The following is a 57,671-nucleotide window of genomic DNA, read 5'->3' on the forward strand; positions in this document are numbered from 1 at the left end:
TTCGAATGTGGTAAAGCGTTCGCTACAAGCTAGACACTGCCTGCGACGGCGAACCTGATGACCGTCGGCCACCAGACGAGAATCGATCACTTTCGTATCATTCTCAGAGCAAAAAGGACAATGCATATCACCTCCATAATATACTCAAACAACCTCTGCGCTTAGCGCACATTGATAGAATCAATAAAGGGACTTTGTTCAATGCAAACCCCAACGAGAATCCCTTTTAGGATAAGTTGTTAACGCGCAAACGAAGTCACTTGAGTATATCGCAGCTAGTGTAGCGGATTTGGTAAAGTGAAGAAAAGCAAAAGGGGCGAAATCGCCCCTTTTTCATATCGGAATACTGAGTTTTGTTAACTACGCGGTAGGTAGTTAGCCTTTCCTACCCATTTATAGCTGGTAAGCTCTTCTAACCCCATTGGCCCACGAGCATGCAGCTTCTGTGTCGACACCGCAACCTCAGCCCCTAAGCCAAACTGCGCGCCATCAGTAAATCGAGTAGAAGCGTTAACATACACAGCAGCAGAACCCACTGAGTTGATGAACAACTCCGAGTTTTCCAAGCTGTTCGTCATAATTGCATCAGAGTGGCTGGCATTATGGACTCGCATATGATCGATAGCTTGTTTGACATCCTTAACCACTTTGACACCAAGAGTGAAGCTGAGCCATTCCGTATCAAAGTCCCCTTCGCCACTATCACGTATCTGTTTAGCAGTCGCCATCAAAGCCTTTGCTTGAGGCTCAGCAACAAATGTGACTTTATCTTCCATGCGAGCTTTCAACATTGGCAGAAACTCGGCTGCGATAGCTTCGTGAACCAATAAAGTATCCAGTGCATTACAAGCCGAAGGACGCTGCACTTTCGCATTCTCGACGACTTCTAGAGATTTCTGGAGATCAGCACTCTCATCAACAAATACATGACTGATACCAAAGCCGCCAATAATGACAGGGATCGTGCTGTTTTCTTTACACATTTTGTGAAGACCAGCGCCACCACGTGGAATGATCATGTCAACGTAATCATCGAGCTTAAGCAGCTGAGAAACCAACTCTCGATCCGGCTTCTCAATATACTGAACCGATGCCGCAGGCAGCTCGGCTTTAGCAAGCGCCGACTGAATAACCTTGACCAGCTCCATATTGGAGAAAAACGTCTCTTTACCACCACGAAGGATGCTTGCGTTACCCGTTTTTAAACACAGGGCAGCAATATCAATAGTCACGTTCGGGCGCGCTTCGTAGATGACGCCAACAACCCCTAATGGCACTCTACGGCGAGATAAAGACATGCCGTTTTCTAGGACTTTGCTATCAATTTCGCTACCGACGGGATCATTAAGGCTAATCACGTTACGTACATCATTAGCGATCCCCGCTAAACGATCTTCGTTAAGCAGCAGGCGATCAAGTAAAGCCTCTGTCAGGCCAGCTTCACGACCCAGTTCAATATCTTTCGCATTTGCCGCCAAAATCGTGTCTGCGTTGGCTTCAAGTTCATCTGCAATGATCGCTAGTGCTTGGTTTTTTTGCGCCGTTGATTCTGTTGCCAGTTGGAAAGCTGCGTCTTTGGCAGCTTGACCCATAGAAATCAGTTCCACTATCTTTCCCTCAATTATTCCTGAATTACAACCATATCGTCACGGTGCAGCACTTCGCTGCCATAGTCGTAACCCAAAATTCCTAAAATATCTTTACTGTGCTTGCCAATTATCTTGGTCATGTCTTGGCTGGAGTAGCTGGAAATCCCGCGCGCAACCAAAGCACCGCTCTGATCAGTCACACGCACTACCTCACCGCGGGCAAATTCGCCACTCACGTGAGTCACTCCCTTAGCCAGCAGACTACTGCCTTTTTCGATGACTGCTTTCACCGCTCCGTCATCAATGACAATATCACCTGACGCGGCTGGCCCAGCCAGAATCCAGCGTTTGCGACTTTCGAGTGCTTCTTCAATTGGCAGAAAGCGGGTACCTTGCGGTTCTTCACCCAATGAGTCGAATACCACACTAGGTGCGCTACCAGCTGCGATGATCACTTCAATTCCAGCTCGTCGAGCAATATCCGCCGCCTGAAGTTTGGTTGCCATCCCGCCAGTACCTAGCGTTGTGCCACTGCCTCCGGCGATTTTGCGCAGAGTGTCATCAATGGTTTTCACTTCTTTGATCAATTCAGCATTTGGGTCTTTGCGCGGATCAGCGGTAAATAGCCCTTTCTGATCTGTCAGTAGGAGCAATTTGTCTGCCCCACAAAGAATACCGACTAAAGCTGACAAGTTATCGTTATCACCCACTTTGATTTCACTGGTCGCTACCGCGTCATTTTCATTCACGATAGGAATGATGTCATTGTCGACTAAAGCATTGATGGTATCGCGGGCATTCAGAAAGCGTTCTCGGTCTTCCATGTCTGCACGAGTCAGAAGCATCTGACCAATTTTAATTCCGTAGATGCCGAACAAGGCTTCCCAGGTTTGAATCAATTGGCTCTGTCCCACCGCGGCCAATAGTTGCTTATTGGCCATCGAATTGGGCAGTGCGGGGTAACCTAGGTGCTCTCGGCCAGCCGCAATGGCGCCAGACGATACCATGACCACAGAGTGGCCCAGTTTCTTCAGCTCAGCACACTGGCGGGCCAACTCAACCATATGAGCGCGATCTAACGCCAATGTCCCACCAGTTAATACACTGGTACCCAGTTTCACAACCACAGTTTGGCGCTGTGTTGTGTTTCCGCATTCTTGATTCATTGTCTCTCTGCTATGAAATTAAAAATAATCACCCATTGCTCTGGTTTGCATAGCAACACGCAGTATCAGCAAAATGGTTATCAGACCTGATGTTTTAACAATCAAAGCATAAATTCACAAGTAGAAAAGGCGCCGTGAGGCGCCTTTTTGATAGATAAAATAGATAGAGGAATAAATTTAGACGAACTCAACAGATTCTTTGTGTAAATCTAACGTCATATCAAATTGAGTCTGTAGGGTTTCAACCAGCTTTTGATGGAAAGCTTCTTGGGTGCGGTTAACTTCTTCAATGGCTTTTTTTGGTAACTTCTCGTCCACCCAGTCCCCTTTAACATCATAGAGGCCAGTGCGATAACGAGCAGCGAATGTCTGCCCTTCTTGTTCCAGCTCTAACCACCATCCCCAGAACTCTCTTTCTTCCGGCGATTTTTTGTCATTCACACAGACAGAAAGACAATCAAACAAGTAACGGCCTTCTTCACTTTGTGACTCTCTCAGATATGGGCCAATGGCCTTTAACGTAGACATCAAGCGGTAATGAGTTGGACTTTTTGGCTGTTCAGACATAATGAATCTCCATATTCAATATCTGTAATGATTATTCGTTGTAATTATGACGAGCAAATAAACAGGACTGCTTAGTTTGGGTATTGCCCTTATATGAGTCTTGCCTAATTTATTAGATTTGTCATCTAATTAGCTCGTCCTCCAACCACTTAATCGCCAAATCGAGGGATTGCTCATATCCTTGTGTAATTGTTTTTGCACTGATTTTCTTCGCTTTTCCGTAATCACTAAACAAGGCAACCAGCTGGTTATCACTGTAGGGTGAAACCGGATCGCTTTCGAGGCTCATTGCCAGAATAGGCACCTTAGTTTTACGGTTAGATAAAATGCCCTGCACCTTAAGCGACCAAGCCATCAACTGACCCGCCAAACTGTTGACGTCTACCGCGTTCTTCCCTAAGCGCGATGCTAAAACATCAAGGTACATTTTCGGCATTTTCTTCAACTTTTCCGGTGAAGAAAGTACATCGTGAATCGGAGCTCCTAAGCTGACACACGCTTTAATCTTATCTGGCTCCATAAAAGACAGTCTGACTAGAGCATTGCCGCCAAACCGAAACCCAATCAACCCTACCCTATGATGATCAACCCAAGGAATATTAAACAGTTCGTTCAATACCGCTTGGTGGATGCAAGAGGTATCTTCTGTTAGCGTCCAATGACTGCTATGCCCAACTGAAGGCATATCGACAGTCAACATTGCGATGTCTTTTTTCGCTAAATGGTCACGGAACAACTTCCACATGTCGGTTTGTAAGCTATCCAGCCCCGCACTGACCATCACCACAGGTTGCGGCTTATCGGTTTTGGTCAAATGAAGATGGGCGATTATGCGTTTATTCTGGTAGGGAATTTCTATCTGCTTAACGATATATTTTGTTTTCTTGGAGGCTTCCGTATACGCATTACTGGCAAGAACCTGAGCCTGAGTTGCCAGATTATCATTCTTAAGATGCGGGTAACCGGCAATACTAAAACATAAAGAAGCATTGAACAGTTCATCGGCGGCTTCTTCACCCTTTAATTCATTAGAACGTTTGTGATGCAGCATACCCAGCTTGGTCCACTCGTAAGTCCAGTTCCCACTGTGGTAGCCCATTACGGTATCTAGCCACTCGTCGTGAGTACGTGAATGTTTTGAGGACGCAATCTTTGCCAATACCGCTTCGACTTCAATAGGATCCAAACCTTGCCATGCCCACTGCATTCGACGCAGGTTTCGATACCATTTAAAGCCATCTTGTTCACGCTTTTCATCCAACATCGATTGGCTGCTGGGCATGTATTGCGTCAGTGCGGAGGTTTCTTTGGCTTGTTTATGATTGGTGAACAGGGTTTCGGAGAGGTTTTTGCTCACTTCTTCAGACATAAGGAGGCCTAGTTAGAATAATTTTCTACATTGTATACCTGTCACGATGTAAAAGGCAGGCCAGAGTCAAGGTTCACTGCATTAGTTCACGAAAAGTTATATTAGGAAAAATAGAGAAAGGAGAGGCAACATTGGGAAAAGCGAGAGAGGCAAATGGCAACCCAATAAAAATGACCCATTAAGGGCCATTTCTCTTTTACTGAACAATCCAGTAAGGATTATTTTTGCTTGCGATTGATCGGCTCAGCGTACTGAATCGACATATCCCAAGGCTGCTCGATCCAAGTTTCCTGCGCGATATCAACCACGTAGTCATCAAGAAGAGCTGCACCAGATGGTTTAGCACATACCGCAATCAGTTTTGCTTTCGGGTAAAGCTCACGCAGCTTACGAGCGGTATCACCGCTGTCCACTAAATCTTCAACGATTAGGTAACCTTCACCGTCACCTTCTGGTGCTTTCAATACACTCATATCACGTTGATGATCGTGGTCGTAGCTAGAGATACAAATGGTATCAACGTAACGAATACCCAGTTCACGAGCCAGAATTGCACCTGGAACAAGACCACCACGACTTACCGCCCAGATACCTTTCCACTGCTCTGCTGGCATTTGTTGCTCAGCAAGCTCACGACAATAACTGTGCATTTGATCCCAAGTAATAATGAATTTCTTACTCATTGTTCTAAACCTAATAATAAAAAGTTGAGGGCCTGTCCATTCAACTCAACGTAGAACGCACAGCCCCTTGATGAAGCTCTTTAAGCAACAATGTATTTGAAGATAAAGATTGCCGACATCACCCACACACTAAGGGAAACGTCACGACCTTTACCACTGAATAATTTGATTGCCGCGTAAGCGATGAAGCCAAGAGAAATACCTTCCGCAATAGAGAAAGTCAGAGGCATCAGCAAACACGTCACAACAACTGGTGCCGCTTCTGTCAGGTCTCGCCAATCAATGCTCACCAAACCAGAAAGCATTAGAATCGCCACATAAAATAGCGCACCAGCCGTCGCATACGCAGGGATCATACCAGCCAATGGCGAGAAGAATAGAGCAAGTAGGAACAAAATACCAACTACAACAGCGGTTAGACCTGTGCGACCACCAGCGGCAACACCGGATACACTCTCAATGTAAGAAGTCGTGTTTGACGTGCCCAACAGAGCACCTACCGAAGTAGCAGTTGAGTCAGCAAGAAGTGCTTTATTCAGACGAGGAATTTTACCATCTTTATCCATCAGACCCGCTTTTTGAGACACACCAACTAGCGTGCCAGCAGTATCAAATAAGTCGACGAAAAGGAAAGCAAAAACCACTGAAATCATACCGATCTCAAATACTGCAGAAAAATCCAACTGCATGAAGGTCGGTGCAATGCTTGGTGGCGTTGACATGATGCCACCCCATTGCACATCACCAAACGCTAAACCTAAGCCAGTGACCGCCAAAATAGCGATCATCACCGCGCCTTTTACGCCACGGTGAACCAGTGCAATAGTCAGGAAGAAGCCAATTGAAGCTAGTACTGCAGGTAACGAAGTAATCGAGCCAAGAGAAACAAGTGTCGCCGGGTTATCAACCACGATACCTGCATTCTTTAACGCGATAAATGCCAAGAACAAGCCAATACCCGCCGAAATACCCGTGCGCAAAGAAAGTGGGATGGAGTTTATGATCCACTCTCGGATCTTAAACACACTCAATAGAATGAATAGCACACCGGATACAAATACTGCTGCTAATGCAACTTGCCATGTATATCCCATACCAAGAACAACGGCGTAGGTGAAAAAGGCGTTCAGCCCCATTCCCGGAGCCTGAGCGATTGGGTAGTTAGCGACAAAGCCCATGATGAAACAGCCGATAGCCGCCGCCAGACAGGTCGCGACGAAGACAGCGCCACGATCCATACCAGCATCAGCTAAAATAGCCGGGTTTACAAAGATAATGTAAGCCATGGTAAGGAAGGTTGTCATACCGGCTATGATCTCAGTTTTTACATTCGTTCCGTGTTCACTGAGCTTGAATATTTTTTCGAACATAATCGAATTCCAAAGGGTAAAAGTAAACGGTTGCGTAATCGATTGGCGAGATTATAAAGTCTACAAATGGCAAATTCCAGATAGAATTAGGACTCTAATCAATATTTCTATCTGTAAAACTTAGTCTCAAACGCCCCACCTAAGTGAACATTAGTAAAAAATCCTATTAGTTCAATACATAACAGTGATGTACCTACGAGCCTTTGAAAGGTGATTTTTTCAACCATGTCGTAAACTTACATTGAAGAAAAAGCCCTAAAACGAGATTGGATATGTGTTTATGCGAATAAAATGAAGCAAAGCTGATGAGAATAGAGAAATCATGCCATTGCGACAGACATTTTCAGCAGATAAAAAAACGCCACTCAAATTGAGTGGCGGTTGAATCATGTCAGCAAATTAGGAGCTGTAATAAAATTCCAATTATAGGGGTGAACAAACTTGTTCGAGAGTCACAAGCTCGGAATTAGTAACCGAAGCTCGTTGGATATGCAAAATTGCCAGTGTAAACAGAATTGTTTATCCAGAATGTTGCACTTGGTAAACCTTTCATAACTATCACCTTCTAAATCAATGAAAACAGATAACAAATATTGATTTCTCGGTTCCTTGGAGGCGACAAATCGGACTCATCCTTTGAGCATTTTCTCTTCGCTTTCGAAGTTGGTTACTAATATACCCCAAAGAAAATTAATTACAACAACAAAAGTGACAAAAGTCACATAAATTTCAAAAAATGACTCAGATCAAATGGTTTTGGTAATTAAATTACAGAAATATTAATTTAGATATTACTTTTATTACACTCAATAAGAATACAGTCTCACATGGAAAAATCATTGAATCTAGGTTCTGTGATGACAGCGAAACATTTCGTTTCTGCTTTTACTACTACCTAACCTTAGGTAGTGCTATTCTGTGCCTCTCTACCCAATAGGCCAGATTTGGTTTTTTGTTCGTTTAATTAACGCAATTACCTAACAAGATCTGGCATTATTATGATTAAGGAGTCATCCGTGTCTGAATTCCATTCTGAAATCAGCAACTTATCACCTGCACCATTATGGCAGTTTTTCGATAAGATCTGCTCTATCCCTCACCCTTCTAAACATGAAGAAGCGCTCGCTCAATACATTGTGGGCTGGGCGACTGAGCAAGGCCTAGATGTCCGTCGCGATCCGACGGGCAATGTTTTCATTAAAAAGCCAGCAACACTTGGCATGGAAAACAAGAAGGGCGTAGTTCTTCAAGCACACATCGATATGGTGCCGCAAAAGAATGAAGACACGGATCATGACTTCACTAAAGATCCTATCCAACCTTATATAGACGGTGAATGGGTAACCGCAAAAGGGACCACTCTAGGTGCAGACAACGGTATGGGTATGGCGTCTTGCCTAGCAGTACTGGCATCTACCGATATTAAACACGGCCCGATTGAAGTACTTCTGACTATTGATGAAGAAGCAGGTATGACAGGTGCCTTTGGCCTGGAAGCAGGCTGGTTAGAAGGTGAGATTCTGCTGAACACCGACTCTGAGCAAGAAGGCGAAGTCTACATGGGCTGTGCGGGCGGCATTGATGGCGAAATGACGTTTGACATCAAGCGCGAAGCGATCCCTGCGGGCTACGTAACTCGTCAGTTGGTATTGAAAGGTCTGAAAGGCGGTCACTCTGGTTGTGATATCCATACTGGTCGAGGTAATGCGAACAAACTTGTCGCTCGTTTCCTAGCCGGTCACGCACAAGAGCTGGATCTACGTATGGTTGAATTCCGTGGCGGTAGCCTACGTAATGCGATTCCGCGTGAAGCGTTCGTGACTGTCGCTATCCCTGCAGAAAATGAAGCTAAGCTGGCTGAACTATTCAACTTCTACACTGACTTGCTGAAGCAGGAGCTAGGAAAAGTAGAAACAGACATCGTTTCATTCAACGAAGCCATCGAAACCAACGAGCAAGTACTGGCCATTGCTGATCAGCAACGTTTTATCGCTGCACTGAATGCTTATCCTAACGGCGTGATCCGCATGAGTGACGAGATCGAAGGCGTTGTAGAAACATCTCTGAACGTGGGTGTTGTGACCACAGAGAGCGATAAGATCAACGTACTTTGCTTAGTTCGTTCACTGATTGATTCAGGTCGTCATCAAGTCGAAAGCATGCTGACATCCGTAGCGGAGCTAGCAGGAGCTAAGATTGTTTTCTCTGGCGCATACCCAGGCTGGAAACCAGATGCAGACTCTGAAATCATGGCTATCTTCCGTGATATGTACGAAGGCATTTACGGCCACAAGCCAAACATCATGGTCATTCATGCTGGTCTAGAGTGTGGCCTATTTAAAGAACCGTATCCAAATATGGACATGGTTTCTTTTGGTCCAACGATCAAATTCCCACATTCGCCAGACGAGAAAGTGAAAATCGATACGGTTGCTCTATTCTGGGAGCAAATGGTCGCGCTATTGGAAGCGATTCCAGAGAAAGCCTAACCCGCTCGTCCTATAGAAAAACTAGTCAAAAGCCAGCGGGAAACCGCTGGCTTTTTTGTTATCGACTTTGATAATCAATTTTTGTCGTCACGGTGAAATTAATTCGTTAGTCACCCTCACCTCTCGCTGATACAGTCGCCGCCGTTGAAGCGCCATAGGCAATCCATCTTGCCCACTTCAACCCCTATAACAGATACACGCTATCCGTTATATCGGGGGATGCTCGGTTCTCAGAGCATCTTGATTACTTTCTCAATGTAAATGAAATGCAATGAACGAAAAACTGCTAGTGGGCTGGCGAGAAACCCTGAGCCTTCCTGAGTTAGGTATAGAAAAGATCAAGGCAAAAATTGATACCGGAGCCAGAACTTCGTGTCTCCACACATTCAAAGTCGAGAGTTTCCATAAGGATGCTGAGCTATGGGTAAGATTCTGGATTCATCCTTTGCAGCGTGATAACTCACAAGAGGTAGTGTGCGAAGCCAAAGTCATCGACCAACGTGTTGTACGCGATTCTGGAGGCCATGAGGAAATACGTTATGTAATTGAATCGACAATCCAACTCGGTCAGCAAAGTTGGAAAGCGGAGTTGACGTTAACCAATCGTGAAAACATGACATTTCGCATGTTGTTAGGCCGTACTGCAATGCACCATCGCATGCTTGTCGACCCTGTTAAATCGTTTTTAGTCCCCTTCGAGGAAAACCAACAATGAAAATCGGTATTCTGTCTCGCAACGCCAATCTGTACTCAACCAAGCGTTTGATCGAAGCGTGTCAGAAACGTGGTCACGACGTAAAAGTGATCGACGCGCTACGCTGCTACATGAACATTAACTCGGATAAACCTGAGATTCACTTTAAAGGCGAAGAGTTATCGGGGTTCGATGCCATTATTCCACGTATTGGTGCATCCGTGACTTTTTACGGCACAGCTGTACTGCGCCAATTTGAAATGATGGGGGTTTACCCAGTCAACGAGTCAGTGGCTATTACGCGCTCGCGGGACAAACTGCGCTCTATGCAATTACTGTCACGCAAAGGCATAGGCATGCCGGTTACCGGATTTGCTAGCAAACCCGATGATGTCAAAGATTTACTAGACATGGTCGGCGGAGCTCCAGTCGTGATCAAATTGCTTGAAGGCACTCAAGGCATTGGCGTGGTATTAGCGGAAACACGTAAAGCAGCAGAAAGTGTTGTCGAGGCTTTCATGGGGCTCAAGGCCAATATCATGGTTCAGGAATACATTAAGGAAGCTGGTGGTGCTGACATTCGGTGCTTTGTGATTGGCGATAAGGTGATCGCGGCGATGAAGCGTCAGGGCGCAGAAGGTGAGTTCCGTTCTAATCTGCACCGCGGTGGCAGCGCATCACTCATCAAAATAACGCCAGAAGAGCGTCGTACTGCGATTGCTGCGGCAAAAGTCATGGGGCTCAACGTTGCTGGAGTGGATCTACTAAGATCGGAACGGGGCCCTTTGGTGATGGAAGTCAATTCTTCACCAGGTTTAGAAGGTATTGAGGCAGCAACAGGCAAAGACATTGCAGGCATGATCGTCGAGTTTATCGAGAAAAATGCCTCAACCAAAAGGACTAGAACTCGTGGCAAAGGCTAAGATCAATCGCATGTTTGACATTCTCGGCGAGCAAATCTCGCCGGGACAAAGAAAGGTGGTAGAGCTAGAGTCAGCAAAACTCTATACCCACTCTCCTTTGTCGATCCCAATCGAAGTCATCAATGGGAAATTTGCAGGGCCAACTCTGATGGTTAATGCCGCCATCCATGGTGATGAACTCAATGGCGTTGAGATCGTTCGTCAGCTAATCAACACCATTGATGCACAAAAACTGAAAGGCATTGTCATCGCAGTGCCTATCGTTAACGTGTTTGGCTTTATTCATAAATCACGTTATTTGCCCGATAGGCGTGACCTGAACCGCTGTTTTCCCGGCAGTGAGAAAGGTTCGCTGGCTTCTCGAATGGCGAGCGCTTTCTTCAATCAGGTGGCAAAACGTTGTGACTATATTCTCGACTTACATACTGGTGCGATTCATCGTACTAACTTACCGCAGATTCGGGCAGACCTAAGCAATCCTGAAACGCTGCGAATTGCACAGGCCTTTGCCACACCGGTCATTGTTGATGCTCCTTTAAGAGATGGCTCACTGCGCAGTGAGGCCGAGCGTCTGGGGATCCCAGTGCTGACTTACGAAGCAGGAGAAGCACTGCGATTTGAGCCTATTTGCATCAATGCCGGTTTTATTGGCGTGAAACGTGTAATGCAAGCCATTGGCATGTTACGACCAAGCCGTAAAAAGCTTCCAGAGCCTGTGATCGCCAAGTCCACCAGTTGGATACGAGCGGAAAGCGATGGGATTCTGCGTACCGTAGTGACACTAGGTGAAAAGGTAACGAAAGGCCAAACGTTAGCCTTCATAAGCGCCCCACTGGGACACAGTGAAATTGAGCTTAAAGCCCATAAGGGCGGTATTGTGATTGGCCAACAAACTCTTCCCTTAGTCAATGAAGGGGATGCCGTGTTTCATTTGGCTTATTTTGTCGAAGATGACCAACAAGTGGAACAGGTTGTAGAAGAGTTTATTGAAGAGGTGATCGACTCCGATCTGGAACCGCTAACAACAGGTCAAATTCAATCTTCAATCTAAGCAAGAAAACCGCTTACACCTTTTATGATGTAAGCGGTTTTCTCTTTAAATATCGCCTGTTAAGTTGCTTAACCGAAAGACGCCCAAATCACCGTGGCAACCAATACAGGGCAGACAAATTTCACGTAAGCAGGCCAGAGCTTTCCAAACCAGCCTTGCGTAAATTCTGGGTAGCCATGCTCAAGTTCTTTGATTTTCGAGTGACGATTCCACACCCAACCACCAAACAAACAGAAGAGTAACGCTGCAGCAGGTTGAAGGTACTGGGTTGCGACGGTTGCAACCAAGCCAAATAAAGCACCAAAATTAAACACGATCACGATACTCAACAGCGCAATTAAACCACCAAGCACCCAGCTTGTGGTACTGCGTTTAGTGTTAAAGCGCTCCCCCACCAGCGCGACCGGACACTCCAGCATAGAGATGGAAGAAGTCAGTGCCGCAATCGTCAGCAGTAGGAAGAACACAATCGCAAATAGCTGGCCTAATAAACCAAGGCTATCAAACATCAAAGGCAATACGGTGAAAACCAAGGTATCTGAGCTGAGCAGAGAGCCATCCTCAGCATAGATCTGCACGCCTTTCTGCATCGCTACAAACATCGCTGGCATAACTACCAAACCTGCGATAAACGCAACCGCGGTATCGACCAGAGTGACGTTCATCGCCATTTTCGGTAAGTTCTCTTTCTTGCTGAGGTAAGAACCGTAGATCAGCATAGAACAGCCACCAATGGTTAGAGAGAAGAAACCCTGTCCCATAGCAGCGAGAATCAATTTGCGATCCATCACCTTGTCAAAATCAGGGACAAGATAATGCTTAAGTCCTTCCATTGCACCGGATTGAGTCATGATATAGATGAACAACAAACCAAACAGAACGAACAAAGCAGGCATCAGGCGCGTTGACCATTTTTCGATGCCTTGTTTCACCCCGCCCTGCACGATGAGAATCGTCAGCACGTAGAAAACAACAGTACCAAACAGGTTACGCTCAACACTGAACCCCTTAAACCAGGCACTTGCGGCTTGCATACCTATCACATCAGCCACAGCACCAAGCAAAAAGCAGATCAGCCAGCCGCCTACAATGCTGTAAAACGCCAACACAGCGCTGGGCACACTTAAACCTATCCATCCTACAAGCCCACCGACTTTTTTTGCCAGAGGATTAGCGGTGAGAGAGCGTATGCTATCCACGGGGTTAGCCTGACCATGACGACCTATCGCCATTTCGACCACCAGCATTGGAAACGCCACCACCAAAATCATCACCAGATAAACCAGCAAAAATGCCCCGCCACCATTACTGGCAGCTTGAGTTGGGAAGCCCCAAATGTTACCTAAACCAACCGCAGCTCCAGCTGCCGCCAGAATAAAGCCTAAACGAGAGCCAAAGTGCTCACGTGTTTGAAAATTGTCTGCTTGCGCCATACCGCTTAACTCGCACCCGTAAACTAGTTGACTAGTACAATATTACAAAGCTCTTATTCACTCCAGCTATGAGGTTATTAAGTAACCAGAACAAGGCAAATAAATAGGAAATTAAGCTGTAAATTAATTCATACAAAGAATTTTTAACCAACCAGTAAGCAAAAATTGAAGCGTGAAGTGCGCCGAACAACCAATGTAATGAAAGATTCGAACTAATTTTCACCGTGATATCCGACGAATAAAACCCAAATAATCATTAAGTTAGCGAGCAAAGCTCAGCATTTTCGCTATTGGTTATGAGTTGGTTTACTAAATCCATTAAGGAGAGAAAAATGGGTTCAAATCTGCTCAGAGGCGCCATCATCGCGGCGCTAGGGCTAAGCTACCAAGCGCACGCCTATGATTGTGCTGGCTTGGTGGTTTGGGATAGCACTGCGGTCTACACATCCGGAGATCTAGTTCAGACATCCAACCATGCTTATCAAGCCAGTCATTGGACACAGGGCAATGACCCCGTCAGCAACTCCGGTGACTGGGAAGCATGGAAAGATCTTGGGCAATGTGACACTGGCGGTGGCAACGCAGCTCCAGAGGTATCCATATCTTCTCCTGTCAATAATACCGAGATCCCTGAAGGCACAGTCACCACGATACAGGCTTCCGCCAGTGATAGCGATGGCAGCATCGCTCAAGTGGCCTTCCAAGTTGATGGTCAGAACATTGCGACGGTCACACAAGCGCCCTATCAAACAGATTGGACCGCGGTCGCAGGTGCGACCACCATTTCCGTTATTGCCACTGACAATGAAAACGCAACATCAGAAACGCAGATTGCAATCAGTGTCACCTTAGCTGGCGAACCTATTCCTCCTTCTGTCACTTTAACCAGCCCTTCAGGCAGCGAGCAATTGACGGAAGGCGACCTTCTCACATTGAGCGCAAATGCCTCCGACACAGATGGTAGCGTTGATAAAGTTGAATTTTTTGTCGATGGACAATTGATTGCTAGCGATACATCTGCACCTTACGAAACCACGTGGACCTCAGTCAGTGGCACTCATACCTTCAAGGCCAAAGCCACAGACAACGACAACCAGACGACCTCAACACAAGAAGTATCGCTGGTTGTCGCCAGCAACGCAGCAGGTGGCTGCGCAGGGCTACCGACTTATACCGCAGGTACCAGCTACAGTGCGGGTCAGTTGGTACAGAACCACAATCAAAAATACCGTTGTGACATTGCTGGTTGGTGTTCTTCAGCCTCAGCTGGGGCCTATGAGCCAGGACAAGGAGACTATTGGGATGAAGCATGGACGGGGTTAGGCGCTTGTGCCGCTCCACCGGCGGTAACCATCACTAGCCCTAGTGACAATCAAATATTGCTTGCTGGCAGTACGGTCAGTTTCGCTGCTGACGCATCTGACTCCGATGGGACAGTAAGCCAAGTCGAATTCTTCGCAGGCAGTAACAGCCTAGGTGTGGTGACACAGCCACCTTACGCGGTGAGTTGGACAGCGACTCAGGTTGGCCTAAATAGCCTCAAAGCCGTCGCAACAGACAATGAAAACAACACGGGCGAAGCGACGGTTTCGGTAACAGTCAGTGACCAAGACTTAGTGGTTGCACTGACATCGCCAGCACCGGGCCAAACCGTCGGGTTAGGTAAATCGGTCCAGTTTACCGCTGATGCAACATCGCTGTCTGCCAGCGTATCGCAGGTCGATTTCTTAGTGAACGGAGCGATTGTCGGTACAGATACCACTGCACCATACAGCTATAACTGGACTGCAGGTGCGGTAGGTAGCTATACCGTTGCGGCTAAAGCCACAGACTCGGCCAACAGCGTAGTGACGTCCGATGCTGCGACGATTTCTGTCGTGGAGCAGACAGAAAAAACGCACAAGCTGATCGGATATTGGCATAACTTCGTCAACGGTGCAGGGTGCCCAATGCGATTGGCGGATATGTCGGACGCTTGGGATGTTATCGACATTGCATTTGCCGAGAATGATCGCAACAGCGATGGTACCGTCCACTTTAACCTTTACTCTGGTGATATCCATAGCAGTTGTGCTGCACTTGACCCAGCTCAGTTCAAACAAGACATGGCAGCGCTACAAGCTAAAGGTAAAAAGTTTGTCCTTTCTCTTGGTGGTGCAGAAGGCACGATTACGCTCAATACTGATCAGGATGAAACCAACTTTGTCTCCAGCTTGACTGACATCATCAAGGAGTGGGGTTTCGATGGTCTTGATGTCGACTTAGAGAGTGGTTCTAATCTGGTTCATGGCTCGCAAATTCAGGCGCGCTTAGGCCGAGCACTACTGCAAATCGAGCAAAACATGGGCGGGGATATGTACCTGACTATGGCGCCAGAACACCCTTATGTTCAAGGCGGGTTCGTCGCTTACAGTGGCATTTGGGGGGCTTACATTCCGGTCATTAATGACACACGCAGTACACTAGACCTTCTCCACGTACAGCTTTACAACAATGGCGGCCTGCCAAATCCTTACACGCAAGGCAGCGCTGCTGAAGGTTCAGTCGATATGATGGTTGCCCAATCTAAGATGCTAATTGAAGGGTTTGAGCTGGCCGATGGCACTCAGTTTGCGCCGCTTCGAGATGATCAAGTCGCTATCGGCTTGCCATCAGGTCCTAGCTCAGCGAACTCAGGGCAAGCACCGACTCAGAACATTCTTGATGCATTAGATTGTCTGACTAAAGGCACCAGCTGTGGCTCAGTTACTCCTGCCTTTAACTATCCTAACTATGCGGGTGTGATGACCTGGTCGATTAACTGGGATGAGCACGATGGCTTCATCTTCTCAGGTCCTGTCGGCGACAAGCTAACCCAGATGAATAACAGCCAATAAAAAGAAGAGCGCCGTTTGGCGCTCTTCTCTTATCGGGAGTTAAATAGTGAAAATCTGATAATCTTTTAGCTGTGGAATTTTCTTATGTAATTCCTGTTCTTGCTCAGCCATATTGTCAAGTGAGTCACAAAATTCCTGACTCTGTTTCTCCACGTCAACGGAGTGTTCTTCAAGTCTTTTTGCAATTCGCTCTTTCAGCTCACTCATAGTATCCGCCATCTCTGTCAGATTCAGACCACCTTCCGCTTTCATTTTTTCCGACATCGCATTGAATGCACTGGTGATGAACTCTTCATTGAACAACTTCTTCGCGCTTTCAAAATCTTCCGCCCACGTTTCGCGCAGTGAGCCAAAGCTGTCCGCTGGTAAAACCAAATCGCCATTTTGGTAATAACGAGCTTCGATGTCGGCGTAAAACTGCTGCATGGAGGCTTTCACACTGTCGAAAGCTTCCGGTGCATCGAAACTTTGGCCAACATCATCAATAATGTCGTTCGCCAAAGCCAGACCATCCTGAGCAATCTGCTTTGCTCGTGGCAAGTAATCATTTAAATTGCTGCGATAGTCAGCGATCGCTTGCTGCTGTGACGCATCTAAAGGGATGACCTCTCCATGAATAGTCAAGGTGTTATCGGCATTCACAATCGCACTGTCACCACTGACTTGATGGATCTCTAACGTCTCACCATTAATGCGGATATCATTTTTCAAATCGACCTGACATTGAGCTGCGTATACCTGACTCGCCATCAGCAACGGGATGGTCATTAGTACTCGTTTCATTTTAATCTCACCGTATTGACTCTTCGCTACCCTAACAAAAACTCAACGCACTTGCGTCAAATTATTGTATCTACCTCATAGCTAAAGGTGGTTGTCGCGACCTGATACTCTACTTCATCCCCCATAGACTTACCCTTCATAGCAAAGCCAAGTGGTGAATCGAACGTGACTAACATGACTTCTTGTTGCTGATGCTGGACTTTCAAACCACCCGTGCAAGGCGCAACAAAAAACCATCGACGGTTATCCTCAAGATCAATTAAAGAAACCAGACTACCAAGAGTGATTCGCTCTGATTGCTGTGGTAGTTGAAGATGAGCCATGACATCCAGATCTCGTTCGCATTCCTGTACACGCATGGCCTGTCCATGAGCAAGGTAGGATGCCTCCAGCGCCAAAGTATCATATTTGTGCTCTGGGATAGTTTCTTCATCAGTGGCAGACTCAATCGCACGTTGAGTAGCACTGTTGGCCACTTCAAGAGAGTGTTGCATCGCAGTCAATATGGTTTGCAGTAACTCCGATTTATTCATACTAAAATCATGTTCCTTCCCGTCTAATCTCTCTAGAATACTACGTCAGGCACTCTCGTCATACTGGTAACAGGTAAATGCAAACATCAGGCAACCAAGATAAAATCAACGCTACATTACGCAACGCTTTTGGCTTTGAGCAACTCAGAGACGGGCAATATCAAGTAATAGATAAGGTTTTGGACGGCAAGTCCTGTGCGGCTATTTTCCCGACGGGTTCAGGGAAATCTCTTTGTTATCAGCTATCTGCTTTATGTTTACCACACCTGACCTTAGTCATTTCTCCTCTACTAGCCTTAATGAAAGATCAGATCGAATTCCTGCACAGCAAAGGTATCGCAGCAGCCTCTCTCAACTCCAGCCAAAGCAAGGAAGAAGCCCAACGGATCATAGCACAAGTGCGTAATGGCGATGTGAAGATCCTAATGGTGTCTGTCGAACGACTGAAAAACGAGCGTTTTCGTCACTTTTTATCTCAGCTCAGTATCTCGCAATTGGTTGTCGATGAAGCACACTGTATCTCAGAATGGGGGCACAATTTTCGCCCTGACTACCTAAAGCTTCCTCAGTTTCAACAAGAACTCGCGATTCCTCAAGTTCTCCTTTTGACCGCAACGGCAACGCAAGCGGTATTGGACGACATGAGTAAGAAATTCAACATAGCGCCGCGTGACATTACGGTCACTGGGTTTTATCGACCTAATCTGGACATTTCAGTCATGCCCTGTTCGCAAGCAGAAAAAGATAACGCCTTGTTATCGGTCATCAGCCAAGATCCAAAGTTACCTACCATTGTTTACGTAACTCAACAGAACAGTGCCGAGCGTATTGCCAAGTTACTTACCGAACAAGGCGTTAAAGCAACGGCTTATCACGCGGGACTAGACAGTGAAACCCGAGAACGAATTCAGCAGGACTTTATGTCTGGTCAGACAGATTGCATTGCCGCTACCATCGCTTTTGGTATGGGAGTGGATAAATCGGATATCCGCCGAGTGATTCATTTTGATTTACCTAAATCAATTGAAAACTACGCACAAGAAATTGGCCGAGCAGGTCGAGATGGACAAACCTCACAATGCATTTTGCTCGCCAACGAGGATGGTGTGTGTACGTTGGAAAACTTTGTCTACGGCGACACTCCTGAATACGATGAAATCTATAACGTCATTCAGCAAGCCGTTTCGTCAGAGCAAAACTGGGAGGTGGTGATCTCTCGTCTTTCCTCTGACAGTAATATTCGTCAGCTACCACTGAAAACATTGCTCGTGTACATGGAGATGGCTAAGGTCATCACCGCCCAATACAGTTACTTCGCCGATTATCGCTTCAAGTTCATCAGTCCTAAACAGGATATTATTGAACACTTCGATGGCGAGAGGCGCCAATTTAGTGAAGCGCTGTTTCACTGTTCGCCGCAAGCAAGGCTCTGGTGTCAGGTTGATTTTGATGCTCTGTGGCAAAGCTATCAGGGTGGACGTTCGCGTGCTGTCGCCGCACTGGATTATTTTCATCAAAACGGATGGATTGAACTGGAAAGTAAGTTAATGACCGAAGTGTATCGGGTCAGTCCACCTCAACAGTCCATCGAAGACCTCAGTGAGCAGCTATGGCAACTGTTTAAGAATAAAGAACGCAGTGACGTCGAGCGTATTCACAACCTGTTAGCGTTGTTCAAATCCAAACACTGTTTGAGTAAGGCGTTAGCAAACTACTTTTCAGACAGCCAAGCCCCTGAGCAGTGTGGCCACTGTAGCGTATGTCGTGGAGAACAACGTGCTTGGCCAGATGCACTAAACCCACAATTAGAACGCGAACAGATTGCTGACTGGTTGGCTCCTCTTCAAGGTAAATCCGCCTCACCATTGTCCAACAATCTTAAAACGAAGTTCCTGTGCGGCATAGCTACCCCTTGGTTTACCAAAATCAAAGCGCGCAGCTTAGCTGGGTTTGGCAAACTCAGTGAGCATCCATATCAGCAAGTATTGAGCGAAATTGAGTCGATTTAGCTGGCGTCAGAAAAAGCTCAGCTGTTTGGTTTGCTCTTCAGGCTTAAGCATCACGTTTAAGCCCAATAGCCTTATCTCGCGCCCTTGCTGGCGCTTAAGAATGTCACGCAGTAAATCTTTGAAGTAATCCAGCTCGAGTTCAGGGTGTATGTGTTCAATCGTCGTGAGCTGGAAGTCCGCAAACTTGAGTTTGATGCCCTGCTTGATAATGGCTTTCTCAGGAGAGGCTTTTATCAGCCGTGTTTCCAGCTCAGGAAAGAGCTTATGTTCAATCACCTGCCAACACTCGTCATAAGTACTGATATTTTCGCTGAAAGTGCGCTCAACACCGACCGATTTTCGTTCACGTTCTACCACTACCTCTCGCCGGTCAATACCATGGCTCTTTTTCCACAGAGAGGCACCTAATCGACCAAAGCGTAATAACAGCTCACGGTAATCACTGTTTTTTACATCCTCACAGAGATAAAAGCCTGCCTGATGCAATTTTTCTAAGCTCACCTTTCCCACACCGGGAATTTTTTCTAGTGGCAGCTTGTCGACAACCTGCTGGACTTTTTCCGGTGGTATCACGTACTGTCCGTTGGGCTTATTCATATCCGAAGCGACTTTTGCTAGAAACTTTACCGGAGCAACACCAGCCGACGCTGTCAGTTGAAGTTCATTAAAAATATCTCGCCGGATGGCTTCTGCAATTAACGTTGCTGAGCCCTGGCACCGCTCAGAATCTGTCACGTCCAAAAAGGCTTCATCCAAGGACAAAGGCTCAATCAATGTCGTGTAGCGGGAGAAAATCTCACGAATATGCTGAGAAGCTTGTTTGTACACTTGCATACGCCCTGGGACGACCAGAAGGTGAGGACACAATTTTAACGCCTGCCCAGTAGGCATCGCACTTCGGATGCCAAACTTTCTCGCCTCATAGTTGCAAGTACTCAGAACGCCACGTTGTTTTTCATGCCCACCAACGGCCAATGGCCTTCCGCGATAGCTCGGGTTATCACGCATCTCCACCGCCGCATAAAAGCAGTCCATATCAACATGAATGATCTTTCTTACTTTTTCGTCGGACATAATCACACACAAAAACTGTACATAAACACAGTATAACTTTTCTCTCTCTACTCGCCAACAGTCGTAAGAAGAGCGAAACTTTTTCCGCATTTCTAATAGAAGTATCAAAATATGCAGTTATTATTAATTTATAAGTTGCGATAAGGAGGACTCAGGTGAACCATAAAGTGTTGGTGGTCGAAGACAGCCGAGCCTATCGCAACTATTTGACACAGCAGTTGACGACTATTGGCTGTGACGTCGTTGGGTGCGAATCATATGCAGAGACTCAAAAAGCACTAGATGAGCATCACAACTTCCATTTTGCTGTGCTGGATTACTGCTTGCCTGACGCACAGGATGGCGAAGTCATTGATCTTGTTTTAGATAATAAACAAAAGGTTATCGTACTCACTGCGACCTTTAGCGATAAGATTCGTGAACGCTTTATTGCCAAAGGCGTGATGGATTATCTACTTAAAGACAGTATGGCTTCCGTGTCGTACTTACTGCCGTTGGCAACTCGATTGATGAACAATGTTAATCATCATGCTCTGGTAGTTGATGACTCTCCAACTGTTCGAAAGCATGTTACTCAATTGCTTGAACATCAGTACATTCGAACGACTCAAGCGCAAAACGGCTCGGACGCACTACATAAACTCGCGGAAACTCCAGATATAACCTTCATCATTACCGACCATGATATGCCCAGCAAAGACGGTATTGTAATGACTCGAGAGATTAGGCAAATGTACGATAAGAATAGCCTCGCTATATTAGGGCTATCGGGCAGTGGCGACAGAACGCTAACCGCTAGGTTTCTTAAAGCTGGCGCCAATGACTTTTTGCACAAACCGTTTAACCAAGAAGAGTTTTTTTGCCGAGTCAATCAACTCCTTGATATGAAAGAAGCCACCGACGAGCTGTACAAACTTGCTAATCAGGATACCCTGACTGGTCTTTGGAACCGTCGTTTTCTCTTCAATCAATCTTGTACCGAAGGCAGTGCCAGATACATCGCTATGCTGGATATCGACCACTTTAAATCCGTCAATGATACTTTCGGCCATGATGGCGGAGACGCTGCACTAAAAACCATCGCCAATATATTGAAAATCTACTTTCCAGAAGATGTGGTTGTGCGCTTTGGAGGGGAGGAGTTTTGCGTGCAGTCTTACTCAACACTGGATGAATTTATCACTCGCCTAGAGAAAATGCGCCAGAGAATAGAGAATTCAATAATTAAACATAATGGTCAAGACATCACGCTAACGATCAGTATCGGTGTATGCAGTTTAGAAGGCACCTTGGAACAGCAAATTAAATTGGCAGACGATTGTCTTTATGTCGCCAAAGAACACGGCCGCAATCAAATTATCGCGACAGAATAAACAAAGCCCGGATTGAACTCCGGGCTTTGTGTTCGATTAAGCAATACGGTCTTTTTCCCACGCTGCCAGTTTTTCTTCACGAGCAGCAAGCTTTTCTGCTCTTAAAGCTTCGCGAGCTTCTCGCTTTTTACGAGCATCACACGGTTCAGGGCAATTACACACCTTGTCAACGCCCACAGCACCAAGACCACCACAACTGCCTTTCACCACTTTCTTCTGGAAAATGTAGCCGACAGACATGGCTGCGATAACGGCAATAAAAATGCCGAAAGTAATCAGAAATGTACTCATAATGACATGCTCACTTGGTATTATTTATTCATAAATGGCTTATACGCTTCCGATGCCATTTCTTTAAATCCATCTTCGGTCTTAACGATCATAAACACAGGGATATTATTCTCGTTGGCTATCTTCATTCCCTGCTCTTCGCCAAGCACCATCAACCCTGTTGCTAGACCATCAGCAGTCATCGATGACTTGTCTAGTACCGTCACAGACACGACTTTATGACGGATTGGCTTTCCGGTCTGAGGATTAATGATGTGCGAGTAACGTACACCATCACGCTCAAAATAGATACGATAATCACCAGAAGTGGCAACGGCCATATCGCCCGGCTCGATAATCTCCTGCACAGCACGTTCGTCAGCAGACGGTTTTTCAATCGCGATACGCCATTTAACGCCTTCACGATTGATGCCCTTAAGGCGCATCTCACCACCGACTTCTACCATGTAATTTTGAATGCCTTGTGATTGAATATAGTCCGCAACAACGTCGACCCCCCAACCTTTTGCAATTGTTGAAAGATCAACATACAGATTTGGGATGTCCTTAGTCAGCAGATTACCTTTTACCGTCAAATGTTGAATGCCTGTATTGGCCTTACGTGCTGCCAGCTCTTCATCCGTTGGCACCACTTCAGGACGTGCTTCAGGTCCAAAGCCCCATAAATTAACTAATGGGCCGACAGTAACATCTAAGGCACCTAAAGTAAGACCGTTCAAACGAATGGCTTCTTTCACAACCGTGGCAGTTTGTGGTGACACTTCGAATGGCGTTGATGTCTGGTTTTGATTGAAACGACTCAATTCCGAATCTTTGCGGTAAGTCGACATCTGGTCATTCACTTCTTCCAGCAAGCGGTCAACTTCTTTTTGTAGGGCCTCTGGCGATGGGATGCCCTCAGACTCTATGTATTTGATATTGTAAGTGGTACCCATTGTCGGGCCACTTAGGTGAATCTGTTCTACGGGCTTTTCACAGCCGGCAAGAACCAATAGAGAAGCAAATGCAACAAGCCACTTTTTCACTTGTTAGACTCCTTATAAGAGAAACGGAAATAGCACATGACTCTGTTAAAGAGCACATCGACTATGGCCATTTAAAAATTAATAGCAGGAAAAAACAATGGCTGACTCTTACGAGTCAGCCATATATTTCAATCACTTATAGGAATTAACCACCAAAGTCATCGAGTAGGATGTTTTCATCCTCAACACCAAGATCTTTTAGCATGCCGATAACAGCTGCGTTCATCATTGGTGGACCACACATGTAGTACTCACAATCTTCAGGCGCTTCGTGGTCCTTCAGGTAGTTTTCGTACAGTACGTTGTGGATGAAGCCAGTGTAGCCATCCCAGTTATCTTCAGGCATTGGATCAGATAGAGCACAGTGCCATACGAAGTTGTCGTTTTCTGCTTGTAGGCCGTCGAAATCTTCTACGTAGAACATTTCGCGCTTAGAACGAGCACCGTACCAGAATGACATCTTACGTGAAGACTTCAGACGCTTAAGCTGATCAAAGATATGTGAACGCATCGGCGCCATACCTGCACCACCACCAACGAATACCATTTCGTTGTCAGTGTCTTTCGCGAAGAACTCACCAAATGGACCAGAAATCGTACACTTATCGCCTTCTTTCAGAGACCAGATGTACGAAGACATGATGCCTGGTGGTACGTCTGGGTTGTTTGGCGGCGGTGTAGCGATACGGACGTTCAGCATGATGATGCCTTCTTCTTCCGGATAGTTCGCCATTGAGTAAGCACGGATAGTCTCTTCGTTTACCTTAGACTCGTAACGGAACAGGTTGAACTTGTCCCAGTCTTCACGGTATTCCTCAGGGATATCGTAGTCAGCGTATTTCACGTGGTGAACTGGCGCTTCAATCTGGATGTAACCACCAGCACGGAAAGGTACTGATTCGCCATCCGGAATTTGTAGCTTAAGTTCTTTGATGAATGTTGCTTTGTTATCGTTAGAGATAACAGAACATTCCCACTTCTTAACACCGAAGATTTCTTCAGGGAGTTCGATGTCCATGTCAGTTTTCATTGCAACCTGACACGCTAGACGCTCACCTTCACGTGCTTCACCTTTAGTAATATGGTCAAGCTCGGTAGGTAGGATATCGCCACCACCTGATTTAACTTTTACGCGACACTGACCACATGAGCCACCGCCACCACAAGCAGAAGATACGAATACACCAGCACCAGCTAGAGCACCCAGAAGCTTACTGCCTGGCTGTGTAACGATCGCCAGTGAAGGGTCATCGTTTACAGAAATTGTAATGTCACCTGTTGGTACAAGCTTAGACTTAGCGAAAAGAATCACTAGTACTAGCGCAAGTACGATCAGAGTAAACATCACTACACCAAGAATAATGTCCATTGACTATTCCTTAATTGTTGCGGTTTACCCGACTTACAGTTGAACACCAGAGAAAGACATAAAGCCTAACGCCATAAGACCTACACTGATAAAAGTGATACCAAGACCACGCAGACCAGGGGGCACGTCAGAGTACTTCATCTTCTCACGGATACCTGCAAGAGCAACGATAGCTAGCATCCAACCCACACCTGAACCGAAGCCGTAAACAACAGATTCAGCAAAGTTGTAGTCACGTTGTACCATGAAAGATACGCCACCGAAGATCGCACAGTTTACTGTGATCAGCGGTAGGAAGATGCCTAGCGCGTTGTACAGAGGTGGGAAGAAACGGTCAAGAACCATCTCTAGAATCTGTACAAGTGCTGCAATTACACCGATAAAGGTGATGAAGTTTAGGAAGCTAAGATCCACACCTTCCACCAAAGCGTTTTCTTTCAGTACAAGGTTGTAAACTAGGTTGTTAACCGGAACTGCGATAGTCAGTACCACAACAACAGCAACACCAAGACCGAAAGACGTCTTTACTTTCTTAGATACAGCAAGGAATGTACACATACCTAAGAAGAAAGACAGAGCCATGTTTTCGATGAAAATCGATTTAACTAATAGACTAATGTAATGTTCCATGACGTCCTTACTCCTTCGCTTCTACTTGTTCTGGTTTCAGAATACGGATTGCCCAGATAAGGAAGCCGATTAGGAAGAATGCAGATGGTGCTAGAAGCATCAGACCGTTTGGCTGGTACCAACCACCATTGCTCACTAGAGGTAGAACTTCCATGCCAAATAGTTTGCCAGAGCCAAACAACTCACGGAAGAAGCCTACAGTGATAAGAACGAAGCCGTAACCAAGACCGTTACCAATACCATCAATAAGTGACGGCACAGGTGCAGATTTCATAGCGAATGCTTCAGCACGACCCATTACGATACAGTTCGTAATGATCAAACCTACGAATACCGATAGCTGTTTAGAGATATCGTATAGGTATGCTTTTAGCACTTGGTCTACCACGATTACTAAAGAAGCGATGATCGCCATCTGAACGATGATACGAACGCTGTTAGGAATGTGGTTACGGATTAGAGATACAGAGAAGTTTGACAACGCAGTAACAAACGTTACCGCTAGTGTCATTACAAATGCTGTCTCTAGTTTAGTTGTTACTGCAAGAGCAGAACATACACCAAGAACCTGCAGCGCGATTGGGTTGTTATCCAACACCGGCGCCATAATGCTCTTTTTAATGCTTTGTGCGCTAGACATTAGTTCAGACCTCCGTCACGAACTTTTGCTAGGAACGGGCCAAAGCCCATATCGCCTAACCAGAAGTCGAATGTACCTTGAACACCGTTACCAGTTAGTGTTGCACCTGAAAGGCCGTCGATACCATGCTCTGAACCTTCTGGAGCGCCACCTTTAACAATCTTGATTGCTGGCTTGTGGTTGTCGTCAAACAATTTTTTACCGACCCACTGAGCACGCCATGATGGGTTCTCAACTTCACCACCAAGTCCAGGGGTTTCACCCTGCTCGTAGTAAGTGATACCAGACACTGTGTTACCGTCAGTTTCAACAGCAACAAATGCGTACATCATAGACCATAGACCGTTACCATGAACTGGCAGGATAACTTTAGACACGTCATTACCGTCTTTCACTAGGTATACAACACCTGTGTTAGCACGACGGATGATTTTCGCCTTGTCTTCTTCGCCAGTTAGTTTAACTGACTCTGAAGGGTCTTTTGCTGCTTTGCGCTGATCATAGTTTGCAGCGGTAGAACCATCTGCAGCTTCTTCAACAAAGTCACCAGTGTTGAAGTCAACCAGGCGAGGTTCAATGTACTCAGCGAATAGCTCAGGTACTTTCTTGCCCGCTGTTTCAATTCCAGCAACTTCGATAATCTTAGTTTGCTTGTCTAGTACAGCGTTAGCTTTTTGCTGATCGCGCAGACCAACAGCGGCTGTTGATACGATGATTGAACAAACAAGGCTCAACCCGATAACAACACCCAGCGTCTTTTTAATGCTGTCGTTATTACTTGCCATAGCGTGCTTGTCTCCGCTTGATGTTCTTCTCGATAACTACATGGTCGAACAGAGGTGCAAACAGGTTCGCGAATAGAATCGCCAGCATCATACCCTCTGGGTAAGCTGGGTTAACCACACGAATAAGTACACACATCACGCCAATTAGCGCGCCGTACCACCATTTACCACCATTGGTAAATGAAGCGGATACAGGGTCTGTCGCCATAAAGAACATACCGAATGCAAAACCACCTAGAACTAGGTGCCAATGCCATGGCATGTTGAACATTGGGTTGGTATCAGAACCGATAACGTTGAACAGCGTTGCGGTTGCAATCATACCGATCATCACACCAGCAATGATTCGCCACGAAGCGATTCGCATATAAACGATCATCGCTGCACCAATCATCAGGGCAAGAGTCGATACTTCACCGATTGAACCAGGGATGTTACCGATAAACGCGTCCATCCAAGTGATAGGAGCACCTGTTACTGTGTTAACAAGAGCACCGTTACCACCTTGAGCCCATTGGCTAAGCGCAGTAGCACCTGAGAAACCGTCAGCAGCAGTCCAGACTACGTCACCCGAGATTTGAGCTGGGTAAGCGAAGAATAGGAAAGCACGACCAGCCAGTGCAGGGTTTAGGAAGTTACGACCTGTACCACCAAAGATCTCTTTCGCTACCACAACACCGAATGTGATACCTAGAGCCGCTTGCCATAGAGGCAGCGTTGGCGGAACGATTAGCGCGAACAAGATAGAAGTAACAAAGAAGCCTTCGTTAACTTCGTGCTTACGCACCATACAGAACAACACTTCCCAGAAACCACCAACAATAAACACTGTGGCGTAAATCGGTAGGAAGTAGGTCGCACCCAGTAGCATCTTAGTGCCAACCCCTGCATCAGCTGCAATAGTGCCGCCAAGCATTTCGGTTAGCCAGTAATGCCAGTTACCTGCGATAACTGCTGCTAGCTGCTCGCCAGCATACATGTGGTTAAGTGCTGCAATAGCTTGGCCACCTGCGTTGTACATACCCCAGAACATTGCTGGGAATACCGCGAACCAAACCATGATCATGATACGTTTTAAGTCAACGCTATCACGAACGTGCGAGCTTTTCTTTGTGATAAGACCTGGCGTGTAGAAAACTGTTGCTACAGCTTCGTACAGGGCAAACCATTTTTCATGTTTACCGCCAGGCTCAAAATGATGCTCGATGTCTTCAAGAAACTTTTTAAGAGCCATGAAAATTACCCTTCCTTCTCGATCTTATCTAGGCATTCACGAAGTAACGCACCGTACTCGTATTTGCCCGGACATACAAAGGTACACAATGCTAGGTCTTCTTCATCCAGTTCTAGCGCACCCAGTGCTTGAGCACTGTCAACGTCGCCTGCACATAGATCACGAAGTAGCAAAGTTGGTTCCATATCCAATGGCAATACACGTTCATAGTTGCCAATTGGCACCATTGAACGATCACTACCATTCGTGGTTGTTGTCATGTTGAACAACTGACCTTTGAAGATATGACCAAGGAAAGCACGGGTTACCGAGAACTTGTTCTTACCAGGCATAGCCCAGCCAAACAGTTCTTTGTCACGACCTTCACGTAATACAGAAACCTGTACGTGGTAACGACCTAGGTAAGCGTGAGGACCAGTTGCATGAGTACCTGTCAGTACTGAACCAGAAATCACACGAACTTCACCTGGCATTAACTCGCTGTCAGTCAAATCTTCTAGGTTTGCACCTAGAGTTGTACGAACTAGACGAGGGTTGTTCACTACTGGGCCAGCCAGAGATACAACGCGATCCGTGTAAAGTTCACCAGTTAGGAACAACTTACCGAACGCAATAACGTCTTGGTAGTTGATGCTCCACGCCACGTTTTCTGCATTTACTGGGTATAGGAAATGCATGTGGGTGCCAGCTAGACCTGCTGGGTGAGGGCCATCAAAAACATGCTCTTCAACATTTGACTGAGAAGAACGAGGTAGACTGGTACCAGATTTACACACGTAAACCTTACCGTCTGTCAGAGTTGAAAGCACATCCAAACCAGCAACGAACGCATCTTGCTGTTCATTGATGACCAACTCAGGCTGAGCTGCCAACGGATTAGTATCCATTGCAGTTACAAAAATAGCCTGTGTAGAAGACTCAATTGCTGGAACCTTGCTAAACGGACGAGTACGTAAAGCTGTCCAAAGACCTGCATCAACAAGCTGAGTTTTAACCGCGGTACGGTCAAGACCTGCTAGTTGGCCGGCTTCAAACTTATCGAACGTTACCTGCTCCTCACCTGCCACTTCAATCACTACAGATTGAAGGACACGTTTAGCGCCACGGTTAACCTCGATCACTTTACCGCTTGCTGGTGAAGTAAATTTCACACCCGGGTTCTTTTTGTCTTCAAAAAGAACTTGGGCTTTCTTTACTTCATCGCCTACGCGAACATGCATAGTAGGACGCATGCCAACGTACTCTTCGCCAAGCAAGGCGACTTTCTTGATGGTCTTACCATCATTAATCACCTGGGTAGGAGTTCCTGCGATAGGAAGGTCCAGACCCTTCTTTATTGTAATCATACGCACTTGCACTACTTTTATCGGGAAAAAGATTCTTTGATTGCGTAACTTTTAGACACGACACTAGTGTCCGGTTTTGGCGCAGTTTAAAACACCAAAATCGCAACATCCTATTAAAAACCTCGCTACAAATTTAGTCGAGATTTATCAGGTGCGATAGTCTATCATCTTTTTAGAAGTCTATGCCATGACCAATGAAGGGAATCAGATAGATATTTCGAAGGATTTGAGTTTAAAAGGCTAAGTATTGGTCATAAGTTTGAACCATCGCACAATCGCCAATAACCACACGGGCTTTGCTGTTTTTAATTATTCACATTGTGAAACATTTCTGGTTAAAACTAATTCAGCTGTTTATTTGTTTCTACATTGTTAACGCTTACTTAAATCACAGCCTATAAAAAAGGCAGCAAACGCCACCTCTTTTCTTTCAACTATTTAGAGCCGCCTAAACACATTGGGCTATCTGGAGCCAACTCGTTCTGCTCTTTCCACTCCGATAGCGTGTATGTGTGCATCGACAAAGCATGAATATGGTTAGCGAGTTCATCAGCCAGCACTTGATTAACCTGGCGATGGCGCCCAATCAGACGTTGACCTTCAAATTTGTCACTGACCACCACCACTTTAAAATGACTTTCCGAACCCGCTGGAACATTGTGCATGTAACTTTCGTTTAGCACGTTAAGAAATTCAGGTTCGAAGTGCTCTTGGAGTTTAGTTTCAATCACTTCTTGTAGCATTGTGTGTCACCATCTAAATATGAACAGCATGAAAGAACAGATAATAATCGTCTTGTACGCAAAGCAAAAGGTTTTAGTTTTCACACGCCCTACCTTCTGCGACAATTTACGTCATGAATTTGCCCAAGCGTTCCAAATATGAAAACTGAACTTGTGCTCCATGAGCGCACCTTAACTTTGCATCGATTCCCTCAACGCAACAATGAAACTCTTCAGGCCTGGGATGCTGGCGATGAATACCTTATCAATCATATAGAAGAACTTGGCCTCGCTGGCAAACACATTTTGATTCTGAATGACAGTTTTGGCGCGCTGAGCTGTTGGTTGTCGGAGAAACATCAGATCACCATGATGAGCGATTCCTACATTGCTCATCAAGGAACACTCTCCAACCTCAAGCGTAACCACTGCCGTGATATCACCTTGCTTCACACCATGGAAGAGATTCCTCAAGGTGTGGATTTCGTTTTGATACAAATCCCACGAAACAACCGCCACTTAATATGGCAGTTGAGTCAGCTAAGACAAAGGCTCGATGCTTCGGTACCAGTGATCGCGGTAAACAAAGCTAAAGAGATTCATACTTCTACATTAAATCTGTTTGAAAAGTACCTAGGTACGACAACAACATCTCTAGCATGGAAAAAACACCGCCTAGTTTTCTCTCAGGCCAATAGCACGATGAGTGTTACCGTCGATCCCATCACTCGCTGGAGTATCGACGAGCACGGCTTTATGCTCGACAACCTACCCAATGTCTATTCAGGTGAAAAGCTGGATCAGGGTGCGCGATTTATGCTTGAGCACTTGCCTAAAAATCTCAGCGATGAGAAGGTGGTAGACCTTGGATGTGGCAACGGTGTGTTGTCCGTAAAGATGGGAATGTTGAATCCAAATATACAACTCACTTGCGTCGATGAAAGTTTTATGGCTGTCGAATCGGCCAAGAGAAACTTAACCCGCACACTTGGCGAAGACAGAAAAATTGAGTGCCTTACCAACAACTGCTTGGACGGATTTGAAGACGCCAGCGCTGATGTTGTCGTCTGTAATCCCCCCTTCCATCAGCAACAAGCCATTACCGATCATATCGCATGGCAGATGTTCTGTGATGCAAAGCATGTTCTCAGCAACGGTGGACAATTATTAGTTATCGGTAACCGTCACCTCGGCTACGATGTGAAGTTATCTAAGCTATTTGGAAAATCGAACGTAAAACTTGTCGCTTCAAATAAGAAATTTGTTATTTTACAAGCAACTAAATAGTTCACTATCATGTCTCTTATACGTATAGAGTTACGATTAAAGGAAATTACAATGAGAAAATTGGTTCTAGCCGCGTCAATGGCCTTACTTACTGCGTGTGCCGCACCGCAACAAGAACAGATCAACTTTATGCCTCAGCCAGTTCTGAGCAATAGCGACATCGTAAAAGACGCAAGTTTCACTCTGACAAGTAAAGACGTACGTTCAGCTCAATATGTAGCCCTAATAGATAGTGGCCGCTCAAACATTGAGCCAATTCACTCTAAGCAAAATGTGCGTATCGCGATCGAAAACGCGTTACTGGAACAGTTCCAATCTCAAGGTTTCCGCAGCACTGTTAACAGTGAAAACTCAGTAAAGATAGAAGTGCAAGAAGCATTGGTTTCCGTCAAACACTCAGTGATGGAAAACGAGATGGATGGAAAAGTCGTCCTTGAAGTCACAGCAGAGACGCCTCAGGGTAAGCTAGTTAAGACTTACACGGGCACGGCTAAACGTACAGGCGCTTTAAGTGCTTCAAACGAAGAAATCGAAATCGTACTTAACGATGTAATTAACCTGGTTCTGAAAGAAGTCGCCAGCGACCGTGAGTTGAAGAATTACATGCAGGAGCGCTTCTAATGTGGAAAGTTGCTATTGCCTCACTGGCGTTAGTCAGCAATCTGGTGTTTGCAGGTCCTAAAGTTGAATTTGAAACCACATTAGGTGCTTTTACGATTGAGCTCAATCAGGAAAAAGCCCCTGTTACAGTGGAAAACTTCCTTAAGTATGTCAAAGACGGCAGCTATGTAGGCACCCAATTTCACCGAGTGATTCCGGGCTTTATGGCACAAGGTGGTGGTTTTGATCAAGACATGAAGCAAAAACCAACTTACGCGCCTATTAAAAATGAAGCGTCTAATGGCCTCAAGAATAAAACAGCCACCGTTGCCATGGCGAGGACTAACAACCCTAATTCTGCAACGCGCCAATTCTTTATCAACTATGTTGATAACAATTTTCTTGATTACGACCAGCGCCCGCCGGGTTACGCAGTGTTCGGTAAAGTAACCAAGGGTTTCGACGTAGTACAGCAAATGGCGAAAAAGCGCACCAAAACGGTCGGCCGCTATCGTGACGTTCCAGCAACACCTATTGTCGTAACGAAAGTGACTTTACTCCCATAATCTAAAAAGGCTCCTACTTATCCAGTTGGAGCCTTTTCAATTCACCCTGTTTTCCCTAACTTAACACTCACTATAAAACGAACAAGGAAGACTTTATGTCTGCCAACTCCTCCTCAATGTCTTGGCTAGAAACGATTCGTAGTTATTATGATAAACGCCTGCTATGGGTGTTTATGCTCGGTTGCTCAAGTGGCTTTCCATGGGTTTTGATCGGCTCTAACATGTCGGGTTGGTTAAAAGACGCTGGCTTAACACGTGCAGCGATTGGCTACTTCGGCAGTGTATTCGCGGTTTACGCAATTAACTTTCTGTGGGCTCCGCTCGTGGATCGGGTCAAGCTTCCGGTTCTACATGCAGTACTAGGCCAACGCCGTAGTTGGATTTTTTTCTGTCAATCATTGGTGCTAATCAGCACTTTGTTTATTGCAGGTGTCGACCCTTCACAAAACTTGATGTTCACATCTACGCTGGCGCTGGGTATCGCAATTGCGTCTGCAACTCAGGATATCGCCATCGATGCATTCCGTATCGATACTTTCCCTAAATCCGATTCATCCAAGCTGCCTCAAGCCTCAGCGATGGCGGTGATTGGTTGGTGGACCGGCTATTCACTGCCAGGTTACGTAGCCTTCATCAATGCTGACTCAATCGGTTGGAATGGTGTGTACTATGGCATGGCAGCTATCGTCGGCATCTTGATGCTGTTTACTCTGCTAGTTGGTGAACCAACAACCAACCGTGAAGCCCTCCAACAACAAGCGGAAGCTCGCCATAACAAAATCGTTGGTTCTAAAACTGCATCTTGGATAAGCGTTACCGTGATTGAGCCTTTCCTCGATTTCTTTAAACGCAATGGTGTCAAGGTAGCAATAACTCTATTGCTGTTTGTGTTCCTGTTTAAGATCGGCGAAGCCTTCTTGGGCCGAATGTCCATCGCCTTCTATAAAGAAGTGGGCTTTAGCAACGAACAAATCGGCTATTACTCTAAGTTGATTGGTTGGGGAGCAACCATACTCTTCACCTTAGTGGGTAGCATGTTCAACGTTCGTTTTGGCATCGTACGCGGCTTGATGATTGGCGGTATCGCCATGGCAGGCAGCAACTTAATGTTTGCTTGGATTGCCTCTGTTGGACCAAGTGAGCATTTGTTCCTAGCCACAATTATCGTCGATAACTTTACAACGGCATTCTCAACTGTTGCGTTTGTTTCTTTCCTCACTGTACTCACGGGCCAGGCATTCTCCGCGACGCAATATGCGTTGTTGGCCTCCTTAGGGAACTTTGGACGAACAACATTAGCTTCATTCAGTGGAGAGTTGGTTGACTTCCTTGATGATTGGTCACTGTTCTTTATCATCACTTCACTAATGGTCATTCCGAGCTTAATTATGCTCTATTCACTGCGTCATTACTTCACGAACCTTTTGAATAAAGCCAAAGAGCGAGATGAAGAAGAAGCTAAAGAAGTAACATCCTCATAAAAAGAAAGGCTTGGCAAATGCCAAGCCTTTTTACTTTAAAGTTATTTCTATGGGTACATGCCTTTACCAAATAGGTTAAAGATACGCGCAACCCCTTGGGTGAAAATCATTGGTTCCGTCAACACGGTAAGACACAAACAGTCCTCTCCTTTTTGCGTGTAAGGACTGTGTTTAATTGAAGCATCTTTAACGAGGTAATCCCCTGCTTCATAGTGACCGTCTTCATCACTAAACCCACCATGCAGTATCAAAGTAGACTCGACTCCCTTGTGCGTATGTTGAGGTATCTTCACATCTTCTGAAATGTACATTAGATTCACTCTAACGCTATCGCCAATGTCGATTGGTGCACTATATACCTTGCCACCATAGCTTTTCCATTCTCCTAACTTATCTCGGAATCGAGATAGAGAAAGTGGCAGCTGAAATGTTTTACCATTGACTTCAATGCTTGTTGGTTTTCTGATTGGTCGGGCGCTTTCTGGAGCAGGTTCAGTCTGCAAGATATCGTTCAACATATCGTCGAAGTTGTTATCATCGAAAGCATCAAGCGACACTAACGCTTCACCATAACGACTCTCCAACTCCTGGACCTGTTTTTTACAAGTAGGGCAGCTCTCCAAATGAGTGGCAACAGTAAAACCATCGACTGCATCCAGACTGCCTTCAACATAAGCCTGCAACATATGCTGGTTTGGATGATAGCTCATAATCTTTCTACCTCTATTGAATGACGCAGCTTCTCCACTGCAAGTCTTAGCCTAGATTTCACTGTTCCGACTGGAATATCGTACATATCAGCTACCTGCTGATGTGGTAGTTCCTCCAGGTATACTGCTTGAACAACTTTTTTCTGGGCGTCAGGAAGGACATCTAAAAATTTTACGACCTGCTCCTTAAGCATTTCTTGTTCAGGCGCATAGTGCTCAACTAAGTCTGGCGGACAGTAATCGTTTGGCCATATGTCTTCAGAATGGATGTGTAAATCTTTACCACGCTGCTTTCGAAGAGTATCGAAACATAGGTTGCGAGCAATTGTATAGATCCAAGTAGATAGCGAACTTTTCGACCCATCAAACAAATGACTTTTTTGCCATACCGTCGTCATTGTTTCTTGCACTAGCTCTAACGCCACTTGCTCATTACCCATGTGCTTGTAGGTAAACTGTTTTAAACGTGGTGCAAAATGCCTGAAGACCAACGCGTAAGATGCTTTGTCTTTATCTTTAACTTTCTCCATACAGAGGAGCCAGTCTTGTTTTGCAAAAGATTCCGTGTCCGTAGAAGCCATGTTCAGGTCCTTGTCAGCACTTTTGGGGTTTTACGTACGAAAGAAGTGAATGGATCACTCTGTAAGTTTAGCTTTCAATCGATCGGGAGAGAAATTCTATCGCTTCATTGCAATCTTTTTGTCTCAGAAGAAAATCAAATTGATGCTGGGGAACGGGAAGTAGCTCAAGCCAACGCTGGCTCACCCAGCTTGCATCGTCAAAGAAGCGTTGGTCGTACAATTCTCCAAGTTGAGGGAACTGCTTGTACACGGTACGCAATTGCTCGCTCAAATATTTGTGCTGCTCAGACAATTGAGAAAATTCCCAGCTTGTACGCCATTCGACACGCGCTTTTCGCAACCCATCGAATTCCATTCTGACTCTCTTTATTTCAAAGCATCTAAGTCCAACAACTGTCACCCCTAAAAGCCCGTCATCCAGCAATTCAAAGTCGACTATCTTCGCTAGCGATCCAACCGACGACAGTCGAGGAATGGAGGACAACTCATCCTGCTCAACTAAGCAGATACCGAACGTACCATCGGACTGACTCGCTTCTTTTATTAGTCTTTTGTACCTGGGTTCAAAAATTCGGAGCTTCATTTTCCCTTCAGGGAGAAGAATCGAACCTAGAGGAAACAGCATAATTTCAGACACTATTAATCACCCTTAATCAGTTTAAAATTAATTACGTGAAAAGTGAGAGTTCGATCAATCACCAAACGTGTTGATTATTTGACAAGCATAAAAATCAGCGCAAGCGCTTGCGTAAACGATACCCATATCACTTTCTGTGCAAAAAAATTATAGTTCCGTTACATTCCCAAAAAATGATCGTTAATGAGATCTCAGTCACTAGTTTTATGTATTTTTACACTCCGTATCACTATTAATTGAGATTTTTATCGTTATTATGCGCTCCAGTAAAAGCACAACGCAGATTGTGCAACAACGGCTATATGAATAAGTTTTGGTATTGAATAAACATAGAGAGTCCCACTATGCGCAAATCACTTTTAGCTCTTGGTGTTGTAGCAGCAATGTCTGCACCTGCAATGGCAGCTGATTACTCCGACGGCGATATCCACAAGAATGACTACAAATGGGTTCAATTTAACCTAATGGGTGCATTCGATGAGAAAGGTGCTGGCACTGAATCAACTCATGATTACCTAGAAATGGAATTTGGTGGTCGTTCAGGTATCTTTGATCTGTATGGTTACGTTGATGTTTTCGATCTAACTAACGATCCAAGCAGCGACAAAGACGGTGCAGAAAAGATCTTTATGAAGTTCGCTCCACGCGTATCTCTCGATGCACTTACTGGCAAAGACCTATCTTTCGGTCCAGTACAAGAACTTTATGTTGCGTCTCTATTTGAATGGGGCGGAAACAATGGTGTAAACAACCAGAAAATTGGTATTGGTTCAGATGTAGAAGTGCCATGGTTCGGTAAAGTAGGTGTAAACCTATACGGTTACTACGACGGTAACGCAAAAGATTGGAATGGCTACCAAATTTCAACCAACTGGTTTAAGCCTTTCTACTTCTTTGAAAATGGTTCATTCATTTCTTATCAAGGTTACATCGATTACCAATTTGGTATGGATGACGATACAGCTTACCGCTCTAGCAATGGCGGCGCGATGTTTAACGGTATCTACTGGCACTCAGATCGCTTTGCCGTAGGTTACGGTATGAAACTATTTAAAGATGTATACGGCTTCACTGATGGCCAAACTCTACCATGGGGTCCTGTTGCAGAATCTTCAGGCGTAGGTCACTACGTAGCGGTAACTTACAAGTTCTAAGCCACTAAAAGAACTTCATTGCCTTCAAAATGGTACCTTCGGGTGCCATTTTTTATTTGCTTTCGCTTAAACGGTGATTATCCTTGTGGGAAATTATCTGTTCGGCAAATCAGTGTGAATATCGTCATTCTTGGCCCCGGTGCTATTGGTACGCTATGGGCAACTAAACTCTCGCTTTCAGGTCATAATGTTGCTGTGTGGTCAACCTCAAATGATCATCATCTGAGTCTACAGCTTGATGAATTACCGCCAATTCAGTTTGATAACCGAGATATCGTTTCTATTGAGCAAGCTGACTTGTTACTAGTCACAGTAAAAGCGTGGCAGGTGAAGAGCGTACTTGAGCCATTAAAAGCGCATATTGTTCCAGAAACTATGATTACCCTGATGCACAATGGCATGGGGACCGCAGACTGGGCTTGCGATACTTTTCCTGGCAACCCTTTGCTCCTTGCGACAACCACGCATGGTGCCTTTAAGCCCACCAAACACCAAGTCATGCACACTGGCTTAGGCTTAACCCAAATAGGTGGTGTCAATCGTTCGGGGAAACAATGCCACTTTCTCCAACCAGTTTTGCAGCATGCGCTTCCAGAGGTCACTTGGTGTGACAATATTGAGCATGCTTTGTGGTCTAAGCTGGCCGTCAACTGCGCAATCAACCCGTTAACGGCTATTTTCCAAGTTAAGAACGGTGAGTTGGCTTCCGAGCAATATAAAAACCAACTTATCAATGTCATCGAAGAAGTCTTTCAAGTAATGAACGCCTGCTCCATCCCTGTCGAGAAGTCCACCTTGGAATCGACGGTTCACCAAGTGATCCGTGCCACTGCCGAAAACTTCTCTTCAATGAGGCAAGACATTCACTATCAACGCAAAACTGAAATTGATTTTATTACCGGTTACTTGCTGAAACAGGCTAAAATTCACAATATACAAGTCCCTGAAAATCAAGCTCTCTATACCCAGATCCATCAAATCGAACAAAGCTGGAAATCACAATGAATAAAAAAGTACTGGTCCCGATTGCACCGGGTACGGAAGAAATGGAAGCCGTCACCATCATCGACATGATGGTACGAGCTGGCTACGACGTGACTGTGGCCAGTGCTGATTTTGCGGGCCAACTGAAAATGAAAGCTTCCAGAGGCGTTACGCTCACTGCTGATTGTAAACTCGTCGATATCGCCGATGACGAATTCGATGCTGTGATCTTGCCCGGTGGCGTTGGCGGAGCAGAAACCTTTCGCGACAGCACGGTGTTAGTTGAGATTGTTCGCCAACAAATGTACGAAAGGAAGCTGGTCGCCGCAATATGTGCCGCACCAGCGTTGGTACTGGCTCACCATAAGCTTTACCCTGACGCTTTAATGACCTGCCATCCTAGTTTTGAATCTCATATCAGTAAGGAAAATTGGCGAGTTAAACGCGTCACTTACGATATTAATCACAACTTGTTGACCAGCCAAGGCCCCGGTACTGCACTAGAATTTGCGATGGAAATCATCATTAACCTTTCAGGAAAAAAACACGCTTGGACGGTTGCCGAACCTATGGTGACGATTCCAACTCTGCAATATCACAAGCTAGGTGGCCTTGAGTCATGCTAGACGTTCATGCCATCCGTTCACAATTTCCTGCATTAACTCAAAACGTTAATGGGGAACAACTGGTGTATCTCGATAGTGCTGCAACTACACAGAAGCCTGATTGCGTTATCAATGCGATTTCAGACTACTATCGCTCTCAAAACGCCAATGTTCACCGTGGTAGTCACAGCCTGACTGCACAAGCTACTAGCCACTTCGAAGCAGCTCGTCAAACCATCGCAACCTTCATCGGTGCGGAGAGCAGCAAAGAAATCATCTGGACACGCGGCGCGACAGAGGCGCTTAACCTAATCGCACAAACCTATGCGCGTAACACCTTACTGCCCGGTGATGAAATTCTGGTTAGCGAAATGGAACACCACGCCAATATCGTGCCTTGGCAAATCGTTGCAGAGCAGACTGGAGCAAGAGTCATCAAGGTGCCAATGACTGAAGATTGCCAATGGGATATGGCGGCGTTTTCATCTTTACTATCCGATAAAACCAAACTGGTGGCGCTGGCTCATATCACCAACGTAACAGGAACACGTCTACCGATTAAGTCGGTGATAACTCAAGCCCATCAAGTGGGTGCGAAAGTGGTTGTCGATGGAGCTCAAGGTATTGTTCATGAAACTATTGATGTAAAAACGTTAGATGCGGACTTTTATGTTTTCTCTGGGCACAAGCTCTATGCACCTGCAGGTATAGGTGTCTTGTATGGCAAACTGTCGCTGCTTGATGCTATGCCTCCGTGGCACGGCGGGGGGAAAATGGTCGAAAAAGTGTCGTTTTCTGGAACCACTTTCAGCGAACTGCCAGGCAAATTCGAAGCTGGTACCCCCAATGTGGCAGGTGCGATTGCGTTAGCCACAGCGATAAACTGGTATCAGAGTTTTGAGCATACTGATATAGAAAATCACATTCGTAGCCTGGTTCAGAACGCTTATCAAAGGCTATCTCAAATCGACGATATTAGGGTGTTAGGCTACCAAGCTAATGCTTCTGTATTGTCGTTTGTCATTGATGGTGTGCATCACCAAGACCTCGCAACATTACTTGATCAACAGGGCATCGCCGTTCGTGCTGGCCATCACTGTGCTCACCCCCTAATGGACGCACTTGGTGTTAAGGGTACCGTGCGAGCTTCCTTTGCTATTTACAATACACAGCAAGATGTTGACAAACTGGTCGCCGCTGTAGAGAAAGCCGCAGATATGCTTTAGCAAGAAATAAAAAAGGGTTGACGCAAAACGACAACCCTTTAAAAAGCGGAAAAAGCAGTACGAGCTTAAAGTTCGTCAAAGGCCTCGATCGCTTCTGACAACTTCTTCACACCGTGAATTTGCATCCCCGGAATACCACCTTTAGGCATATTTGCAGCCGGAACTATGGCCTTTTTAAAACCATGTTTGAACGCCTCGTTCAGCCTTTCCTGCCCACTAGGCACCGGACGAATCTCTCCAGCAAGCCCCACTTCACCAAAAATCACCACATCTTTTGGTAGTGCTCTATCTCTGAAGCTAGAAAGAAGTGCCATCACCAAAGCCAAATCAGCACTGGTTTCCGTTACTTTAACCCCGCCAACCACATTCACAAACACATCCTGATCGGCCATCTGCAGACCACCATGTTTATGTAAAACGGCCAACAACAGCGACAATCTATTTTGTTCAAGGCCAACGGCAACACGTCGTGGGTTGGCTAACTGAGAGTAATCCACCAGTGCCTGAATCTCCACCAGCAGTGGACGAGTGCCTTCCCATACCACCATAACGGAGCTGCCTGAGGTCTCTTCTTCACCACGAGAAAGAAAAATAGCCGAAGGGTTACTGACTTCTTTCAGCCCCTGCCCTGTCATGGCGAACACGCCCAACTCATTCACTGCACCAAAACGGTTCTTGTGACTGCGAAGCGTTCTGAACCTGCTATCTGTGCCACCATCAAGCAGCACTGAACAGTCGATGATGTGCTCAAGCACTTTAGGCCCAGCCAAGGTGCCATCTTTAGTCACGTGGCCAACAATGAACACTGCGACATTATTTTGCTTAGCGTAACGGGTTAACGCGGTCGCTGACTCCCTTACTTGCGCCACACTGCCCGGCGAAGATTGGACATCCGCCACATGCATCACCTGAATCGAGTCAATCACCAAAATCTTTGGCTGTTCTTTTTCTGCAATCTGGCAAATACGATCAACATTGGTTTCTGATAGCATTTTTAGATTGTCTTTAGGCAACCCCAGGCGGGAAGCTCTCATCGCAACCTGTTGAAGCGACTCTTCACCGGTGACATACAAAGTCGGCATCAGAGATGCTAAATAACACATGGTCTGTAACAACAGCGTCGATTTACCTGCACCAGGATTACCACCGATCAAAATCGCAGCTCCAGGAACAACGCCACCACCAAGTACTCGGTCAAGTTCCTTAAAACCACTGGTAAAGCGCGGAACTTCCTGCAGATCGATGTCAGATAACGTCTGAACCTGAGTTTCACCAGAATTTCCTGCGTAGCCAGTCAGTCGCTCGTTTCTTGCTGCCGCAGGGGATGCAGCTAACCTGACCTCACTAATCGTATTCCATGCGCCACAAGCATTACATTGTCCCTGCCAACGTGGAAAATCCGCGCCACAGTCATTACATACGTATGCTCTTTTTGCCTTTGCCATATCACCTCGGACCTGTATTTGTGACAATGCCGTTATCATTCGTCACCTATTCACCTTGATTCGGTGTAACATATCATTAAAGATCTTTATATCAAGGCCGATATTCAGAGTAAGGGACAAGCTAACAAAAATATATGCAGCAGCCAGAGATTTTATCTTTAGCAGAACGACTGATTCCTGCTTACAACTCCGATGATTTTGAATACCTTCTCGCCCAAATGACCGAAGGAGAGGCTCCATCGGTCAAAATTCTGGTTAAGATGGAACTTAACCGTGTAATGGCTCCCTGTACTAAAAGTGTTGACCTGCGCGGACGGGTCAAGGGCGAATGTCGTGAGTATGAACTTGATGGTGTCAAACACTGGTTAGACGACGTTGCTTTTAATGCTTACCACAAAAATACCCGTAAGTTTGGTGGCTATACCGAAGGCGTTTGGGAAGCACTGTGCAACACCCATAATAACTTTCGCGTCATGCAAAAACGTGGCAAACCACAAGGCATTGAGTTTTCAGAAAAAAGCACGGCCTACGATGTTGAAGCGATTAACTTGGGTTACGACCTTAAGCGACGTGAAAACCGCCTAAAACTTTCCTCCCAAATTGAATTTCAGGTCAATAAAGACCAATTAGTCCACGCCACAACCGTGGATATATCTCCCTCTGGCGCCAAATTTAAAGTACCTTCTGCCTTCAACTACAAACTGGGAGAAATCATTGCTGTTCGCTTTGTTGAGCTCGCGAAAAACAGTGAAGTAGAAGGATTGAACACTCCCATCAACTACCGAATTGTAGGTATCGATGAGTCCTATGAAAACGATGCAGTAAAATACCTACGTCTGCTCAAGCTAGATGAAACAACAGTGGTCGAAGAGGTCATCGAAGACCAACTAAAAAATGACACCCAACGTTCCCGTCACGACAATCAAGACAAGGTCATCCGAGCACGTTCTAGGGGATACGAGCATACCTTCCTGAAACACACCTGCAATTTACCTGTATTCTTCAGTGGCAGTGAACTCAAATTGGCGTTGATGACTGAAAACAACCAACCTATCTGGCAGTACTGGCAGGATGAACGCAATCAACAAGCCCTGACGACCTTATTTAACAAGGAAAGAATCGAGCACCTAACTAAGCCGGGCATGCGCGGCAGCAACAACGTGTTTTATTCATTCACTCATGAACATCAGGGAAAAACCTTGTTCTTCTCGATGATGATGCCAGAAGCCACCCGCCAAGTGCGCCAACTTTTCTGGCATGTTGGGGCGAAAAAAGAAAGCTGGCGCGCATTCCGCCTGCATGTTTTTGAGTTGTCAGACAGCGAACGAAGCGAGTTAGCCAATCACTCCACTGAGCTGGATTTTGACACCAAAACCTTGACTCATTGCGGTATCTTGCAGGAGCTTTCAACAGAGGCTACCAATCAAGATTATCTGTTAACAGAAAAACCTCGCTTACCGAGCAGCGAGTTAAATCGCTTCCGCCATGCACGCAACCCGGAAAGCAATCCGGTTTGCCTCTATTTCGATGCAAAGTCTCGCCGCAAAGAACCTCGCTTTCAATTCCGTTCGCCAATAGAGATGACTTGTAATCAAAATATTGCCCATGCTGGTGTGACGCTTGATATATCAAAGCGTGGTATTAGTGTTGCGCTGACTTCTCCGAGTTCACTAAAAGCAGGGGAGATGTGTTCGGTTAACTTTAAAGAACTCAGCCTTTATGACAAAAAGCTCCCTCTCGATTGTGTGCCTTACTCGGTAGTTAGAATTTCCCCTGGAGGAAAACGTCTTCAGTTGGTGATGCAAGAAGACAGCAACACAATGCGTACCATCGCCTTTTTCGGCAAACTGATCGAGCATAATCAAGACAAGCTTATTGCCAAGAAAGAGTTATTGCCAAGTAACCTTTTGCTCGAAGGGCTGCATGACATACTCTTGGATAAAATTGTCAGTTCTCCAATTTTCGTCGAAAAACGCGGCAAAAACCTCAAGCCTCGAGTTATTGGAGTCAATTTCCCTCTAGCTCCACACTTGGTAGTATTAGCAAAGCTTGGACAGGAAGAAAATTTTTCTCTGGAACCTATTTATAAAGGTCACACTAATACCTTACTGGCACAACCGATGCGCCGCATAGACGGTGCACAGCCAAAATTTCAGGAAGTCTATTTGTCGATTTCTCAATTTGGCACACGGATTCAGTCATACGAGTCTAAATTGGTGAGTGAGTTTGACTCTCTCAAAGAGCGTGTGGCCTTTATTAAGAATGCCCAGTCTATGGGTGAGTTTTATGCCTTACGGGTATGCAGTGCCCCAGTATTTGATCCTATGAGTGCCTTACTGCAAGAAGATATTAAAGAACTGGCGCCAATCAGTATGCATCAGGCGAGAAGTTTGGAAAAAGAGATCAACGGCATAATGGGCTACGGCGAAATTACCGATATTACAGAAGAAGTTTTGATTCGCCTCGAGCTGACAAAATAGAAAAGCGAGGGTAAAGCCTCGCTTTTTTTATGTTTGTTATGGTGCAGGCTTGAAGCTTATCTTCTTCTGTTTGACCAATGCCGCTGAAAGGATACACAAGACACCACCCAGTCCAGAATATCGCACTGCGGTTTGTGCCTGCTGCTCTACTTTAAGTTTAGCGTGATAAGCAATGCCCAAACCAGCAGCTGACATCATGACGAGATCGTTCGCGCCATCTCCAACTGCTATGGTATTGTGTGGTTCAATCTCATACTTCTCCGCCAGCTCTTCAAGGATATCCGCTTTGGTTTGCGCAGAAACCACATCACCTAACACCTTACCGGTCAGCTTGCCGTCAATGATTTCCAGCTGATTAGATTGAGCATGGTCGAGTTTCAACATTTCCTTGAGGTAATCGGAGAAATACGTAAAGCCGCCAGAAGCAATCGCCGTTTTCCAGCCAAATTGATGCAAGGTATGCACAAGCTCTGGCAAATCTGGCATCAGAGGAAGCTCATCTCGGACGCTGGATAAAATGCTTTCATCCGCTCCAGTCAGCGCCGCAACTCGCTGGCGCAGGCTTTGTTCAAAGTCGAGCTCACCCTGCATGGCTCGCTCGGTCACTTCGGAGACTTCTTCACCAACTCCCGCCAGTTTGGCGATTTCATCAATGCATTCAATCTGAATAGCGGTCGAGTCCATATCCATGACAATCAAGCCAGGTTTCGATAGATCTGGCAGATCGTTCAGCGGCGCATAATCAAGCTCAATACCTTGAAGGATTTTCTCGTGTTCCGCTGTCAACTCACCTTGCATCAGAGCTACTTCATATTGACCAACCTTCCACACATCAACGACTGCGTTATAGCAGCCAGTAAAAAAGTCGATATCTTCAAACAGTTTTGGCGACAAATATTTCGCAAACACAATCCAATTTGCTTTGGCTTTATCGAAATTGTTCGCTAAGCGCGTTTCTGGCAGTCGGTTATAAAGTGATGTATGCCTTTGAATAGAAAGAGTCTTAAACGTTTCCATGTAAATCATTCCTAAAAAATCTCCTCACACGTTAACCTATTGCAATTTAGCAGCGCAAGTATCAATATGCTCTATAGCAAAATTAACCTCGGTTTGGGTGTGTATGGAATCCTCTCTGTTTTCATTTCGTATGGCCGTAAGAGCACTCGCCATTCTTTCCCTGATTGCCATGGTGGCAGTTATCGGCGTCAACAGCGTTAAAATTACAAAAGGTAATGAGCAGATTCAGAAAAATCAGCTGGAAACGCTGATTAAAGTTCTGGTATCGCAAGCCTCACTATCTGCAGGCGATATGATCGTCAATCAAGACCAAGAGCGATTATTGAAGCTGACGAACCAGTTAGCTCAAGATAATTTGGTGTTTGATGCCACCATTTACGATGCGGAAGGTATTCGTTTAGCATCCAGCGATAAAGGCAAAAGTGTGCGCGAAATTCTTGGTTTAGATACGCCGCTTGAAACCGCTCGGATCGGTAAACAGCAACTTGTCGAGCCAATTATCCACGATAACTCAGTTCTTGGGTTTGTTCGCATTACTTTTGAAACAGGTAAAGTAACCGCGTTTTCCGATCATTATTACCGCAAGAGTGATCGCTATATGTATACCATGGTTGGGATGAGTTTTATTGCGGGTTTATTGCTTGCGGTCGTCATTCGTCGAAAGCCAAAGAAAAAAGGCGAAAATCTGCTGTTAAAAGATATGTAGAGCGATAAAGAAAGGATTGACCCATTAGGTCAACCCTTTCTTGTTCGTACGGTTGCGCTAGCTCAGATAGCCAACAGCATCTTACGCTTCATCACCAAGTAGAACCGAGTCTAGGGCAACGATCATCATGTCATTGAAAGTCGTCTGACGCTCGTCCGACGTAGTCTGCTCGCCCGTTTTGATGTGATCAGATACAGTACAGATAGTCAGAGCTTTCGCACCGTACTCAGCACAAACGCCGTAGATACCAGCCGCTTCCATTTCAACACCAACAATACCGTACTTGTCCATTACATCGAACATTTCTGGATCTGGCGTATAGAACAGTTCCGCGGAAAACAGGTTACCGACTTTCACTTCGATACCACGTGCTTTAGCCGCCTCTTCTGCTGCTCGAACCATCTTGTAGTCAGCAATAGCAGCAAAGTCATGGCCTTTAAAGCGAATGCGATTTACTTTAGAGTCAGTACAAGCGCCCATACCAATCACAACATCACGTACTTTGATGTCTTCGCTAACTGCACCACAGCTACCTACACGGATGATTTTCTTCACACCGTAGTCTTTAATCAGCTCAGTAGCATAGATTGAACAAGATGGGATACCCATACCGTGGCCCATCACAGACACTTTACGACCTTTGTAAGTGCCTGTGAAACCGAACATATTACGTACATCACAGACCTGAACGACATCTTCTAGGAAGGTTTCTGCAATGTACTTCGCGCGTAGCGGGTCACCTGGCATAAGAACGACATCTGCGAATGCACCCGTTTCAGCATTAATATGTGGAGTTGCCATGTCTGTTAATTCCTTAACTAAGTTAAATGTTGTCAGAGAGGTGGTTTACCTCTCTAACTCTCTCATTACAAAAAGTTTTTACCGTAATCCATTGGTGAAGTACCAAAGTACGTCGCCAATGATTGACCAATATCCGCAAAAGACTCACGCAGACCTAGAGAACCAGCTGGCACTTTCTGACCATAAACGATCACAGGGATGTGTTCACGTGTGTGGTCAGTACCTGGCCAAGTTGGGTCACAACCGTGGTCGGCCGTCAGGATTAGAACATCGTCCTCCTCCATCAGCTCCATCACTTCATGGATACGACCATCGAAGTACTCAAGCGCAGCAGCATAGCCAGCTACGTCACGGCGGTGACCATAGGCAGAATCAAAATCAACAAAGTTTGTGAAGACGATAGTATTGTCGCCCGCTTCTTTTATTGCCTCTTTTGTAGCTTCAAAGAGCGCTGGAATACCTGTTGCTTTAGTCTTCTTGGTGATACCACAGCCAGCGTAAATGTCAGAGATCTTACCGATCGAGTGAACTTCACCGCCCTTCTCCTCAACAAGCTTCTGCAGAATCGTCGCTGAAGGTGGCTCAACAGACAGATCGCGGCGATTACCAGTACGCTCAAACTGGCCTTTACCTGGGCCAATGAATGGGCGAGCGATAACGCGGCCGATGTTGTAGTCTTCAAGCTCTTCGCGTGCGATCTGACAAAGCTCAAGCAAACGATCTAAGCCGAAGGTTTCTTCATGGCAAGCGATCTGGAATACCGAATCCGCCGACGTATAGAAGATAGGTTGCCCTGTCTTCATATGCTCTTCACCAAGATCATCCAGTACCTGCGTGCCTGATGCATGACAGTTACCAAGGAAACCGTCTAGACCAGCACGCTCAAGAATGCGATCTGTCAGCTCTTTCGGGAAGCTGTTGGCTTTGTCGGTAAAGTAGCCCCAGTCAAACAGAACCGGAACACCGGCAATTTCCCAGTGACCTGACGGCGTGTCTTTACCTGAAGACAGCTCGGCAGCATGGCCGTAAGCACCTACGATCTCCGCCTCAGTATCCAAACCTGGCGCAAAGCGACCCGTTGACTCTTTGTGGGCCATTGCTAAACCAAGCTTTGACAGATTAGGCAAAGTCAGTGGCCCTTTACGATCAGCGTTGTCCGCTAGACCTTTATCACATTGGTCTGCGATATGGCCCAGAGTGTCTGAACCAACATCACCAAATTTCTCAGCGTCTGCTGTCTCACCGATTCCAAAAGAATCCAGTACTAATATAAATGCTCTTTTCATTGCTCTTCCTCAGGCCCACCGGTAATCATTTTTATATGGCGGGCCTTAGTGTAATTTTTGATTAAACGTCTTCTGCGCGGATCTGACGATAAACCTCAGGCGTTGGAGTATACTCACCGCCGATAGTAATAGCCTGCTTCAGCGCTTCAGCCGCTTCAAGCCATTGCTCTTCACTACGTGCATGAATCACGGCTAGTGGTTTGTCACTTGATGCTTTTTCACCAAGGCGGATAAACCCGTCAAAACCCACAGCATAGTCAATTTCGTCTGTTGCAACACGGCGACCGCCACCCATGGAGACAACCGCCATACCGATTGCACGAGTGTCCATTGCCGATACCACACCGTCCTCATCCGCGAAGACTGGCTTAATGATTTCTGCTTTTTCCAGATAGTTTTCGTAGTTTTCAACAAAATCGGCCGGGCCACCTAGGCCTGCGACCATCTTGCCAAAGCACTGAGCCGCTTTACCGTTATCCAAAACTTCCATCAGTTTGGCGCGTGCATCTTCTGTGTCGTCAGCCAGTTTAGCCAACACCAACATTTCTGCACATGACGCCATCGTAACTTCAAGTAAACGAGGGTTGCGGTATTCACCCGTCAGGAACTGAACTGCTTCACGTACTTCGACTGCGTTACCCGCAGAAGAAGCCAGAACTTGGTTCATGTCAGTTAGGATAGCTGTTGTCTTGGTACCTGCACCGTTTGCTACTGCTACGATAGATTTAGCGAGCTCTTCAGATGCTTCATAGGTTGGCATGAATGCGCCAGAACCCACTTTCACATCCATAACCAAAGACTCAAGGCCAGCAGCGAGTTTCTTAGACAGGATTGAAGCCGTGATCAGTGAAATGTTGTCAACCGTCGCGGTAATGTCGCGGGTTGCGTAAACACGCTTATCGGCTGGCGCTAAGTCGCCTGTTTGACCAATGATGGCAACACCTGCGTCTTTCGTGACATCACCAAACACTTCATTGGTTGGCGTGATGTTGTAGCCAGGAATCGACTCCAACTTATCTAGCGTACCGCCAGTATGCCCAAGACCTCGGCCAGAAATCATTGGAACAAAACCGCCACATGCCGCGACCATTGGGCCAAGCATCAATGACGTCACGTCACCAACACCACCTGTTGAATGCTTATCTACAATTGGACCGCCAAATTCTTTATGGCTCCAGTCGATAACCATACCGGAATCACGCATCGCACACGTCAGCGCAATACGCTCTGGCATTGTCATTTCATTGAAAAAGATAGCCATCGCAAAGGCTGCGATTTGACCTTCAGAAACGGTGTTTTTAGCCACACCTTGGATAAAGAAATTGATTTCGTCGGCAGTCAGGACTTCGCCGTCGCGTTTTTTACGAATGATTTCTTGAGGTAAATACATTAGTTCCTCCCACACAAACAAGGTGGTTAGTAGAGTAAAAGGTAATGTGGTGAGCTTTCGCTCACCACATTCAGACTTTTAATTAGTACGCTGCAGGGTCTGCAGTTTCGTCTGTTACTTCTAATGTATTTAGTAGGTTAGTTAGCAGGCTTGACGCACCGAAACGGTAATGACGAGCATCAACCCAGTTGTCGCCCAAAATCTCATCAGCCATTGCTAGATACGCTGCTGCATCTTCAGCCGTGCGTACACCACCTGCTGGTTTGAAACCAACAGATTCTGCAACATCCATATCACGAATAACTTCTAGCATCATGCGTGCATATTCAGGTGTTGCATTGACTGGCACTTTACCCGTTGAAGTCTTAATGAAGTCAGCGCCTGCTTTGATTGAAATTTCAGAGGCTTTCTTAATTAGTGCTTCTTCTTTCAGCTCACCGGTTTCGATGATAACTTTCAGAAGAATGTCACCACACGCTGCTTTACATTGCTTAACGAGCTCGAAGCCTACTTCCTCGTTACCTGCCATTAGAGCACGGTATGGGAATACAACGTCCACTTCATCTGCACCGTAAGCAACGGCCGCTTTAGTTTCAGCAACAGCGATATCAATATCGTCATTACCGTGTGGGAAGTTCGTTACTGTCGCAATACGAACGTCTGGTGTACCTTGCTCGCGAAGTGTCTTCTTAGCAATAGGAATAAAGCGAGGATAAATACAGATCGCAGCTGTGTTTCCGACAGCTGATTTTGCGTCATGACATAGTGAGATCACTTTTGCATCAGTGTCATCATCATTTAGCGTAGTAAGATCCATAAGTTTAAGTGCACGTAGTGCTGCTGCTTTTAAATCGCTCATTTCTATCTCCGATCAATATTCATAAAAGTATCTGCTCAACCCAGTGTAGGTTGTACAGTCATTAATGAACGGACTTGGTTCCCTGAAGACTTAGGAACAAACAGCGAATTTGCCCCCAATTGCTATCCTTGTCACCGCACAGTACCAGTTTGGTCTATGGCACAACAATCTGCGATTGCGGTGTCTAACGGTATCTGTAGCCGATTGTCCAATGTTCTGACATCGCTACAACTAGCACCAATCATACTCCTTGTATTAACGGGCGCTAGCTAAAAAACTTTTCAATAATCCATTGATAAGTCACACCACCAAGATAAACCCCAACGATTCCCATGACACCAGCTAGTGCAGGCGGTGCAGGAATGGGCAACTTAATGGCAGAAAACAGGACTCCAACGACAAAGCCCGCAAGGGCTGCGAGGAAAACTTCATTCATGAGTTTTACCCTACTCTCTACATTTACATACATTATAGATATTCGTCGCAGAACTGTAGTGGCTCATAGAGCGCAAACGGTTTGTATCTCAAAAAAGATTCCGTGCAACGTTTGTTCAATCTTCATGACCGACAAACGCTATGAATCAAGTTGTCTGAATCCACTCCAGACTCATTTCGAATCAAGCCAAATATTCAATAAAGCTTGTATTCGAGTCTTTCCCTACTAACAAACTTAAGAAGCAATAATCAGGGAAAGAAAAACAAAAAAGCCCCGTAGCACACAGTGTGTGTCTACGGGGCTTTTTGAAACGGCGTCTATATAATCTTTCGCTTACTTAATTAGAAAGATAGGAAGAAGCCAGCGATTGTCGCCGCCATTAGGTTAGATAGCGTACCAGCACAAACCGCTTTAACACCCATACGAGCGATGTCGTGACGACGGTTTGGTGCTAGACCACCTAGACCACCTAGTAGAATCGCAATAGAAGAAAGGTTTGCGAAACCACATAGAGCGAACGAGATAATAGCTGCTGTCTTAGTAGACATTACTTCACCAGTTGCTGGAACAACTTGTGCTGCTTCACCAACGTACGGTACGAAGTTTAGGTAGGCTACGAATTCGTTAACAACCAGTTTCTGACCGATGAACGAGCCAGCAAGAGTTGCTTCTTCCCATGGCACACCGATTAGGAATGCTAGAGGCGAGAAGATGTAACCTAGTAAAATTTCAAGTGTTAGCTCAGGCATACCGAACCAACCGCCAACGCCACCTAGGATACCGTTGATAAGTGCGATTAGACCGATGAACGCTAGTAGCATTGCACCAACGTTTAGAGCAAGCTGTAGACCTACAGAAGCACCACCAGCCGCTGCGTCGATAACGTTAGCAGGCTTGTCGTCACCACCGTCGATGTCAGCGCCTAGCTCTTCGTCTGGAGCGTCAGTTTCTGGCTTGATGATCTTAGCGAATAGTAGACCACCAGGTGCAGCCATGAATGATGCAGCAACTAGGTACTCTAGAGGAACACCCATAGAAGCGTAACCAGCTAGTACACCACCAGCAACAGAAGCTAGACCACCACACATTACAGCGAATAGTTCAGATTGCGTCATCTTAGGAACAAACGGACGAACCACTAGAGGTGCTTCAGTTTGACCTACGAAAATGTTCGCCGCTGCAGACATAGATTCCGCACGTGAAGTGCCAAGCGCTTTTTGTAGACCGCCACCAAGAATCTTAATTACCCACTGCATAACACCTACGTAGTAAAGTACAGAGATAAGTGCAGAGAAGAAGATTAGCGTTGGAAGTACTTGGAACGCGAAAATGAAGCCAATACCGTCAACTGAGAAGTTAACTAGGCTGCCAAATAGAAAACCAGTACCGTCTTTACCGTAGTCGATTACATTCTGTACGCCAGCAGAGAAGCCAGCTAGAAGGTCACGACCCCATGGTACGTAAAGAACGAAACCACCGATGATGAATTGGATAGCAAATGCGCCACCCACAGTTCTTAGATTGATAGCTTTGCGGTTATCAGACAGTAGTAATGCAATTCCTAGCAATACTGCCATACCGACTAGGCTCATAAACAGGCTCATAGTTTATGATTTCCTTATATGTTATTTGTTGGCGTGTTACAAAATGGAGCTCTAAAGCGGAGGCAATTATACTCATCCGTCCAATGATAAAGTAATGCTGCCTTCACAGTTTCTAATAAGATTCATCATGCGTTCACTCATTTACGTGAAGAAGATCACCCTTCTCTATTCTGTAAATCATAAAAAGAACATTTTCTTTAGAAACTATTCACAAATACCGAACGCCGAATTGCTATTTTTCCAAACGTTTTCAGCAATCGTTTGCTCATTAATATCCTTCAGCTTTGCGAGACAGGACAAGGTTTGAGCTAACATTTCCGGATGATTAGGTTTGCCTTGGTGCCCGTAAAGAGGCATGTCCGGTGCGTCCGTTTCCAGTACGATACATTCCATGGGTAAGTTCATAACCGCTTGGCGCGTTTTCCGTGCTCTTGGATAAGTGATAACGCCACCGATACCAATATAAAAACCCAACTCGACAAATTGCATTGCCTGCTGATAGCTACCCGAAAAACCGTGTAAAACTCCACCGTAAGGAAATTTATGGCGCTTCAGCAACTGAAGAACCAAATTGTGGGTTTTCCTCGCGTGGAGGATCAGCGGCAACTTAAGTGTTTTCGCCAGTTCAATCTGAGCAATGAACACCTGTCGTTGTATTTCTTCGTCAACATCGACCATCGCATCTAAGCCACACTCACCAATGGCTTTACAACCTTCAAGCTTTGTTTCAAACAAAGTGCGTAACTCAGGTAACTGTTGCTGACTATCTTTCGTTAAAAAATAGGGGTGCATCCCCAGCGCAATGTAAAGAGATGAATATGAAGAAGACAATGAGATTAATTGCTGCCAATTGGAGGGGCCAATTGCCGGAATCATGAACCGTTCAACGCCTGCTCGCTTTGCCAGTTGCAATTGAGCCGAAAAATCATCTGAAAAAGGGGCGAAATCGAAATGACAGTGGGTATCAAAAAGGCGCATTATCGCTGCGCCTTTTTATTGGATTGAGAAGCTTGGTGAACGGGATCTGTGCGATAAGGAACACAGCTGCGTTTATTCTCCGGTGTCAGCCCCATCGACTGACACCACTCATCGTATCGCGTAATCCACTGTTTAAACCAAGCTAGCATCTGTTGATTCCTTTATTGCTCTTCGCGTTTAAAAACCAATTCGGTCGGCGAAGACTCATCCTCAACAAAATAGTAGCCTGCTGTATCAAACTTAGTCAGGTCCGCAACGCTCTCGATACGATTCTCAATGATGTATCGTGCCATCATGCCACGCGCTTTCTTCGCATAGAAGCTGATCACTTTGTACTGACCATTTTTGCAGTCTTTGAAAATTGGCGTAATCACCTGAGCATCCAGTGATTTTGGTTTTACCGCTTTAAAGTACTCGTTTGAAGCAAGGTTAATCAGAACATTATCACCCTGTTCTGCAATGGCTTGATTAATCTTGTCAGTAATCACATTACCCCAGAACTGATACAGGTTACTGCCTTTTTCATTGGCAAGTTTCGTCCCCATTTCCAGACGGTAAGGCTGCATCAAATCAAGCGGTTTAAGTAGACCATATAAACCAGACAACATGCGTAAGTGCTGTTGAGCATAATCAAAGTCATCGTCTGACAAACTTTGAGCGTCTAAGCCAGTGTATACATCGCCTTTAAAAGCTAGAATCGCTTGACGTGAGTTCTCCGTCGTAAACGTCTCACTCCACTCCTGAAAACGACCAACGTTCAGGTCAGCGATCTTGTCACTGACTTTCATCAAGCTAGCGACATCGGCAGGCGTCAGCTTACGACAGACATCAATCAGTTGTTTTGAATACTCGATCAGTTCTGGCTGAGTAAATTTCTCTGTAGCCAGTGGAGATTCATAATCTAAGGTTTTCGCTGGTGAAACGACGATTAGCATGGCTTTACTCTATCCGTTCTGTTTTTGTTGGCTATAGGTTACAAAAAAAGCCATGCAATGTCTGCATGGCTTTTTGAATCGTTTTAATAGAGATTGGCTATTAATCTTTTTTGCTCTGATCCCAGATACCATCCTCAAGCTGAGATTTCAGCTCAGGAAAATCGTTCGAATCAAATGTTGGCACTTTACCTTCTTTTAGCTGACGGTTGTAATCTTTCGCCAGCTTAATCACGATGCCAGAAAGAAGCAGAATCGCCACCAGGTTGACAATCGCCATCATACCCATAGAAACATCTGCCAATGCCCAAACGATAGGTAGTGATGCAACGGCACCAAACATCACCATCGCTAGTACAACCAGACGGAACACGCCCAGGCCTGCTTTATGGTTATGCTCAAGGAAAATAAGGTTTGTTTCCGCGTATGAGTAGTTAGCAATAATAGACGTAAAGGCGAAGAAGAAAATCGCTACGGCTACAAAGATACCACCCCACGAGCCCACCTGAGAGCTCAACGCTGCCTGAGTCAGTTCAATACCCGTTATCTCACCATGCGGTACGTACTCACCGGACATCAGGATAATTGCCACCGTTGCTGAACAGATCACGATAGTGTCCATAAACACACCTAACATCTGAACATAGCCCTGAGACGCAGGGTGTGGCGGATAAGGTGTTGCTGATGCCGCTGCGTTTGGCGCAGAACCCATACCGGCTTCGTTTGAGAACAGACCACGTTTGATTCCGTTGATCATTGCTTGTGCAATTGCGTAACCTAAACCACCCGCCGCTGCTTCTTGTAGGCCAAAGGCACTCTTGAAGATCAAGCTCAGTACAGCCGGCAACTTGTCGATGTTCATAAACATAACGAACAGTGCCAATAATAGGTAAAGCAGCGCCATGGCAGGAACAATCATTTCTGCTACGCGAGCGATACGCTTGATACCACCAAAGATAACCACAGCGGATAACAGAACAACGGCAATACCAACATAGGTTTCATCCCAACCAAATGCCGTATTCATTGCTCCAGCAATAGAGTTAGCTTGAACCGCGTTAAATACCAAACCAAAAGCGATGATCAGGAAGATAGAGAACAATACGCCCATCCAGCGCATACCCAAACCTTTCTCCATGTAGTACGCAGGACCACCGCGGTAGTTACCGTCATCATCTTTGGTTTTGTATAACTGCGCCAATGTACTCTCAGCAAACGACGTTGCCATACCCAGCATGGCAATCAGCCACATCCAGAAAATTGCACCTGGGCCACCAGCCGTCAGAGCAACAGCAACACCCGCCATGTTACCTGTACCCACACGGGCAGCTAGGCTAGTACACAAAGCTTGGAATGATGAGATACCCGCTTTATCCGCTTTACGGCTGTTCTTAAGTACCGAAAACATGTGGCCAAAATGGCGGAACTGGATAAAGCCCAGTCTGAATGTGAAGTACACACCGACACCGACTAGGAGATAAACAAGAATAGAGCCCCAAAGTAGGTCATTCATCAAATTAATTAAATCTGTCATAAGATCCTCGTAGTGAGTTTTCGCTGATCTCTGCTTCCCAGCCTTCCATCTAGTTGCAAACCAAGTGTCAATTCTGCTCAGTATTATTGTGTAATTATTGTGCAACTCAGATATGTAAAACGCGCCTCATGCTTCCATTTTACGTACCAGCGTATTTTTTGACGGGCGGATAATGCAATCAAGAATATCAAAAATCAATATGCAACCAATCAAATAACACTGTTATTTTTCACTATAAAATCACCATTAGTTAACACAAAAAAGAACATAAAAACCACAAATACAGAACATTAACATCAAATTTTAACAACAATACAGAACAGGCAACTCCATATGAAATCACATAGCCTCAAATATTTGACACTCCTTTGTCACCAAGGACTGAGAGAAGAGTTTGCCCAGACAATCAATTCACAAAATCTGTTACTCAACTGCTCTAAATAAATCTAATTGCATAGCAAAACGAACCGCTGTTTTTTCACACACTGCGTTAACATTCATTTCTTAAGAATTTAATCGTTTTCGGTAAGTCGTTCGAACAAAAAAACATCAATCAACGCCCATTTTTCTGTGAAGCAAAGTCTAAAACAGCGTGAAAACTTCATTAAATCGTAACAAATGAGAAACGAATCAAAGTTACTCTCCAAACGGAATGGTATTTAAACAGTACCCCTTCAAAGAGTAATAATTAAAAGAGGTAGCTTATGGAAGGCTTAAACTTTGAAGAAATCATGGAAATGGATTTTCCAAAAACTCGGGCAACACGCTCAAAACCTGCAAAGCGTAAATGGCGTGAAATCGAAGCAATAAAGGACAGGCAGAGACTTCAACGCGAATTAAAAGATATGGACATCGGATTCGACGATATCGACAACCTAGATTACTGACATTAAAAAGAGGCGCTTATGCGCCTCTTTTTGTTTACTGATATCTAGGGTGTCAGACACACTCTTGATCGACTTGCCTAACGCGTTGCGCTAATTGCTGATACTGCTCTGCAATGGTGTCACCAAAAACAGGGTCGTCTTCAGTGACGCTCCAACGTTTTTCGACGGCTTGCCAATCTTGCAAGGTAAATCTCTTATTAATGAGAGGCAATATAGACTGCTCTTCAAGATCCAAGTGGCGTTTTTGCGTCAGGATAAAATCTTCGAGTTGTTGCACAAACAGGTCTTGAGGAACCACCGCATCTTGGAGGATCATATCAACAGTATCGAGAAAAGCATGAGTCCTTTGTGATAATGTCTCATGCTCTAGTTCAAGATTCTCGATATCCGTGTGATGGCCATAATGCTCTAGGTAATAGTGGTAGAGAATATCCTCTTTAGGGTGATGGACACGCTCAGAGTGGTGAGCCAGATAGTCCACGATTTCTCTCACCAAACTGTAATTGATGGTCTGTTCTTCCTTTAGTAGGGCAATCTTTTGCCTCAATACTGCCAGCAAACGAACCATGTAACCATGCTCTCGCCTTATCCTTTCAATCATCATAGCGCTTCTCCTTAACACCTACTTTTAGTAAGTGTATAAAAGAAGTGCCATTCAAGTCTTGATGTTGCTCGAAAATTGGGCAATTAGCCTTGGCAAGAGCTAAACACTAACCTGAGTTGGCAGATGCCAATCGATCGTTGCTTTACCTTGGGCGTTAAGAATTTGATTTGCTTGTGAAAAGTGTCGGCACCCGAAAAATCCACGATGCGCTGACAACGGAGAAGGGTGTGGCGCAGCTAATACATGGTGCTTATTGCGGTCGATGAAACGCCCCTTCTTTTGCGCATGAGAGCCCCAAAGCAAAAACACCACGCCAGACTGATGCTGATTAACCGCTTCAATGACTTTGTCTGTAAAGGTTTCCCAACCGGTTTTAGAATGCGAATGGGCTCTTCCCTGTTCGACCGTAAGAACAGTGTTAAGTAACAGAACACCTTGCTCAGCCCAGCTTTGAAGATAACCATGCGCCGGAATCTGAAAACCATCAATGTCCTGTGCTAACTCTTTATACATATTGACTAAAGAGGGAGGAGTCTTGATACCTGGCAAAACAGAGAAACACAGACCATGAGCCTGTCGAGGGCCGTGATAAGGATCCTGTCCCAGAATAACGACTTTCACATCATTGAACTCAGTCGCCCGAAAGGCATTAAACACATCTTTTGCCGGAGGAAAGATCGCTTTACCTGCTGCCCTTTCCGATTCAACAAAATTCAACGTCTGCTGAAAATAGTCCTGCTGCTTTTCAGCCCCAATGACGTCTTGCCATGTCAGTGACAGGTTCATGTTTTGTTCCTTCTGCTATTTACGCTCAAGCAATTGTCGCAAAAAGTCATGAAGGAACAAAGCGATAAAGT

General features: G+C 45.6%; 55 protein-coding genes (1 of these 55 only partly in view). 18 read left to right on the forward strand and 37 right to left on the reverse strand.

From position 1 onward, the window contains the following. From nrdR to QMA41_RS14045, 7 genes are all read right to left on the reverse strand, one after another. Positions 1–126: the start of a transcriptional regulator NrdR gene (gene nrdR, locus QMA41_RS14015; protein ID WP_006957923.1), read on the reverse strand. The gene continues 324 nt to the left of window position 1, outside the view; only the first 126 of its 450 coding nucleotides appear in the window; it begins with the start codon at positions 124–126; its stop codon lies beyond the left edge, outside the window. Positions 127–356: 230 nt separating this feature from the next. Then, positions 357–1,607, reverse strand: coding sequence for a glutamate-5-semialdehyde dehydrogenase (locus QMA41_RS14020; protein WP_281629984.1), 1,251 nt, complete (start codon positions 1,605–1,607; stop codon positions 357–359). Between the two features lie 14 nt (positions 1,608–1,621). Beyond that, on the reverse strand, positions 1,622–2,755 hold the full coding sequence (gene proB / locus QMA41_RS14025) for a glutamate 5-kinase (protein WP_006957925.1): 1,134 nt from the start codon (positions 2,753–2,755) through the stop codon (positions 1,622–1,624). A gap of 177 nt (positions 2,756–2,932) precedes the next feature. After that, entirely contained in the window at positions 2,933–3,322 is a 390-nt protein-coding gene (gene crl / locus QMA41_RS14030; protein ID WP_021456408.1) for a sigma factor-binding protein Crl, read from the reverse strand. Positions 3,323–3,443: 121 nt separating this feature from the next. After that, the gene (frsA, locus tag QMA41_RS14035; RefSeq protein WP_006957927.1) at positions 3,444–4,691 is read right to left on the reverse strand and encodes an esterase FrsA; all 1,248 of its coding nucleotides are present in this window, start codon (positions 4,689–4,691) and stop codon (positions 3,444–3,446) included. Between the two features lie 218 nt (positions 4,692–4,909). Continuing rightward, positions 4,910–5,374, reverse strand: coding sequence for an oxytetracycline resistance phosphoribosyltransferase domain-containing protein Tet(34) (gene tet(34) / locus QMA41_RS14040; RefSeq protein WP_006957928.1), 465 nt, complete (start codon positions 5,372–5,374; stop codon positions 4,910–4,912). 80 nt (positions 5,375–5,454) lie between these two features. Continuing rightward, entirely contained in the window at positions 5,455–6,744 is a 1,290-nt protein-coding gene (locus QMA41_RS14045; protein ID WP_006957929.1) for an NCS2 family permease, read from the reverse strand. Between the two features lie 1,016 nt (positions 6,745–7,760). Here QMA41_RS14045 and QMA41_RS14050 point away from each other — a divergent pair. The 4 genes from QMA41_RS14050 to QMA41_RS14065 all read left to right on the forward strand — a co-directional run bounded on the left by QMA41_RS14050 (position 7,761) and on the right by QMA41_RS14065 (position 11,901). Continuing rightward, entirely contained in the window at positions 7,761–9,233 is a 1,473-nt protein-coding gene (locus QMA41_RS14050) for an aminoacyl-histidine dipeptidase (protein ID WP_281629985.1), read from the forward strand. Between the two features lie 271 nt (positions 9,234–9,504). After that, positions 9,505–9,948 (forward strand): ATP-dependent zinc protease, encoded by a 444-nt coding sequence (locus QMA41_RS14055; protein ID WP_281629986.1) that lies wholly within the window; start codon positions 9,505–9,507, stop codon positions 9,946–9,948. Further along, complete coding sequence (gene rimK, locus QMA41_RS14060; RefSeq protein ID WP_006957932.1) at positions 9,945–10,850, forward strand: 30S ribosomal protein S6--L-glutamate ligase; 906 nt, start codon at positions 9,945–9,947, stop codon at positions 10,848–10,850. The genes QMA41_RS14055 and rimK overlap by 4 nt, the downstream gene beginning before the upstream one ends. Next, positions 10,810–11,901 carry a succinylglutamate desuccinylase/aspartoacylase family protein gene (locus QMA41_RS14065; RefSeq protein WP_281629987.1) on the forward strand — a complete coding sequence of 364 codons (1,092 nt, stop codon included), beginning with the start codon at positions 10,810–10,812 and terminating at the stop codon, positions 11,899–11,901. Before rimK ends, QMA41_RS14065 begins: the two co-directional genes overlap by 41 nt. Before the next feature lie 68 nt (positions 11,902–11,969). Here QMA41_RS14065 and QMA41_RS14070 read toward each other — a convergent pair whose 3' ends face one another. Further along, positions 11,970–13,334, reverse strand: coding sequence for a sodium-dependent transporter (locus tag QMA41_RS14070; RefSeq protein ID WP_281629988.1), 1,365 nt, complete (start codon positions 13,332–13,334; stop codon positions 11,970–11,972). A gap of 332 nt (positions 13,335–13,666) precedes the next feature. Here QMA41_RS14070 and QMA41_RS14075 point away from each other — a divergent pair, with 332 nt between their 5' ends. Beyond that, positions 13,667–16,210, forward strand: a complete 2,544-nt coding sequence (locus QMA41_RS14075; RefSeq protein ID WP_281629989.1) for an Ig-like domain-containing protein — start codon at positions 13,667–13,669, stop codon at positions 16,208–16,210. Between the two features lie 39 nt (positions 16,211–16,249). Here QMA41_RS14075 and QMA41_RS14080 read toward each other — a convergent pair whose 3' ends face one another. Together QMA41_RS14080 and QMA41_RS14085 are read right to left on the reverse strand one after the other, a co-directional pair. Next, positions 16,250–16,993: a YggN family protein gene (locus QMA41_RS14080; protein WP_038163547.1), complete on the reverse strand. Its 744-nt coding sequence runs from the start codon at positions 16,991–16,993 to the stop codon at positions 16,250–16,252. Positions 16,994–17,049: 56 nt separating this feature from the next. Beyond that, a complete protein-coding gene (locus tag QMA41_RS14085) occupies positions 17,050–17,526 on the reverse strand; it encodes a GreA/GreB family elongation factor (RefSeq protein WP_095560759.1) in 477 nt (158 codons plus the stop codon). A 77-nt stretch (positions 17,527–17,603) separates the two neighbouring features. On the opposite strand from QMA41_RS14085, the gene QMA41_RS14090 reads away from it, so the two are divergent. Then, positions 17,604–19,535 carry an ATP-dependent DNA helicase RecQ gene (locus QMA41_RS14090; protein ID WP_281629990.1) on the forward strand — a complete coding sequence of 644 codons (1,932 nt, stop codon included), beginning with the start codon at positions 17,604–17,606 and terminating at the stop codon, positions 19,533–19,535. 6 nt (positions 19,536–19,541) lie between these two features. On the opposite strand, the gene dinB is transcribed toward QMA41_RS14090, so the two are convergent. Next, complete coding sequence (gene dinB / locus QMA41_RS14095; protein WP_281629991.1) at positions 19,542–20,609, reverse strand: DNA polymerase IV; 1,068 nt, start codon at positions 20,607–20,609, stop codon at positions 19,542–19,544. A gap of 155 nt (positions 20,610–20,764) precedes the next feature. Here dinB and QMA41_RS14100 point away from each other — a divergent pair, with 155 nt between their 5' ends. Further along, the gene (locus QMA41_RS14100; RefSeq protein WP_172845496.1) at positions 20,765–21,982 is read left to right on the forward strand and encodes a diguanylate cyclase; all 1,218 of its coding nucleotides are present in this window, start codon (positions 20,765–20,767) and stop codon (positions 21,980–21,982) included. A gap of 36 nt (positions 21,983–22,018) precedes the next feature. Here the strand turns inward: QMA41_RS14100 and nqrM are convergent, their stop codons facing one another. The 9 genes from nqrM to bolA form a co-directional block, all read right to left on the reverse strand. Further along, positions 22,019–22,273, reverse strand: coding sequence for a (Na+)-NQR maturation NqrM (gene nqrM / locus QMA41_RS14105; RefSeq protein WP_006957941.1), 255 nt, complete (start codon positions 22,271–22,273; stop codon positions 22,019–22,021). 20 nt (positions 22,274–22,293) lie between these two features. Then, a complete protein-coding gene (locus tag QMA41_RS14110) occupies positions 22,294–23,298 on the reverse strand; it encodes an FAD:protein FMN transferase (protein WP_082314363.1) in 1,005 nt (334 codons plus the stop codon). A gap of 145 nt (positions 23,299–23,443) precedes the next feature. Next, positions 23,444–24,667, reverse strand: coding sequence for an NADH:ubiquinone reductase (Na(+)-transporting) subunit F (nqrF, locus tag QMA41_RS14115; RefSeq protein WP_006957943.1), 1,224 nt, complete (start codon positions 24,665–24,667; stop codon positions 23,444–23,446). 33 nt (positions 24,668–24,700) lie between these two features. Further along, positions 24,701–25,297: an NADH:ubiquinone reductase (Na(+)-transporting) subunit E gene (nqrE, locus tag QMA41_RS14120; RefSeq protein WP_006957944.1), complete on the reverse strand. Its 597-nt coding sequence runs from the start codon at positions 25,295–25,297 to the stop codon at positions 24,701–24,703. Between the two features lie 7 nt (positions 25,298–25,304). Next, positions 25,305–25,937, reverse strand: coding sequence for an NADH:ubiquinone reductase (Na(+)-transporting) subunit D (locus QMA41_RS14125; RefSeq protein ID WP_281629992.1), 633 nt, complete (start codon positions 25,935–25,937; stop codon positions 25,305–25,307). After that, positions 25,937–26,722, reverse strand: coding sequence for a Na(+)-translocating NADH-quinone reductase subunit C (locus QMA41_RS14130; protein ID WP_006957946.1), 786 nt, complete (start codon positions 26,720–26,722; stop codon positions 25,937–25,939). Before QMA41_RS14130 ends, QMA41_RS14125 begins: the two co-directional genes overlap by 1 nt. Continuing rightward, positions 26,712–27,956, reverse strand: coding sequence for an NADH:ubiquinone reductase (Na(+)-transporting) subunit B (locus tag QMA41_RS14135; RefSeq protein WP_006957947.1), 1,245 nt, complete (start codon positions 27,954–27,956; stop codon positions 26,712–26,714). The genes QMA41_RS14130 and QMA41_RS14135 overlap by 11 nt, the downstream gene beginning before the upstream one ends. A gap of 5 nt (positions 27,957–27,961) precedes the next feature. Next, positions 27,962–29,302, reverse strand: coding sequence for a Na(+)-translocating NADH-quinone reductase subunit A (locus QMA41_RS14140; RefSeq protein ID WP_043009046.1), 1,341 nt, complete (start codon positions 29,300–29,302; stop codon positions 27,962–27,964). 434 nt (positions 29,303–29,736) lie between these two features. After that, positions 29,737–30,045: a transcriptional regulator BolA gene (bolA, locus tag QMA41_RS14145; RefSeq protein ID WP_281629993.1), complete on the reverse strand. Its 309-nt coding sequence runs from the start codon at positions 30,043–30,045 to the stop codon at positions 29,737–29,739. Positions 30,046–30,183: 138 nt separating this feature from the next. Here bolA and QMA41_RS14150 point away from each other — a divergent pair, with 138 nt between their 5' ends. The 4 genes from QMA41_RS14150 (at position 30,184) to QMA41_RS14165 (ending at position 33,958) form a co-directional block, all read left to right on the forward strand. After that, positions 30,184–31,311 carry a methyltransferase gene (locus QMA41_RS14150; protein WP_281629994.1) on the forward strand — a complete coding sequence of 376 codons (1,128 nt, stop codon included), beginning with the start codon at positions 30,184–30,186 and terminating at the stop codon, positions 31,309–31,311. A 51-nt stretch (positions 31,312–31,362) separates the two neighbouring features. Then, the gene (locus tag QMA41_RS14155; protein ID WP_006957954.1) at positions 31,363–31,932 is read left to right on the forward strand and encodes a YajG family lipoprotein; all 570 of its coding nucleotides are present in this window, start codon (positions 31,363–31,365) and stop codon (positions 31,930–31,932) included. After that, positions 31,932–32,477, forward strand: a complete 546-nt coding sequence (locus tag QMA41_RS14160; RefSeq protein ID WP_021457978.1) for a peptidylprolyl isomerase — start codon at positions 31,932–31,934, stop codon at positions 32,475–32,477. Before QMA41_RS14155 ends, QMA41_RS14160 begins: the two co-directional genes overlap by 1 nt. 95 nt (positions 32,478–32,572) lie before the next feature. Continuing rightward, positions 32,573–33,958 (forward strand): MFS transporter, encoded by a 1,386-nt coding sequence (locus QMA41_RS14165; protein ID WP_281629995.1) that lies wholly within the window; start codon positions 32,573–32,575, stop codon positions 33,956–33,958. 47 nt (positions 33,959–34,005) lie between these two features. Here the strand turns inward: QMA41_RS14165 and QMA41_RS14170 are convergent, their stop codons facing one another. From QMA41_RS14170 to QMA41_RS14180, 3 genes are all read right to left on the reverse strand, one after another. Next, positions 34,006–34,668, reverse strand: a complete 663-nt coding sequence (locus tag QMA41_RS14170) for a ChrR family anti-sigma-E factor (RefSeq protein ID WP_281629996.1) — start codon at positions 34,666–34,668, stop codon at positions 34,006–34,008. Further along, entirely contained in the window at positions 34,665–35,249 is a 585-nt protein-coding gene (locus QMA41_RS14175) for an RNA polymerase sigma factor (protein ID WP_006957958.1), read from the reverse strand. The genes QMA41_RS14170 and QMA41_RS14175 overlap by 4 nt, the downstream gene beginning before the upstream one ends. A gap of 67 nt (positions 35,250–35,316) precedes the next feature. After that, on the reverse strand, positions 35,317–35,886 hold the full coding sequence (locus QMA41_RS14180; protein ID WP_038509869.1) for an LON peptidase substrate-binding domain-containing protein: 570 nt from the start codon (positions 35,884–35,886) through the stop codon (positions 35,317–35,319). Positions 35,887–36,230: 344 nt separating this feature from the next. Here QMA41_RS14180 and QMA41_RS14185 point away from each other — a divergent pair, with 344 nt between their 5' ends. The 4 genes from QMA41_RS14185 (at position 36,231) to csdA (ending at position 39,855) form a co-directional block, all read left to right on the forward strand. Next, on the forward strand, positions 36,231–37,040 hold the full coding sequence (locus QMA41_RS14185; protein ID WP_038509868.1) for an outer membrane protein OmpK: 810 nt from the start codon (positions 36,231–36,233) through the stop codon (positions 37,038–37,040). 114 nt (positions 37,041–37,154) lie between these two features. Beyond that, positions 37,155–38,045: a 2-dehydropantoate 2-reductase gene (panE, locus tag QMA41_RS14190; protein ID WP_281629997.1), complete on the forward strand. Its 891-nt coding sequence runs from the start codon at positions 37,155–37,157 to the stop codon at positions 38,043–38,045. Further along, positions 38,042–38,650, forward strand: coding sequence for a DJ-1 family glyoxalase III (locus QMA41_RS14195; RefSeq protein ID WP_281629998.1), 609 nt, complete (start codon positions 38,042–38,044; stop codon positions 38,648–38,650). The genes panE and QMA41_RS14195 overlap by 4 nt, the downstream gene beginning before the upstream one ends. After that, positions 38,644–39,855 (forward strand): cysteine desulfurase CsdA, encoded by a 1,212-nt coding sequence (gene csdA, locus QMA41_RS14200; RefSeq protein ID WP_281629999.1) that lies wholly within the window; start codon positions 38,644–38,646, stop codon positions 39,853–39,855. Before QMA41_RS14195 ends, csdA begins: the two co-directional genes overlap by 7 nt. Positions 39,856–39,920: 65 nt before the next feature. Here csdA and radA read toward each other — a convergent pair whose 3' ends face one another. Further along, positions 39,921–41,300 (reverse strand): DNA repair protein RadA, encoded by a 1,380-nt coding sequence (radA, locus tag QMA41_RS14205; RefSeq protein ID WP_281630000.1) that lies wholly within the window; start codon positions 41,298–41,300, stop codon positions 39,921–39,923. A gap of 134 nt (positions 41,301–41,434) precedes the next feature. On the opposite strand from radA, the gene QMA41_RS14210 reads away from it, so the two are divergent. After that, positions 41,435–43,780 carry a PilZ domain-containing protein gene (locus QMA41_RS14210; protein ID WP_038509860.1) on the forward strand — a complete coding sequence of 782 codons (2,346 nt, stop codon included), beginning with the start codon at positions 41,435–41,437 and terminating at the stop codon, positions 43,778–43,780. A gap of 36 nt (positions 43,781–43,816) precedes the next feature. Here the strand turns inward: QMA41_RS14210 and serB are convergent, their stop codons facing one another. Next, positions 43,817–44,797, reverse strand: coding sequence for a phosphoserine phosphatase (gene serB, locus QMA41_RS14215; protein ID WP_281630001.1), 981 nt, complete (start codon positions 44,795–44,797; stop codon positions 43,817–43,819). A 103-nt stretch (positions 44,798–44,900) separates the two neighbouring features. Here serB and QMA41_RS14220 point away from each other — a divergent pair, with 103 nt between their 5' ends. Beyond that, on the forward strand, positions 44,901–45,503 hold the full coding sequence (locus tag QMA41_RS14220; protein ID WP_281630002.1) for a YtjB family periplasmic protein: 603 nt from the start codon (positions 44,901–44,903) through the stop codon (positions 45,501–45,503). An 81-nt stretch (positions 45,504–45,584) separates the two neighbouring features. Here the strand turns inward: QMA41_RS14220 and deoD are convergent, their stop codons facing one another. The 10 genes from deoD to QMA41_RS14270 form a co-directional block, all read right to left on the reverse strand. Further along, complete coding sequence (deoD, locus tag QMA41_RS14225) at positions 45,585–46,304, reverse strand: purine-nucleoside phosphorylase (RefSeq protein ID WP_006957968.1); 720 nt, start codon at positions 46,302–46,304, stop codon at positions 45,585–45,587. A 65-nt stretch (positions 46,305–46,369) separates the two neighbouring features. Then, a complete protein-coding gene (locus QMA41_RS14230; protein ID WP_281630003.1) occupies positions 46,370–47,590 on the reverse strand; it encodes a phosphopentomutase in 1,221 nt (406 codons plus the stop codon). A 61-nt stretch (positions 47,591–47,651) separates the two neighbouring features. Beyond that, positions 47,652–48,980 carry a thymidine phosphorylase gene (gene deoA / locus QMA41_RS14235; protein WP_006957970.1) on the reverse strand — a complete coding sequence of 443 codons (1,329 nt, stop codon included), beginning with the start codon at positions 48,978–48,980 and terminating at the stop codon, positions 47,652–47,654. 82 nt (positions 48,981–49,062) lie between these two features. After that, complete coding sequence (gene deoC, locus QMA41_RS14240; protein WP_019274514.1) at positions 49,063–49,839, reverse strand: deoxyribose-phosphate aldolase; 777 nt, start codon at positions 49,837–49,839, stop codon at positions 49,063–49,065. A gap of 265 nt (positions 49,840–50,104) precedes the next feature. Continuing rightward, positions 50,105–50,275, reverse strand: coding sequence for a DUF1427 family protein (locus tag QMA41_RS14245; protein WP_006957973.1), 171 nt, complete (start codon positions 50,273–50,275; stop codon positions 50,105–50,107). A gap of 341 nt (positions 50,276–50,616) precedes the next feature. Continuing rightward, positions 50,617–51,879, reverse strand: coding sequence for a NupC/NupG family nucleoside CNT transporter (locus tag QMA41_RS14250; RefSeq protein WP_021457968.1), 1,263 nt, complete (start codon positions 51,877–51,879; stop codon positions 50,617–50,619). 204 nt (positions 51,880–52,083) lie between these two features. Beyond that, entirely contained in the window at positions 52,084–52,857 is a 774-nt protein-coding gene (locus QMA41_RS14255) for a TatD family hydrolase (RefSeq protein ID WP_038509852.1), read from the reverse strand. Continuing rightward, complete coding sequence (locus QMA41_RS14260; RefSeq protein WP_006957976.1) at positions 52,857–53,006, reverse strand: DUF5363 family protein; 150 nt, start codon at positions 53,004–53,006, stop codon at positions 52,857–52,859. The genes QMA41_RS14255 and QMA41_RS14260 overlap by 1 nt, the downstream gene beginning before the upstream one ends. 12 nt (positions 53,007–53,018) lie before the next feature. Continuing rightward, positions 53,019–53,792 carry a peroxide stress protein YaaA gene (gene yaaA / locus QMA41_RS14265; protein ID WP_021457965.1) on the reverse strand — a complete coding sequence of 258 codons (774 nt, stop codon included), beginning with the start codon at positions 53,790–53,792 and terminating at the stop codon, positions 53,019–53,021. A gap of 100 nt (positions 53,793–53,892) precedes the next feature. Continuing rightward, positions 53,893–55,323 carry a sodium:alanine symporter family protein gene (locus tag QMA41_RS14270; RefSeq protein ID WP_006957978.1) on the reverse strand — a complete coding sequence of 477 codons (1,431 nt, stop codon included), beginning with the start codon at positions 55,321–55,323 and terminating at the stop codon, positions 53,893–53,895. Positions 55,324–56,027: 704 nt separating this feature from the next. Between QMA41_RS14270 and QMA41_RS14275 the strand changes: the two genes are divergently transcribed. Continuing rightward, positions 56,028–56,210 carry a DUF3545 family protein gene (locus QMA41_RS14275; protein ID WP_006957979.1) on the forward strand — a complete coding sequence of 61 codons (183 nt, stop codon included), beginning with the start codon at positions 56,028–56,030 and terminating at the stop codon, positions 56,208–56,210. A 52-nt stretch (positions 56,211–56,262) separates the two neighbouring features. On the opposite strand, the gene QMA41_RS14280 is transcribed toward QMA41_RS14275, so the two are convergent. Beyond that, entirely contained in the window at positions 56,263–56,814 is a 552-nt protein-coding gene (locus QMA41_RS14280) for a hemerythrin domain-containing protein (RefSeq protein ID WP_095571870.1), read from the reverse strand. Between the two features lie 99 nt (positions 56,815–56,913). Further along, a complete protein-coding gene (ung, locus tag QMA41_RS14285; protein WP_281630004.1) occupies positions 56,914–57,600 on the reverse strand; it encodes a uracil-DNA glycosylase in 687 nt (228 codons plus the stop codon). Positions 57,601–57,671: the final 71 nt, after the last annotated feature.

It is taken from the genome of Vibrio sp. St2 (genome assembly GCF_947311885.1).
In the GTDB taxonomy this organism is placed as follows: domain Bacteria; phylum Pseudomonadota; class Gammaproteobacteria; order Enterobacterales; family Vibrionaceae; genus Vibrio; species Vibrio coralliilyticus.

Coding starts and splice junctions, on each gene's coding strand:
- crl (WP_021456408.1), bottom strand. CDS start 3,322: ATGTCTGAACAGCCAAAAAGTCCAACTCATTACCGCTTGATGTCTACG.
- QMA41_RS14075 (WP_281629989.1), top strand. CDS start 13,667: ATGGGTTCAAATCTGCTCAGAGGCGCCATCATCGCGGCGCTAGGGCTA.
- rimK (WP_006957932.1), top strand. CDS start 9,945: ATGAAAATCGGTATTCTGTCTCGCAACGCCAATCTGTACTCAACCAAG.
- QMA41_RS14280 (WP_095571870.1), bottom strand. CDS start 56,814: ATGATGATTGAAAGGATAAGGCGAGAGCATGGTTACATGGTTCGTTTG.
- deoA (WP_006957970.1), bottom strand. CDS start 48,980: ATGTATTTACCTCAAGAAATCATTCGTAAAAAACGCGACGGCGAAGTC.
- bolA (WP_281629993.1), bottom strand. CDS start 30,045: ATGCTACAAGAAGTGATTGAAACTAAACTCCAAGAGCACTTCGAACCT.
- QMA41_RS14130 (WP_006957946.1), bottom strand. CDS start 26,722: ATGGCAAGTAATAACGACAGCATTAAAAAGACGCTGGGTGTTGTTATC.
- QMA41_RS14085 (WP_095560759.1), bottom strand. CDS start 17,526: ATGAATAAATCGGAGTTACTGCAAACCATATTGACTGCGATGCAACAC.
- serB (WP_281630001.1), bottom strand. CDS start 44,797: ATGGAAACGTTTAAGACTCTTTCTATTCAAAGGCATACATCACTTTAT.
- yaaA (WP_021457965.1), bottom strand. CDS start 53,792: ATGCTAATCGTCGTTTCACCAGCGAAAACCTTAGATTATGAATCTCCA.
- QMA41_RS14260 (WP_006957976.1), bottom strand. CDS start 53,006: ATGCTAGCTTGGTTTAAACAGTGGATTACGCGATACGATGAGTGGTGT.
- QMA41_RS14255 (WP_038509852.1), bottom strand. CDS start 52,857: ATGCGCCTTTTTGATACCCACTGTCATTTCGATTTCGCCCCTTTTTCA.
- ung (WP_281630004.1), bottom strand. CDS start 57,600: ATGAACCTGTCACTGACATGGCAAGACGTCATTGGGGCTGAAAAGCAG.
- QMA41_RS14195 (WP_281629998.1), top strand. CDS start 38,042: ATGAATAAAAAAGTACTGGTCCCGATTGCACCGGGTACGGAAGAAATG.
- QMA41_RS14220 (WP_281630002.1), top strand. CDS start 44,901: ATGGAATCCTCTCTGTTTTCATTTCGTATGGCCGTAAGAGCACTCGCC.
- QMA41_RS14125 (WP_281629992.1), bottom strand. CDS start 25,937: ATGTCTAGCGCACAAAGCATTAAAAAGAGCATTATGGCGCCGGTGTTG.
- QMA41_RS14080 (WP_038163547.1), bottom strand. CDS start 16,993: ATGAAACGAGTACTAATGACCATCCCGTTGCTGATGGCGAGTCAGGTA.
- QMA41_RS14165 (WP_281629995.1), top strand. CDS start 32,573: ATGTCTGCCAACTCCTCCTCAATGTCTTGGCTAGAAACGATTCGTAGT.
- QMA41_RS14170 (WP_281629996.1), bottom strand. CDS start 34,668: ATGAGCTATCATCCAAACCAGCATATGTTGCAGGCTTATGTTGAAGGC.
- QMA41_RS14140 (WP_043009046.1), bottom strand. CDS start 29,302: ATGATTACAATAAAGAAGGGTCTGGACCTTCCTATCGCAGGAACTCCT.
- QMA41_RS14245 (WP_006957973.1), bottom strand. CDS start 50,275: ATGAATGAAGTTTTCCTCGCAGCCCTTGCGGGCTTTGTCGTTGGAGTC.
- QMA41_RS14070 (WP_281629988.1), bottom strand. CDS start 13,334: ATGGCGCAAGCAGACAATTTTCAAACACGTGAGCACTTTGGCTCTCGT.
- QMA41_RS14160 (WP_021457978.1), top strand. CDS start 31,932: ATGTGGAAAGTTGCTATTGCCTCACTGGCGTTAGTCAGCAATCTGGTG.
- deoD (WP_006957968.1), bottom strand. CDS start 46,304: ATGGCAACTCCACATATTAATGCTGAAACGGGTGCATTCGCAGATGTC.
- csdA (WP_281629999.1), top strand. CDS start 38,644: ATGCTAGACGTTCATGCCATCCGTTCACAATTTCCTGCATTAACTCAA.
- radA (WP_281630000.1), bottom strand. CDS start 41,300: ATGGCAAAGGCAAAAAGAGCATACGTATGTAATGACTGTGGCGCGGAT.
- QMA41_RS14135 (WP_006957947.1), bottom strand. CDS start 27,956: ATGGCTCTTAAAAAGTTTCTTGAAGACATCGAGCATCATTTTGAGCCT.
- frsA (WP_006957927.1), bottom strand. CDS start 4,691: ATGTCTGAAGAAGTGAGCAAAAACCTCTCCGAAACCCTGTTCACCAAT.
- QMA41_RS14055 (WP_281629986.1), top strand. CDS start 9,505: ATGAACGAAAAACTGCTAGTGGGCTGGCGAGAAACCCTGAGCCTTCCT.
- QMA41_RS14210 (WP_038509860.1), top strand. CDS start 41,435: ATGCAGCAGCCAGAGATTTTATCTTTAGCAGAACGACTGATTCCTGCT.
- dinB (WP_281629991.1), bottom strand. CDS start 20,609: ATGTCCGACGAAAAAGTAAGAAAGATCATTCATGTTGATATGGACTGC.
- deoC (WP_019274514.1), bottom strand. CDS start 49,839: ATGAGCGATTTAAAAGCAGCAGCACTACGTGCACTTAAACTTATGGAT.
- proB (WP_006957925.1), bottom strand. CDS start 2,755: ATGAATCAAGAATGCGGAAACACAACACAGCGCCAAACTGTGGTTGTG.
- QMA41_RS14045 (WP_006957929.1), bottom strand. CDS start 6,744: ATGTTCGAAAAAATATTCAAGCTCAGTGAACACGGAACGAATGTAAAA.
- QMA41_RS14150 (WP_281629994.1), top strand. CDS start 30,184: ATGAAAACTGAACTTGTGCTCCATGAGCGCACCTTAACTTTGCATCGA.
- nqrM (WP_006957941.1), bottom strand. CDS start 22,273: ATGAGTACATTTCTGATTACTTTCGGCATTTTTATTGCCGTTATCGCA.
- QMA41_RS14230 (WP_281630003.1), bottom strand. CDS start 47,590: ATGAAAAGAGCATTTATATTAGTACTGGATTCTTTTGGAATCGGTGAG.
- QMA41_RS14155 (WP_006957954.1), top strand. CDS start 31,363: ATGAGAAAATTGGTTCTAGCCGCGTCAATGGCCTTACTTACTGCGTGT.
- QMA41_RS14250 (WP_021457968.1), bottom strand. CDS start 51,879: ATGAGCCTGTTTATGAGCCTAGTCGGTATGGCAGTATTGCTAGGAATT.
- nqrF (WP_006957943.1), bottom strand. CDS start 24,667: ATGGACATTATTCTTGGTGTAGTGATGTTTACTCTGATCGTACTTGCG.
- nqrE (WP_006957944.1), bottom strand. CDS start 25,297: ATGGAACATTACATTAGTCTATTAGTTAAATCGATTTTCATCGAAAAC.
- QMA41_RS14275 (WP_006957979.1), top strand. CDS start 56,028: ATGGAAGGCTTAAACTTTGAAGAAATCATGGAAATGGATTTTCCAAAA.
- QMA41_RS14090 (WP_281629990.1), top strand. CDS start 17,604: ATGCAAACATCAGGCAACCAAGATAAAATCAACGCTACATTACGCAAC.
- QMA41_RS14065 (WP_281629987.1), top strand. CDS start 10,810: ATGCCTCAACCAAAAGGACTAGAACTCGTGGCAAAGGCTAAGATCAAT.
- QMA41_RS14185 (WP_038509868.1), top strand. CDS start 36,231: ATGCGCAAATCACTTTTAGCTCTTGGTGTTGTAGCAGCAATGTCTGCA.
- QMA41_RS14270 (WP_006957978.1), bottom strand. CDS start 55,323: ATGACAGATTTAATTAATTTGATGAATGACCTACTTTGGGGCTCTATT.
- QMA41_RS14175 (WP_006957958.1), bottom strand. CDS start 35,249: ATGGCTTCTACGGACACGGAATCTTTTGCAAAACAAGACTGGCTCCTC.